The sequence below is a fragment of the Bartonella sp. F02 genome (assembly GCF_026929975.1).
GTDB lineage: Bacteria > Pseudomonadota > Alphaproteobacteria > Rhizobiales > Rhizobiaceae > Bartonella.
This window is the reverse complement of the sequence record NZ_JANHOK010000001.1, coordinates 173,014-230,684: the sequence shown is the minus strand read 5'-3', so window position 1 is coordinate 230,684 and position 57,671 is coordinate 173,014. Positions and strand designations below refer to the sequence as shown.

The 57,671-nt window shown below is 37.0% G+C and carries 45 protein-coding genes, 1 tRNA gene and 1 pseudogene (2 of these 47 only partly in view); 20 read left to right on the top strand and 27 right to left on the bottom strand.

Going from position 1 to position 57,671, the window contains the following annotated elements:
• A protein-coding gene (gene acnA / locus NPY00_RS00950) for an aconitate hydratase AcnA (protein ID WP_269020158.1) crosses the window boundary here: on the bottom strand, positions 1-213 show its 5' portion. The gene continues 2,475 nt to the left of window position 1, outside the view; the window shows 213 of its 2,688 coding nt (coding positions 1-213); its start codon is at positions 211-213; its stop codon lies beyond the left edge, outside the window.
• 294 nt (positions 214-507) lie between these two features.
• On the opposite strand from acnA, the gene ccmA reads away from it, so the two are divergent.
• From ccmA to NPY00_RS00925, 4 genes are all read left to right on the top strand, one after another.
• Positions 508-1,134 (top strand): heme ABC exporter ATP-binding protein CcmA, encoded by a 627-nt coding sequence (gene ccmA, locus NPY00_RS00945; RefSeq protein ID WP_269020157.1) that lies wholly within the window; start codon positions 508-510, stop codon positions 1,132-1,134.
• Positions 1,131-1,796: a heme exporter protein CcmB gene (gene ccmB, locus NPY00_RS00940; protein ID WP_269020156.1), complete on the top strand. Its 666-nt coding sequence runs from the start codon at positions 1,131-1,133 to the stop codon at positions 1,794-1,796. Before ccmA ends, ccmB begins: the two co-directional genes overlap by 4 nt.
• A gap of 45 nt (positions 1,797-1,841) precedes the next feature.
• Positions 1,842-2,612, top strand: coding sequence for a heme ABC transporter permease (locus NPY00_RS00935; RefSeq protein ID WP_269020155.1), 771 nt, complete (start codon positions 1,842-1,844; stop codon positions 2,610-2,612).
• 222 nt (positions 2,613-2,834) lie between these two features.
• Positions 2,835-3,413: a DsbE family thiol:disulfide interchange protein gene (locus NPY00_RS00925; protein WP_269020153.1), complete on the top strand. Its 579-nt coding sequence runs from the start codon at positions 2,835-2,837 to the stop codon at positions 3,411-3,413.
• 111 nt (positions 3,414-3,524) lie between these two features.
• Here the strand turns inward: NPY00_RS00925 and NPY00_RS00920 are convergent, their stop codons facing one another.
• A complete protein-coding gene (locus tag NPY00_RS00920; protein ID WP_269020152.1) occupies positions 3,525-4,061 on the bottom strand; it encodes a GcrA family cell cycle regulator in 537 nt (178 codons plus the stop codon).
• A gap of 426 nt (positions 4,062-4,487) precedes the next feature.
• Here NPY00_RS00920 and NPY00_RS00915 point away from each other — a divergent pair, with 426 nt between their 5' ends.
• Positions 4,488-5,693 (top strand): aspartate aminotransferase family protein, encoded by a 1,206-nt coding sequence (locus tag NPY00_RS00915; protein WP_269020151.1) that lies wholly within the window; start codon positions 4,488-4,490, stop codon positions 5,691-5,693.
• 297 nt (positions 5,694-5,990) lie between these two features.
• Positions 5,991-7,001 (top strand): Hsp33 family molecular chaperone, encoded by a 1,011-nt coding sequence (locus tag NPY00_RS00910; protein WP_269020150.1) that lies wholly within the window; start codon positions 5,991-5,993, stop codon positions 6,999-7,001.
• Positions 7,002-7,262: 261 nt separating this feature from the next.
• On the opposite strand, the gene NPY00_RS00905 is transcribed toward NPY00_RS00910, so the two are convergent.
• Positions 7,263-7,805 (bottom strand): Smr/MutS family protein, encoded by a 543-nt coding sequence (locus NPY00_RS00905; protein ID WP_269020149.1) that lies wholly within the window; start codon positions 7,803-7,805, stop codon positions 7,263-7,265.
• A gap of 57 nt (positions 7,806-7,862) precedes the next feature.
• Positions 7,863-8,549: a Tim44/TimA family putative adaptor protein gene (locus NPY00_RS00900; RefSeq protein ID WP_269020148.1), complete on the bottom strand. Its 687-nt coding sequence runs from the start codon at positions 8,547-8,549 to the stop codon at positions 7,863-7,865.
• Positions 8,550-8,727: 178 nt separating this feature from the next.
• Here NPY00_RS00900 and NPY00_RS00895 point away from each other — a divergent pair, with 178 nt between their 5' ends.
• Positions 8,728-9,231, top strand: a complete 504-nt coding sequence (locus tag NPY00_RS00895; RefSeq protein ID WP_269020147.1) for an FxsA family protein — start codon at positions 8,728-8,730, stop codon at positions 9,229-9,231.
• Between the two features lie 103 nt (positions 9,232-9,334).
• A complete protein-coding gene (gene secB, locus NPY00_RS00890; RefSeq protein WP_269020146.1) occupies positions 9,335-9,811 on the top strand; it encodes a protein-export chaperone SecB in 477 nt (158 codons plus the stop codon).
• A 438-nt stretch (positions 9,812-10,249) separates the two neighbouring features.
• On the opposite strand, the pseudogene NPY00_RS00885 reads toward secB, so the two are convergent.
• Positions 10,250-11,569, bottom strand: a pseudogene (locus tag NPY00_RS00885) (malic enzyme-like NAD(P)-binding protein); the annotation flags it as partial.
• Positions 11,570-11,796: 227 nt separating this feature from the next.
• On the opposite strand from NPY00_RS00885, the gene mutS reads away from it, so the two are divergent.
• Entirely contained in the window at positions 11,797-14,529 is a 2,733-nt protein-coding gene (gene mutS, locus NPY00_RS00880) for a DNA mismatch repair protein MutS (protein ID WP_269020144.1), read from the top strand.
• 103 nt (positions 14,530-14,632) lie between these two features.
• Here the strand turns inward: mutS and ilvD are convergent, their stop codons facing one another.
• From ilvD to NPY00_RS00865, 3 genes are all read right to left on the bottom strand, one after another.
• On the bottom strand, positions 14,633-16,471 hold the full coding sequence (gene ilvD / locus NPY00_RS00875) for a dihydroxy-acid dehydratase (protein ID WP_269020143.1): 1,839 nt from the start codon (positions 16,469-16,471) through the stop codon (positions 14,633-14,635).
• A gap of 133 nt (positions 16,472-16,604) precedes the next feature.
• A tRNA-Ala gene (locus tag NPY00_RS00870) sits at positions 16,605-16,680 on the bottom strand.
• A 125-nt stretch (positions 16,681-16,805) separates the two neighbouring features.
• Positions 16,806-17,189 (bottom strand): TIGR02300 family protein, encoded by a 384-nt coding sequence (locus tag NPY00_RS00865; RefSeq protein ID WP_269020142.1) that lies wholly within the window; start codon positions 17,187-17,189, stop codon positions 16,806-16,808.
• 183 nt (positions 17,190-17,372) lie between these two features.
• Here NPY00_RS00865 and aroA point away from each other — a divergent pair, with 183 nt between their 5' ends.
• The 5 genes from aroA to pncB all read left to right on the top strand — a co-directional run bounded on the left by aroA (position 17,373) and on the right by pncB (position 31,435).
• Positions 17,373-18,692, top strand: coding sequence for a 3-phosphoshikimate 1-carboxyvinyltransferase (gene aroA, locus NPY00_RS00860; protein ID WP_269020141.1), 1,320 nt, complete (start codon positions 17,373-17,375; stop codon positions 18,690-18,692).
• The gene (gene cmk, locus NPY00_RS00855; protein ID WP_269020140.1) at positions 18,689-19,336 is read left to right on the top strand and encodes a (d)CMP kinase; all 648 of its coding nucleotides are present in this window, start codon (positions 18,689-18,691) and stop codon (positions 19,334-19,336) included. The genes aroA and cmk overlap by 4 nt, the downstream gene beginning before the upstream one ends.
• Positions 19,337-19,484: 148 nt before the next feature.
• Complete coding sequence (rpsA, locus tag NPY00_RS00850; protein WP_269020139.1) at positions 19,485-21,185, top strand: 30S ribosomal protein S1; 1,701 nt, start codon at positions 19,485-19,487, stop codon at positions 21,183-21,185.
• Positions 21,186-21,410: 225 nt separating this feature from the next.
• Positions 21,411-30,011, top strand: a complete 8,601-nt coding sequence (locus NPY00_RS00845; protein ID WP_269020138.1) for a GH36-type glycosyl hydrolase domain-containing protein — start codon at positions 21,411-21,413, stop codon at positions 30,009-30,011.
• Between the two features lie 113 nt (positions 30,012-30,124).
• On the top strand, positions 30,125-31,435 hold the full coding sequence (gene pncB, locus NPY00_RS00840; protein ID WP_269020137.1) for a nicotinate phosphoribosyltransferase: 1,311 nt from the start codon (positions 30,125-30,127) through the stop codon (positions 31,433-31,435).
• Positions 31,436-31,661: 226 nt separating this feature from the next.
• Here pncB and NPY00_RS00835 read toward each other — a convergent pair whose 3' ends face one another.
• The 10 genes from NPY00_RS00835 to nth all read right to left on the bottom strand — a co-directional run bounded on the left by NPY00_RS00835 (position 31,662) and on the right by nth (position 41,386).
• Complete coding sequence (locus tag NPY00_RS00835) at positions 31,662-32,102, bottom strand: YbaN family protein (RefSeq protein WP_269020136.1); 441 nt, start codon at positions 32,100-32,102, stop codon at positions 31,662-31,664.
• Positions 32,103-32,483: 381 nt separating this feature from the next.
• Positions 32,484-33,389 (bottom strand): metal ABC transporter permease, encoded by a 906-nt coding sequence (locus NPY00_RS00830; protein WP_269020135.1) that lies wholly within the window; start codon positions 33,387-33,389, stop codon positions 32,484-32,486.
• A gap of 3 nt (positions 33,390-33,392) precedes the next feature.
• Positions 33,393-34,250 (bottom strand): metal ABC transporter permease, encoded by an 858-nt coding sequence (locus NPY00_RS00825; RefSeq protein WP_269020134.1) that lies wholly within the window; start codon positions 34,248-34,250, stop codon positions 33,393-33,395.
• Complete coding sequence (locus NPY00_RS00820) at positions 34,247-35,077, bottom strand: manganese/iron ABC transporter ATP-binding protein (protein ID WP_269020133.1); 831 nt, start codon at positions 35,075-35,077, stop codon at positions 34,247-34,249. The genes NPY00_RS00825 and NPY00_RS00820 overlap by 4 nt, the downstream gene beginning before the upstream one ends.
• On the bottom strand, positions 35,074-35,982 hold the full coding sequence (locus NPY00_RS00815) for a metal ABC transporter substrate-binding protein (protein ID WP_269020132.1): 909 nt from the start codon (positions 35,980-35,982) through the stop codon (positions 35,074-35,076). The genes NPY00_RS00820 and NPY00_RS00815 overlap by 4 nt, the downstream gene beginning before the upstream one ends.
• 265 nt (positions 35,983-36,247) lie before the next feature.
• Positions 36,248-38,662 carry a phenylalanine--tRNA ligase subunit beta gene (gene pheT / locus NPY00_RS00810; protein WP_269020131.1) on the bottom strand — a complete coding sequence of 805 codons (2,415 nt, stop codon included), beginning with the start codon at positions 38,660-38,662 and terminating at the stop codon, positions 36,248-36,250.
• A 31-nt stretch (positions 38,663-38,693) separates the two neighbouring features.
• Positions 38,694-39,779: a phenylalanine--tRNA ligase subunit alpha gene (gene pheS, locus NPY00_RS00805; RefSeq protein ID WP_269020130.1), complete on the bottom strand. Its 1,086-nt coding sequence runs from the start codon at positions 39,777-39,779 to the stop codon at positions 38,694-38,696.
• Positions 39,780-39,866: 87 nt separating this feature from the next.
• Positions 39,867-40,268 (bottom strand): 50S ribosomal protein L20, encoded by a 402-nt coding sequence (rplT, locus tag NPY00_RS00800; protein WP_269020129.1) that lies wholly within the window; start codon positions 40,266-40,268, stop codon positions 39,867-39,869.
• A 34-nt stretch (positions 40,269-40,302) separates the two neighbouring features.
• Entirely contained in the window at positions 40,303-40,506 is a 204-nt protein-coding gene (gene rpmI / locus NPY00_RS00795; protein WP_269020128.1) for a 50S ribosomal protein L35, read from the bottom strand.
• A 139-nt stretch (positions 40,507-40,645) separates the two neighbouring features.
• A complete protein-coding gene (nth, locus tag NPY00_RS00790; protein WP_269020127.1) occupies positions 40,646-41,386 on the bottom strand; it encodes an endonuclease III in 741 nt (246 codons plus the stop codon).
• Positions 41,387-41,798: 412 nt separating this feature from the next.
• Here nth and NPY00_RS00785 point away from each other — a divergent pair, with 412 nt between their 5' ends.
• A complete protein-coding gene (locus tag NPY00_RS00785) occupies positions 41,799-42,026 on the top strand; it encodes a DUF1150 domain-containing protein (RefSeq protein WP_269020126.1) in 228 nt (75 codons plus the stop codon).
• A 179-nt stretch (positions 42,027-42,205) separates the two neighbouring features.
• On the opposite strand, the gene NPY00_RS00780 is transcribed toward NPY00_RS00785, so the two are convergent.
• Positions 42,206-42,793, bottom strand: a complete 588-nt coding sequence (locus NPY00_RS00780) for a transglycosylase SLT domain-containing protein (RefSeq protein ID WP_269020247.1) — start codon at positions 42,791-42,793, stop codon at positions 42,206-42,208.
• A gap of 98 nt (positions 42,794-42,891) precedes the next feature.
• Complete coding sequence (locus NPY00_RS00775; RefSeq protein ID WP_269020125.1) at positions 42,892-44,070, bottom strand: DNA recombination protein RmuC; 1,179 nt, start codon at positions 44,068-44,070, stop codon at positions 42,892-42,894.
• A gap of 95 nt (positions 44,071-44,165) precedes the next feature.
• Between NPY00_RS00775 and def the strand changes: the two genes are divergently transcribed.
• Genes def through truA form a run of 3 tightly spaced genes read left to right on the top strand, consistent with a single transcriptional unit; the run spans position 44,166 to position 46,385 of the window.
• Positions 44,166-44,711 carry a peptide deformylase gene (gene def, locus NPY00_RS00770; protein WP_269020124.1) on the top strand — a complete coding sequence of 182 codons (546 nt, stop codon included), beginning with the start codon at positions 44,166-44,168 and terminating at the stop codon, positions 44,709-44,711.
• A complete protein-coding gene (gene fmt, locus NPY00_RS00765) occupies positions 44,711-45,640 on the top strand; it encodes a methionyl-tRNA formyltransferase (protein WP_269020123.1) in 930 nt (309 codons plus the stop codon). The genes def and fmt overlap by 1 nt, the downstream gene beginning before the upstream one ends.
• A gap of 1 nt (position 45,641) precedes the next feature.
• Positions 45,642-46,385: a tRNA pseudouridine(38-40) synthase TruA gene (truA, locus tag NPY00_RS00760; protein WP_269020122.1), complete on the top strand. Its 744-nt coding sequence runs from the start codon at positions 45,642-45,644 to the stop codon at positions 46,383-46,385.
• Between the two features lie 39 nt (positions 46,386-46,424).
• Here truA and NPY00_RS00755 read toward each other — a convergent pair whose 3' ends face one another.
• The gene (locus tag NPY00_RS00755) at positions 46,425-47,264 is read right to left on the bottom strand and encodes a TIGR00730 family Rossman fold protein (protein WP_269020246.1); all 840 of its coding nucleotides are present in this window, start codon (positions 47,262-47,264) and stop codon (positions 46,425-46,427) included.
• A 129-nt stretch (positions 47,265-47,393) separates the two neighbouring features.
• Here NPY00_RS00755 and dapD point away from each other — a divergent pair, with 129 nt between their 5' ends.
• A complete protein-coding gene (gene dapD / locus NPY00_RS00750; protein ID WP_269020121.1) occupies positions 47,394-48,242 on the top strand; it encodes a 2,3,4,5-tetrahydropyridine-2,6-dicarboxylate N-succinyltransferase in 849 nt (282 codons plus the stop codon).
• Between the two features lie 62 nt (positions 48,243-48,304).
• Here dapD and lepA read toward each other — a convergent pair whose 3' ends face one another.
• The 5 genes from lepA to dnaK all read right to left on the bottom strand — a co-directional run bounded on the left by lepA (position 48,305) and on the right by dnaK (position 56,040).
• Positions 48,305-50,110 (bottom strand): translation elongation factor 4, encoded by a 1,806-nt coding sequence (lepA, locus tag NPY00_RS00745; RefSeq protein WP_269020120.1) that lies wholly within the window; start codon positions 50,108-50,110, stop codon positions 48,305-48,307.
• A 128-nt stretch (positions 50,111-50,238) separates the two neighbouring features.
• Positions 50,239-51,138, bottom strand: a complete 900-nt coding sequence (locus NPY00_RS00740; protein WP_269020119.1) for a DMT family transporter — start codon at positions 51,136-51,138, stop codon at positions 50,239-50,241.
• Between the two features lie 35 nt (positions 51,139-51,173).
• Positions 51,174-52,079 carry an acetylglutamate kinase gene (gene argB / locus NPY00_RS00735; protein WP_269020118.1) on the bottom strand — a complete coding sequence of 302 codons (906 nt, stop codon included), beginning with the start codon at positions 52,077-52,079 and terminating at the stop codon, positions 51,174-51,176.
• Positions 52,080-52,838: 759 nt separating this feature from the next.
• Positions 52,839-53,981, bottom strand: coding sequence for a molecular chaperone DnaJ (gene dnaJ, locus NPY00_RS00730; RefSeq protein WP_269020117.1), 1,143 nt, complete (start codon positions 53,979-53,981; stop codon positions 52,839-52,841).
• A gap of 163 nt (positions 53,982-54,144) precedes the next feature.
• Positions 54,145-56,040, bottom strand: a complete 1,896-nt coding sequence (gene dnaK / locus NPY00_RS00725; protein ID WP_269020116.1) for a molecular chaperone DnaK — start codon at positions 56,038-56,040, stop codon at positions 54,145-54,147.
• 846 nt (positions 56,041-56,886) lie between these two features.
• On the opposite strand from dnaK, the gene NPY00_RS00720 reads away from it, so the two are divergent.
• Complete coding sequence (locus tag NPY00_RS00720) at positions 56,887-57,426, top strand: copper chaperone PCu(A)C (protein WP_269020245.1); 540 nt, start codon at positions 56,887-56,889, stop codon at positions 57,424-57,426.
• 140 nt (positions 57,427-57,566) lie between these two features.
• Here the strand turns inward: NPY00_RS00720 and lysM are convergent, their stop codons facing one another.
• Positions 57,567-57,671 carry the end of a peptidoglycan-binding protein LysM gene (gene lysM / locus NPY00_RS00715; RefSeq protein ID WP_269020115.1) on the bottom strand. It continues 351 nt past the right edge of the window, so the window shows 105 of its 456 coding nt (coding positions 352-456); the start codon falls outside the window, past its right edge — the gene reads right to left on this strand; the stop codon is at positions 57,567-57,569.

Sequence of the window (57,671 nt, the reverse complement as noted above, 5' to 3'; positions counted from 1 at the left end):
AAGCCACTTAACAATATTTAAAATGTCTTCTTTCTTAACTGAGCGACCATCTTCAAACCGTAATAAATTTTCAAGAAGAACTTTCATTGAAAATGGTAAGCGAGAAACACCTTCAAGCCCATTCTGTTCTGCTGCAATTAAACTATAATAAACATACTCTCTGCCACCGACATTTAAAGTTTTGCGACACTTAAAACTATCAATTCGAGACATAACTGTGTCCACCCTCATACTACAAACCACTCAGTTCTCAGAACGAATAACAAAAATGTGCATCAAAATCACAGTTTAAACACGAATACAATCACTCTTGCTATTCATTTCCTACTTTATTTTATAGGCAAATTCGGTGATTAGCCTTAAGATTCATTCCACACCAGTGATTGGCGTTGTGTGCCTTATAGAACTATTCCTAGAACTATTCTAGGTACAATTACATAAAAATTAACGTGTTTTTTATTTTAAAATACAATAAATCTATAAAAATAACAGAAAACAGATCATTCCATGAGACTATCCGGCGAAAATTTAACGGCATTCAGAAACAAAAAAATTCTCTTTCAGAATTTATCTTTTTGTTTATTCACGCAACAACTCATGACAGTTATAGGTTCTAATGGTATCGGAAAATCGACATTATTACGAATCATTGTTGGTCTTTTTGATGCTACTGAAGGTCATATAACATTTAAAGATCACGAACAAACATATCCGGTAGCCACTGTATGCCATTATCTCAGTGTGCAAAATGCCATGAAACCTTCTTTTTCAGTTATTGACAACTTACAATTCTGGGCAAAATTTTACGGACAGCCTCTTCGCACTCCCCACGAAGCACTTTCAGACATTGGTCTTTCGGATCTTGAACACTTACCTTTTAATATTTTATCAAATGGACAAAAAAGACGTGTAGCCATTGCTCGCCTTTTACTTTCTTATCGACCTGTGTGGGTTTTAGATGAACCGACAGCTGAGCTTGACAGTTATGCTCAAACTATTTGCGCTAATCTTTTTCAACATCATCTCAACCAAGGCGGAATGATTATCACCGCAACGCATACACCTCTCGGTCTTCCAGAACATCATATGATTGATTTAGAACATTTTCTACCTGAGCAGAACAAATTAAAATGAAAGCATTATTTTTACGCGATGTAAAATTAATTTTAGCGTCACAACATTCTTTTTTAATAGGAATTTTGTTTTTTTTCGCCGTTATTATTGTAAGCTCGTTTGCCATCGGATCAGATCCAAAGATTCTTGCGCAAATAGGTCCAGGAATATTATGGCTTGGAGCCCTACTCGCTAGTCTTCTCAATCTTAGTAAACTCTTTCAAACTGATCATGAGGATGGAAATTTAGATCAATTTATTCTCTCCAGCCAAAGACAAAGCTTAACACTTCTTGTTTTTATAAAATGCCTTGCTCATTGGGCTGGAACTATGCTTCCTATTATCTTCGCCACTCCTATCTTCTCCTTTATGCTCCATTTAGATACAATAACGACTTATGCGACAATGCTCACTCTTTTATGTGGAACACCTGCCATCATTTTTATTGGTGCAATTGGTGCAGCATTAGCAACATCATTGTTGCACAATACTCTTCTTGTGTTCATTATTATCTTACCATGGACTATTCCGATGATGATTTTCGGCGTTGCAGCCGCTACAGCTCCAACAACACCAAATGTTTCTTTTCTAACCGCCTTAGCTTTTCTTATTGCTTTTTCACTCTTTTGGAGTGTTTTCAGCCCTTTTGTTACAGCGATAATTCTTAAATATTTATCAGAATAATAAAAGGTAATTGCCCCACAACTAAAGTCTACTTATTATAAATTTATGAAAAAAATCTCACAAACAAAAACAACAAAGCTTTCTCTTACATATCCAACCCGTTTCATGGCAATAAGTAATGTCGCTTTGCCTTGGTTAATCTCTACAACATTATTTTTTCTAATCTTAGGAATGATTTTAGTTATACGTTCACCCGATGACTATCAACAAGGAATGACTGTAAAAATCATGTATATCCATGTACCATTTGCGTGGTTATCTACATTCTGCTACATTATGATGAGCGCTGCAGCATTAGGAAATCTGATTTGGAGTCATTATCTCACTGACATAGCATTAAAGTGTAGTGCACCTATAGGAGCAATCTTTACAGCTTTAGCTCTCATGACAGGAGCGCTCTGGGGACGTCCCACATGGGGAACATGGTGGGTCTGGGATGCAAGACTAACATCTGTTTTGATTTTATTTTTCATTTATCTTGCGATTATTGCACTCTCTCATGCTTTTGATAACCCAATAAAAGCTGCACGTGCTACAGCAATTGTAACATTAGTTGGACTCATCAATATTCCTATCATAAAATTTTCTGTCAATTGGTGGAATACGCTTCACCAGCAATCATCACTTTTACGCTCAGGCGGCATTGCTATCGACCGTATCATGCTGTGGCCACTTATTATAATGGCTCTTTGTTTTCTTTTTATGTTTATTGTATTGCATTTAATGGCTATGCAAAATGAAATCATTTTTCGTCAGATTCAATCACTTCAAATCAAAGCGACTCATCATACTAAAAATCAGGATTCTTCAGCATGAGCAATCTAAATAATATGCAGAGTGAATTTTTAGGAAATTTTTCCCAGTATATTGATTTTCTTCTTGGGCATCTTTCTCATGAATACACTGTTGTTTTAAGCTACACACTTTCTGCAATTATTTTACTTTGTCTTTTCGGATATATTATCTACAAAGGAATATATCAGAAAAAAATTCTACAACAATTGCAAGAAAAAGAGCTGATTTGGAAAAATAAATATAATGAAAATCACTCTACTAAAATCTAAAAAAAATATATCATTTTCTATTCTTCTAAAGCTTGCGGGATTATTGTTTCTTCTTGTCTTTTCAATCACAGTATTTCTCAACTCTATAAATAAGCACTCTCTCTATAACACTGCGCTTATTCCCAATGTCTTAGAAGGAACACAGGCTCCTAAAACTTATCTTCCTTTATTAAATAATGAAGGTTATTTAAATTCAGAATACCTTAAAGGACGTGTGACATTGATTAACTTTTGGGGATCGTGGTGTCCTCCCTGTCGTGCAGAACACCCTATTCTAATGAATATTGCAAAAGATCAGCGTTTTGATCTTATTGGAATTAATTATAAAGATAATAAAGATCACGCTCAACGCTTTTTAGTCAATTTCGGCAATCCTTTTAAATTTGTTGGTTTTGATATATCAGGTCATACTGCTATTTACTGGGGAGTATATGCTTTACCTGAGACATTCCTTTTGAATAAAGAAGGCATTATTATTGCCAAATATACCGGCCCTTTAACATGGTCAACTTACCAAAACGAACTTTTACCAAAAATTGAGAAACTTATATAAATACTTATATAAATATAAGAATTTATCGAATATTGTGATTAAAAGAAAAAATTCCACATTTTAAAAAATTGATTTATGAAATACACACTCTTTAAAAGACAGCTTTATATATTACACCCTTATCCGCCGTCTTTCTGAAATCGGCTGAAATGCTATTTTAGCATGAAAAGAACAATACGGACTACCCTCACCAGAATCAGCACCGCAAAAGTAAAAATCTGACAACAAAGGGTCTCCAACAGGCCATCTACATGTATTTTCACTCAGTTGTAAAAGATTAAGATTCCGCGACATAGGAACAACGACGTCTGACTTTTCAGACATGTCAACTCCCGATATATTTTCAGCAGGAGAAGCAACCTTTAAAGCAGTTTCCTCAACCCGACGAGAAACAGGAGCATTTTCTGGCAACACAGATGACGCAGATCGGCGTATACGTGACATCGATGGGTTCACCCCAGCTAACGTTTTTTGTGTACGTGATACCACTTGTGCTGTTTTCCCACGGCCTGGTAACTTTAATCGGTGCACTTTACCAATAACAGCATTTCTACTAATCCCACCTAATTGAGCTGCGATCTGACTTGCACTTAAACCCTCACTCCAAAACTTCTTAAGAAGTTCAACACGCTCACATGTCCAACTCATACCAAAACTCCATTTTGATCACTGCATTGAGATGCGCTCAATATAAATGCTCCAACTCTTCGTTTAAATAATTTAACGAAAAATCTTTGCGCTTTAAAAGAAGGCACTATTTAGAGACTAAACTTAACTCGCAGAATTTGTAAACAAAAATACAATTATAAACTACAATATGAACTCACTCTATGACAAGAGACTTTAACTCTTGAAATGTACGTTTAGAATGTTTTCCCCAACTTGAAAATAAACCATAAGAAAAATTTTATCTTTTGTTTTTAATGCAACTATCTATTCTCCGAACCTTCATTTGACTTTTTACTCATTAACACGGTAGTTTACCGCAATAAAACAATTTAACTATCTTATATGAATAAATACAATATTATTTTTCATAATAACTGTAAGATTGAAAATAAAAGGGAAATAATAATGAGCATTACTTCTACAAAGTCACTTTATAATGTCTTTTCTCGGCGCGATTTGCGTTTTGAACAAGGCAGCGGTGTGTGGCTTATTTCTGATAAAAAAGAGCGTTACCTTGACTTCACTTCTGGTGTTGCTGTTAATGCTTTAGGATATGCTCATCCCAAATTGGTTGATACGATTAAACAACAAGCTGAAAAACTTTGGCATGTTTCCAATGTTTTTCAATCTCCTGAGCAAGAAGCTCTTGCAACACGTCTTTGCGAAAATAGCTTTGCCGATAAAGTTTTTTTCTGCACTTCTGGTGCTGAAGCATTGGAATGTGCAATAAAAACGGCTCGCCGTTATCATTATACATCGGGTCACCCAGAACGTGTTGAAATTATTACCTTCGAAGGTGCATTTCATGGCCGTACACTTGCAACTCTAGCCGCGACAGGAAGAAAACAATATCTCGAAGGTTTTGACCCTAAAGCAAGTGGTTTTGTTCAAGTTCCATTTGACGATGAAAACGCTTTACGTAATGCAATAACCCAAAATACTGCAGCAATCCTCATTGAACCTATTCAAGGGGAAGGAGGAGTACGAACAGTCTCTCACGAAACATTAAGTCTTTTGCGCAAATTATGTGATGAAAATGACCTATTGTTGATTTTAGATGAAGTTCAGACTGGTATTGGCCGAACAGGAAAACTTTTCGCTTATGAATGGAGTAATATTACACCTGATATTCTCACTCTTGCAAAAGGATTGGGTGGAGGGTTTCCACTAGGTGCTTGCCTTGCAACAGAGAAAGCCGCAAAAAGTATGACACCAGGAACTCATGGTTCAACTTTCGGAGGGAATCTTCTTGGCATGGCTGTCAGTAACAGTGTTCTTGATGCTATTTTAGAACCAGGCTTTCTTGATCATGTCCAGCATGTATCTCATATACTCAAACAAGAGATTGCAACGATCATTGAGACTTATCCTGATATTATTTGTGCCGTTCAAGGTATGGGACTTATGATAGGTATTCAATGTGTCATTCCTCACAGTGATGTTATCAACGCTCTAGACAAAGAGCATATTCTTAGCATTAGTTCTGGCAATAATATCGTCCGCCTACTCCCTCCTCTTATTATAACTGAAGATGAGGCTCGTGAAGGTTTAAATCGCATTGAAAAAGCGATTGCTTATCTTTCGCAGACCAAGAAAGAGCAGTCAGCATAACGCCATAACAAAACTCTTTGAAACTTCATCAACTTATTACTTGAACCCCACCAATAGGGCATACTATTATTGATAATGTGAAAATAGACAAAATAATTTTTCAAGCAATAAAAGATTAAAATCTTTTATTTGCAAAAATGAGTAGTGATATTTTAAAAACTGTCTATACAAAACCATATTTCATTTTATGTAGATACGCATCAACTTGGTGGGGATATAATAATGTTAGCTGATCCCAAAATACAATTTTGGTCACAGTAATATCACTGTTTATATCCATTGCAAAAAGGCAACAACATGAATGAAGAACGTGACCACACGAAAGATCAAACCTCTTCAAAAAATATCTATATTGCTAAAGAAGATACAGTTATTCCTTTTCAAGTCGAAGAACTGGATACGCGTGGACGTGCTGTCCAACTTGGAGAAAGTTTAAATTCTATTCTCACAAAACATCAATACCCCGAACCCGTTTCTTGTCTTCTTGCAGAAGCCTTAACTTTAACTGTTTTACTTGGAACCTCACTCAAATTTGAAGGTAAATTTATTTTACAGACTCATTCTGATGGTCCAGTTAATATGTTGGTATGTGATTTTTCCACTCCTTCCAATCTACGCGGTTACGCCCGTTTTAATGAAGAAAAAATTCAACAAGCAATAGCCAATAACCAAACATCATCAGAGATGCTTCTTGGTAAAGGAACTTTAGCTTTTACCATCGATCAAGGAAGTTATACACAACGTTATCAAGGAATCGTTGCACTAGATGGATCAAGTCTACAGGAAGCTGCTCATTCTTATTTCAAACAGTCAGAACAAATTCCTACCGCAATTCGTTTAGCTGTTGGCACATTAATTTACCGTGATCAACAAGGAAAACAAAAAAAAAGCTGGAGAGCAGGAGGAATTTTAACTCAATTTTTACCCCAAGCTTCACCACATCGAAAAACATTCTCGACCAATCAACAATCCGAAGATTTCAAAACACGTGCTCAACTTGAAGATCAATGGAGAGAGGTCGAAGCATTCATCGCTACCATTGACAATACAGAACTCACTGATCCTCAAGTCAGCACTGAAAAATTACTCTTCCGACTTTTTCATGAAAGAGGTGTTAAAGTTTTTAAAGAATTTCCTATCATAGATCAGTGTTCCTGCTCTCGAGAAAAAACTAAAGAAATATTAAATAAATTTTCTCCAAACGAACGAACTCAAATGATTGAAAATCAACAAATTTCTGTTACATGCGAATTTTGTTCAACAAGCTACCACTTCCAACCACAAGAATTAGCCGACGCAAAAGGATAAACATCTCCTTTTATATCATGAGATAGATTTTTTTCTTTTTTAATCAGATACAGAAGTACAAGATAAAAAGCTTTTAAGTTAGATCATAAAGATCACAGAATATTATATTCAATATATTTAGTAATATTTTTAGATATTAAATTTGCAAAATAACAGAATATTTTTCTTTAAAAGTATTTTTATCGCTTATTTTTAATAAACATCATGTCAGCGAATACTCTATACAATTAATACAAAAAACATGGTCATTGTTTTATTTCATCAGTGGCGTAACTTAACATAAAGCGCTCCCTTACCACCGTGTTTATGAGATGCTATTTCAAATGCATGAATATAATTTCGAAAAATCGGCGTTGAGAACCAATAAGGAACAAGACGACACAAGATACCATCGCTCCCATACGATTGTCCTTTTCCTGTAATAACCAAAACATAGTGCAATCTACACTGTTGCGACAACTGTAGAAACTGTTTTAGAGCAGAATAAGCTTCTTTTTGCACAAAACCATGAAGATCAATACGCGCCTCGATAGGGTAATGGCCTTTTGTAATTTTGCGATGTATTGTACGATCAAAAGAACGAATTTTGTCCGTTTGTTGAAGCATTTTTTTTTGTTTTTGGATCGTTTTTAATCTCTGTTGTTCTTCCTGCAGAAAAGAAAAATTTTTTATTACACGCGATTTCTTATAGATAATATCTTTTTGGATATGAACGCGAGAATTATCATGAAGCGGAATTACGGTTTGACAAACCTTATCCCACAAAACGTGATCCTGTGGAAGTGGGTGACGATCTCTTTGCACTCTCTCACTCTTAACTACTGGATTTCTATTGCAAATACTGAATGAATAAAAGTTACTTTAACTCTCATTCTCTGTTGCAAAAAGCTTCCAATTCGGATCTTGTGATACACTGTTGCGCACAAAAGTCCAAACATCTTTAATTTCTACAATAGCTTCAGGATCACCATCTATGCGTTCTTCTTTTTCATTATATGTCGCGGAAATAATTTCACTGACAATACGTACGGTTATAAACTCTTCTCTGTCTTGCACTTCTGCTGCAACAAACTCAACCTTATTAATCCCAACAAAAATGAATTGAACTCTTTCGTTATTTTTTTCTCGTTGCTCGATAGCAGCGCAAAAACTCTTAAAAACATCTTGAGAAAGCAATTTTTTGAGTTGATCACGATTACCTTGTGCAAAAGCTGTTACGATCATTTCATAAGCAATTTGAGCACCATTAACAAAGAATTGAGGAGAAAAATGAGGATCAACCTGACGAATAGCCCGCAAACCATTATTTAATTGACTTCCTTCTGGTGAAATTTCATCAATGTCCTTAAAATCATTCTTTTGTGAATAATTCTGATTAGGAAATGAAATAACATCATCCGTCGTTTCTGTTGTTTTTTTAGAATGATTCGAATAAGGATCAAAAGGAGGCTTTTCGAAACCAATCCGTTTTCCTAATACATTCCTTAGTTGCACAAAAACAACAACCATAATAACAAGAGCGATCACAAGTACAATGTCAAATCCCATGGGGGCTGTTAATCTCCAAACATAAAGCCTTTGTAAAATATATAATTACTATCATATATTAATAAAACATGTAAAATCGGTAAACCTACCATTCAAATAGTATTTATAACCTTTCAGTTTAAGTGAAAAGAAGAATAATTATATATTCTACAAAAAATACTAAAAAGGGAATTTTCGTGTGACACAGTTTTATCATATAAAACCTTACTTATTTACAGTGGTTGTTCTTAGCGCTCTTTTGATTGAAATTGCTGGTTTTATCATTGTTGGAAAAGAAATTGGAGTTTTAGCAACTCTGAGCTTGATCCTGTTAACAATGATAATTGGAACCTGTGTATTACGCATTCAAGGCGTTAATCTTTTTAAAAATATCCAACGCGAACTTATCCAAGGACAAACACAAAAATATTATATCACTGAGAATGTTTTCATTATTATTGGTGCTATTTTACTTATTATTCCAGGCTTTGTGAGCGATATTTTAGGAATATCACTTCTTATAAAACCAATACGAACTCTTATTTTATCTCTTTTTTCATCTTTAAAATACAAAACCAACACTCACGCTCATAATGAATCTGAGAAAATCATTGAACTCAATGCAGAAGATTATCAAAAATATGACCCTAAAGAATCTCCTTGGCACCAAAATGATGATAACACTTCAGACATAAAAAAGTAGAAAAGCCTAAAAGCGCATTTCTTGCAACATTCTGCAGGACATGATAACCAATTTATTTGAGCCCTAAAATAGAAATATATATATGATAATGAAAGGTTTTAATATGACTGAAAGTGAAATGAGTCATAAGGGCGGAGAGCCTACGTTTGCTGTATTATCTCAGTACTTAAAAGATTTTTCCTTTGAGAATCCTCATGCTCCTCACTCATTACGTCAACGAGAAACGGCTCCTAAAATTGACATTAATATTGATGTTAACGCAGATCCTATTGGTGATAATAATTATGATGTCACATTATCTCTTTCGGTTAAAGCCAATGATAATACCGAAACACTGTTTCATGTAGAACTTGTTTATGGTGGTGTTTTTCATATCAATAACATTCCACAAGAACATATTATGCCGCTGGTTTTTATTGAATGCCCCCGTCTTTTATTTCCTTTTGCTCGACAAATTATATCTGATGCTACTCAAAGTGGTGGTTTTCCACCTTTGTGGATTAATCCAATTGATTTTACAGCTTTGTTCCAAAAGCGCGTTGCCGAAAAGCAACAAGATGCCCAAACGCCATCATCATAAAGTCCTTTAACACCCGTTTTTTTATCTCTTTTTATTGCAAAAAAAGTTAAAATTTTAAATGTCTTATATTTTCTTTTAAACAACTATTCTGAGCAATAGAATAAAATGTAATAAATATTGATATACAGATGGGTGTTTTTAAATATGATAGTGAGAATGCATCTGTATTTAGAACATAAACAATACCATAAATGTACGTAATAGCTTTGTTTTCAGATAAGAAAAAATGTAAAATACTCTGCAAAAGTTACATATCAGTCCGCACAAGAATAAAGAATATTTTTTATTTATTTTTGCGGATCAATCAAAGTCTTTTACTTCACAAATATGAGTGAATGAGAAAATCACTTCCTTTCTCCTCCCAGCTATCTTTGTCTAAGCTAAAAATAATCTTTATCCTAAACAAACCGCACATAATTACAAAAAAATCCATTATAAATTTAATGAAGACTGTCGATCCTTTAACTCACGTTCATATGCTGCTAAATCATCAATATGCTTTCTAGCAACACCGCTTTCCATTGCTGCTTTTGCAACTGCCATTGAAACAACTGTCAGTAACCGCGGATCGAAAGGAGCAGGAATAATATAATCTGAACCAAACTTTAACTGCTTTCCCCCATAAGCTTGCACAACGCTATCAGGGACTTCTTCACGCGCTAATTGAGCAAGAGCATTTGCTGCCGCAATTTTCATGTCTTTATTAATAACTCTTGCGCGCACATCAAGTGCACCGCGAAATATGTAAGGAAAACAAAGAACATTATTAATCTGATTAGGATAATCTGATCGACCGGTTGCCATAATGACATCATCACGTATTTTTAGTACTTCTTCTGGTGTAATTTCTGGATCGGGATTAGCCATAGCAAAAATAATAGGCTTAGGAGCCATTGATTTGACCATTTCTGAAGTTAACGCATCTTTGACAGAAACTCCAAAAAACATATCAGCATCTTCCACTGCCTCAGCAAGAGTGCGTTTATCTGTCTTAATGGCGTGGGCTGCCTTCCACGGATTCATTCCTTTTTCACGACCTTCATAAACAACACCATTCGTATCACATAAAATAATATTTTCAGGATTAAATCCCATAGCTTTTATCAGTTCAATACAAGCAATTCCTGCAGAACCAGCACCATTACACACCAATCGTGTATTCTTCATATCACGTCCAGTCAAATGTAAAGCATTAATCATGCCAGCCGCTACAATAATTGCTGTTCCATGCTGATCATCATGAAAAACAGGAATATTCATTATCTCGCGTAAACGACTCTCAATAATAAAACACTCAGGTGCTTTAATATCTTCAAGATTAATACCACCAAAAGATGGCTCTAAATTGCGAACTAAACTTATGAAACTCTCTGTATCATCCGTATCAACTTCCAGATCAATGGAATCAATATTGGCAAAACGCTTAAAGAGCACAGCTTTTCCTTCCATCACTGGCTTAGATGCCAACGCTCCTAAATTCCCTAACCCCAAAATAGCTGTTCCATTTGAAATCACAGCAACAAGATTACCTTTCGCTGTATATTCATAAGCCAATGATGGGTTTTGAGCTATAGCTTGAACCGGAATGGCAACCCCCGGTGAATAAGCAAGTGCTAAATCATGCTGAGTTTTCATAGGCTTTGTTGCAACAATTTCAAGCTTTCCAGGTTGACCATGACTATGAAAATCAAGAGCTTCTTGTTCACTTGTACTGTAATTTTTTTTATACAATTTCTGTTTTTCTTCATTCGTTGTCATGTCACTTACTTTCCCAAAAATGGTATAAAATCTACTTGATAACTAGATACAATTTTAGTTTTAAAATTTGATTCATATCCCTAAAATCGCTATGCTGGTCTTGAAAAGACAACTTACCAGAAGATAACTTACCATGCGTTTGAGTTCAGAGATAATAAAGATATAGATGGTGAAGTAAATAAAAAAAGCGAAATAGCTTACATTGAGGAAAATAGGCGCATAAAAAAATGGAAAAAAATGAACATACAAATAGCGTAACTCTTCAACCTCAATCCTCATACAACACCCATCAAGGACGCCCTACACCTATGATGGAACAATATATAGAAATTAAAGCGCTCAATAATGATTCTCTCCTTTTTTATCGTATGGGCGATTTCTATGAATTATTTTTTAATGATGCCATTGAAGCCGCTCGCGCTTTAGGAATTACACTCACAACACGAGGAAAGCATCTAGGAGAAAACATCCCCATGTGTGGCGTCCCTGTCCACGCTGCTGATGATTATTTACAAAAACTTATAGCCTGTGGTTACCGTGTTGCCGTATGCGAACAAATAGAAGATCCTGCAGAAGCAAAAAAGCGTGGCTCGAAATCAGTTGTTAAACGTGACGTTGTTCGTCTTGTTACACCAGGAACCATCACTGAAGAAAAACTCCTTGATCCAACACGTGCAAACTATTTAATGACACTTTCTCGCATAAAAACAAGTGATGAAGAAGAATTTGCTCTTTCTTGGATTGATATTTCAACAGGGATCTTTCGTGTTACAGAAAGTCATGGAGAAAAACTTTTAACAGACATTATGCGTGTGGATCCGCAAGAAGTGATTGTCCCTGACACACTTTTTCATGATAAATCTCAGAAATCACTTTTTAATGCTCTTGGTCGTCTTGTCTCACCACAACCTGCTAGTCTTTTTGATACGATCACTGCTGAACGCGATATTTGCGATTACTTTAAATTATCAACTCTTGAAGGTATTGCCGATTATTCACGTCCTGAGCTTTCTGCAATTGCTGCTGCTATTCGCTATATTGAAAAAACGCAAATTACTCATCGCCCTCCTCTTATGCGACCTGAGCGCCAAAATGAAAATTCAACTCTTTTCATTGATGCTGCGACAAGATTTAGCCTTGAACTGACTCGAACTACATCAGGTCAACGTGATGGAAGCTTGCTAAAAGCCATTGATCGTACTGTAACAGGAGGTGGTTCACGTCTTCTCGTTGATCGTCTTATGACTCCTTTAACGACTCCTTCAGCCATTGATAAACGTCTTGATTCAGTTGATTTTTTTCTGCGCAATACATCTCTTGCAGAAGCTATTAGACTCATTTTAAAGGGGGGGCCAGATATGCCACGCGCAGTTTCGCGTTTAGCGCTTGGCCGAGGAGGACCACGGGATATCGGAACAATCCAACGTGGATTTGAAATAATCAGTGAACTGAACCAACTTTTAAATAATGAATTACTTCCTCAAGAAATCAATGATGTACGAGAAGTATTTTCACACTTGCCAACAGCCTTACATTTTCGTCTGGAACAAGCATTGATTGATGATCTGCCACTTCTCAAACGTGATGGTGGTTTTATCCGTACCAATTACCACCCAGAACTCGATGAAATGCGGAGTTTACGCGATGAATCACGAAACGTCATTGCCAAACTCCAAGCGCAATATGCTCAAGAAACAGACATTAAAACACTCAAAATTAAGCATAACAACATTCTGGGTTATTTTATTGAAGTCACAAACTTACAAGCGAGCGCGCTCACACATAGTCCACAAGCAAAAGCACGCTTTATTCATAGACAAACAATGGCAAATGCTATGCGCTTTACGACAACAGAACTTGCCGAACTTGAAAGCCGTATTGCTCATGCTGCAGGCCATGCCATAACGCTTGAGCTAGAAATTTTTGACACACTTGTTAATGAAATTACTACGCAGATTGATTTTATTCGAAAAGCGGCCGAAGCACTGGCTATTTTAGATGTCTCTGTTGCTTTAGCTCAGTTAGCCGAAGAACAAGAATATTGTCGCCCTAAAATTGATCATTCACTCACTTTTAATATCACTGCAGGACGCCATCCTGTTGTCGAACAAGCCTTACGTAAACAGGCAATCAAACCATTTGTTGCCAATGACTGCGATTTATCTGCACAAAAAAATCATGAATATGCAGCAATATGGTTGCTAACAGGCCCTAATATGGGGGGAAAATCAACTTTTTTACGGCAAAATGCTCTCATTACTATTATGGCGCAAATGGGTTCTTTTGTTCCAGCAACTTCAGCGCATATTGGTGTTGTTGATCGTTTATTTAGCCGTGTTGGTGCATCTGATGATCTTGCACGAGGACGCTCAACCTTTATGATGGAAATGGTAGAAACAGCAACTATTCTCAATCATGCAAGTAGCCGTTCTCTTGTTATTCTTGATGAAATTGGACGAGGAACATCAACTTTTGATGGCCTTTCAATTGCTTGGGCGGCAGTTGAATACCTTCACGAAGTTAACCACTGTCGCGGAATCCTTGCTACGCATTTTCATGAAATGACCGCACTCACTGAAAAACTCGACCGCTTACATAATGTAACAATGAAAGTAAAAAATTGGGATGGCGATGTTATTTTTCTTCATGAAGTTGCAAAAGGAGCTGCCGATCAATCCTATGGTGTACAAGTTGCAAAACTTGCTGGTCTTCCAACAGAAGTTATCACACGTGCCACAGATGTTTTGCATCAATTAGAACAAAGCGAAATGACTGGAAAAGGACATAAATTAATTGATGACTTACCTCTCTTTTCCCTTAAAGATCTTTCTGCAACAAATCAAAAAGCAAATGAATGTTGTGTTGTTAAAGAAGCTCTCAAAAATATCCATCCCGATGAACTATCACCAAAAGAAGCTTTAGAAGAACTTTACCGCCTCAAACAACTTGATACAAAATAAATTCATCCTCAAAAATATAAATTTACAACACTTATATGCGTCCTGCTTAAAAGTAATTTTATTTATCCGTAAAGCTTTTTTTCAATACGAAACCTGCTCTCAATCAAATATTACGAACTGCTCCTTTAGCTGCAGAAGTTGTCATCGCGGCATAAGCTTTCAAAGCCTTCGAAATTTTACGTTTACGTTCTTCTATTGGTTTCCAAGCAGCTTGTTCCTTTTTTTCCATCTGAATACGACGATGCATAATCTCAACGTCATCGAGAACAACCTGAATTTTACGATGGGGAATATCAATTTCTATAATATCCCCTTCTTCCACCAAAGCAATAACGCCTTCTTCAGCAGCTTCTGGAGAAATGTGACCAATCGATAAACCTGAAGTTCCTCCAGAAAAACGACCATCAGTCACAAGAGCACAAACCTCGCCTAATCCTTTAGATTTCAGATAACTTGTTGGATAGAGCATTTCTTGCATTCCTGGTCCTCCTCGCGGACCTTCATAACGGATTAAGACAACATCACCTGGCTTAATTTTATCCGTTAAAATTGCTGAAACGGCTGAATCTTGACTTTCAAAAACTCTTGCAGGGCCTCTAAAAGTTAAAATTGATGAATCAACACCTGCTGTTTTTACAATACAACCCTCTTGTGCCAAATTCCCATAAAGAACTGCCAATCCTCCATCTTGAGAATAGGCGTGTTGAACATCACGAATAACACCTTTTTCACGATCGAGATCAAGACTATCATAACGACGGAGCTGACTAAATGCTTCCTGCGTTGATATCCCGCCTGGTGCAGCACGATAAAATTCATGAACAGTTGTTTCATTCGACTGTTTTATACTCCATTGACAAAGAGCTTCTTTCATTGTTTTTGCATGAACCGTATAAGTGGATGTATCAATGAGACCTGCTTCATCCAATTCACCTAACAATCCCATCACACCACCGGCACGGTGAACATCTTCCATATGGATATGAGCCACTGCAGGCGCAACCTTACACAAAACAGGAACATTCCGTGAAAGCCTATCAATATCAGCCATGGTAAAATCTACTTCACCTTCCTGTGCTGCTGCTAAAAGATGCAGCACAGTATTTGTCGATCCACCCATAGAAATATCTAAAGTCATTGCATTTTCAAAAGCTTTACGTGAAGCAATAGAACGTGGCAAAACTGTTTTATCATTTTTTTCGTAATAACGCTTAGCTAATGCAACAATTCGGCGTCCTGCGTCTTCAAAAAGAAGCTTACGATCCGCATGCGTAGCCAACATAGATCCATTTCCAGGAAGAGAAAGGCCTAATGCTTCTGTAAGACAATTCATAGAATTAGCAGTAAACATTCCTGAACAAGAACCACAAGTAGGACAAGCAGCACGCTCCATTTCAAAAACTTCTTCTTCTGAATTTTGATCAGAAGCCGCAGCAATCATTGCATCAACTAAATCAACCGTAATCTCTTGACCTTTCCATTTAATTTTTCCCGCTTCCATCGGGCCACCTGAAACAAAAATAGTTGGAATATTTAACCGTAAGGAAGCCATTAACATGCCGGGGGTAATTTTGTCGCAATTAGAAATACACACAAGAGCATCAGCACAATGAGCATTGACCATATATTCAACAGAATCAGCAATAATCTCCCGTGAAGGCAAAGAATAAAGCATTCCATCGTGACCCATAGCGATTCCATCATCAATAGCAATCGTATTGAATTCTTTTGCAACACCACCAGAAGACTCGATTACGCGTGCAACCAATTGTCCAAGGTCTTTCAAATGGACATGTCCCGGTACAAATTGTGTAAAGGAATTGGCAATTGCAATAATGGGCTTCCCAAAATCAATATCTTTCATGCCAGTTGCACGCCAAAGTCCACGTGCACCTGCCATATTTCGCCCATGCGTCGATGTTCTCGAACGATAAGAAGGCATGACTTCCCTCCCCCCTTCTCTTATTTTTTCCGTTGTCCTGTGATTTAATTTCAAAATAAGAGTTTTAATACCAAAAACAGAAAAAATCATTCTTAATAGATTTTTCGTTTTTCGTGAAAAAATAACCGTTTTTTGGTGGAGCTAAGCGGGATCGAACCGCTGACCTCTTGCATGCCATGCAAGCGCTCTCCCAGCTGAGCTATAGCCCCATAAAGACACCCACCCCCTAGAAAAAAGGAATGAAAAATCCATTAAAAATTTTTAGAACGAGACAAATTCAAGATCAAGGATAATTTATATTGAATAAAAATAATTCCTTCTCTGCTTGTTTTTCTTACGCATCATCCTCGTTAGAAACATTACCACTGCCGAGAATATCACTAACATCGTCATCTTCATCGCTGTCATCGTGAGTTAAAAATGTATCATCATCGTCTCCGAGATCTACATCACTATCTCCCAAATCAGGGATATCTTCATCTTTAGAATCATCAATATCCTCTTCAAGAAGCATGAAATTAGATTTTTCTAATGCTGTGTCCAGTTCCTCAGCATCAACTTCTTCTTCATTGCTCGCTTCAGCAGCCACAACTTCAAAGTAAGAGCGTGGATAAGAAATACCCGTATAAGGTGACACGATAGGATCATTATTCAGATCGTAAAACTTTTTACCCGTTTCTGGGTCAATGCGTTTGGTTCCAAGTTCCTGTTTTGCCATAGATCGTGCCTCTTTAAATTAGACAATTTCATTAAAGACTGATTTTATGGTGCTTAAGCAAAAAAAGATGCATTTGTCAAAGATAAATACATTATTACACGCGTATTTTTCTTATGACGTTTATGAAAGCTTATGATAAAGAGCGCTTCATTCTGTAAAGTAAATAAAGTAAATAAATCTTCTATGCAAAAATCAAGACCTGCAATCGTTCATAAATCCATCAATCTTTCTGGAAAAATTAAAATACCTGCTGATCAGTCCATTGCTCATCAAGCTTTGATACTAGGAGGATTGGCAAATGGCAAAACGTGTATTCGCGGACTTCATGAAAATGAAGATATCTTATATACAGCCACAGCCATGCAGGCTATGGGAGCACATATTCACAAAGAAAAAGATTCCTGGATTATTCACGGAACTGGAAATGGTTGTTTATTGCAAGCACAAGCTCCTTTAAACTTTGGAACAAGTGCACACCTAATTCTCGGAATGGTTGGTTCTTATCATATGAAAACAACTTTTATCGGTGATTCCTTTTCATCAACATACTTGATGAGACAAATTCTTGATCCACTGCGTTTAATGGGCGCTGAAATTGAAACACCACCTAATAATTTTTTACCTTTAACGCTTTATGGCCCTAAAATGGCTAATCCAATCTGCTATCATATGCCAACCGCTTCTGCACACGTTAAATCAGCCATTCTTCTTGCTAGTCTTAATACTGCTGGAACGACAACTGTTATTGAACCAACATTCACCCCAAATCACACAGAAACAATGTTAAAAGCATTTGGAGCTAAACTTGAAGTAGAAACCAATAAAGAAGGCAAACAATTTATTCATTTCAGTGGTCAACCACACCTCACTGGACAAATGATTGATATTCCAGGGAATCTATCTTTCGCATCCTTTCCACTTATTGCAGCTCTTCTTGTAGAAAATTCGGATGTTCTCATTGAAAATGTTCTGATAAATAATACCAGAATAGACTTTATCCAAACGTTATGGGAAATGGGAGCAAACATTGAACTTGTGAATAAACGGAAAACTGTAGGAGGAGATGTTGCTGATCTCCGTGTCAAATCTTCACCGTTAAAAGGCATCACTATCCCAAAAGAGCGTTTTCCATCCATCCTTGATAACTATGATATTTTAGCAGTCGCTGCAGCCTTTGCCGAAGGAAAAACAATCATGTTAGGAACTGACAAATTACATGTTAAAGAATCACATAGGCTCTCTACTGTGATCCAGGGCTTAAAAAACAATCAAGTAAACTGTGAAAAAGGTACAGACTTTCTCATCGTTCATGGACAAAATTCAGCAAAAGGTTTAGATGGTGGACATGTTGTCACACATCTTGATCCTCGAATTGCAATGTGCTTTCTTGTTTTTGGTCTCGTTTCCGAAAAACCTATTACTATAGATACTACAAAAATAATATCTCCTTATTTTACAGAATTTATCCCTTTAATGCAGCAACTCGGAGGTCAAATCCATTGAAACCTTTTGTCATTGCTATTGATGGTCCTGCCGCTTCAGGAAAAGGGACATTAGCACGCAAAATTGCGGCTCATTATCATCTTAATCATTTGGATACCGGTCTTACTTATCGCAATGTTGCTTATACACTTTTACAACATAAATTAGCACTTGATGATGAAGAAAACGCTATTGTATATGCTAAAAAGCTTGATGTTCACACCTTAAACTCATCTCTATTAACTTCTCACGAAATTGGTGAAGCCGCTTCAAAAATAGCTCTTATGCCTTCTGTTCGTGAAATTCTTATTGCAAAACAGCGTGATTTTGCGAAAACTTTACCTGGTAGTGTACTTGACGGACGTGATATTGGTACTGTTGTCTATCCCGAAGCAAATGTGAAGCTTTATGTTTTTGCCAATGCTCAAACTCGTGCACAACGTCGCTATCAAGAAATATTAAACCAAGGGCAACCAGCAAATTATAATGAAATTTTCGCTACTCTTGAACAACGCGATATCCGCGATATGACACGTAAACACAGTCCTCTTGTCCCAGCAAAAAACGCCCTCTTGCTTGATACATCAGAATTGAGTATAGAAGCGACATTAAAAACTGCATGTGCTTTTATTGATCCCATCATAAAAGCTTATGGTTTTGAATAAAATCACCTTGGTGATTTCAAGCCAAGCGCTAAGTTTTCTTGTTTATGAAAGAAAAAGGCATGAAATCACTGCGTATCAACACTAACCCAGCGCTTATACCTTTTGCAATATTTTGCAATATGATATAAGGTATGTATTAGGAGTTCTTATGTCACAGTACAACCCCACAACAGCGGATTTTGAAACACTTTTAATGGAATCCTTTCAAACGAATGATCTTAATGAAGGATCCGTTGTTAAAGGCCGTGTCATTGCCATTGAAAAAGATATGGCTATCATCGATGCAGGTCTTAAAGTAGAAGGACGCATCCCACTTAAAGAATTTGGAGCAAAAGGAAAAGATGGTTCTTTACAAGTTGGTGATGAAGTTGAAGTTTACATTGAACGCATTGAAAATGCGTTGGGTGAAGCTGTATTGTCGCGTGAAAAAGCACGTCGTGAAGAAAGCTGGATTCGTCTTGAAGAGAAATTCAATGCCGGTGCACGTGTAGACGGAGTTATTTTTAGCCAAGTTAAAGGTGGTTTTACTGTTGATCTTGATGGTGCTATTGCCTTCCTTCCTCGCAGTCAAGTGGATATTCGTCCCATTCGCGATGTTGCTCCTTTAATGAATAACCCTCAACCTTTTGAAATTCTAAAAATGGATCGTCGTCGAGGCAATATCGTTGTTTCACGTCGAACTGTTTTAGAAGAAAGTCGAGCTGAGCAACGTTCAGAAATTGTTCAAAATCTTGAAGAAACTCAAATCGTTGAAGGTGTTGTTAAAAATATTACAGATTACGGTGCTTTCGTTGATCTGGGAGGGATTGATGGTCTCTTGCATGTAACAGATATGGCTTGGCGGCGCGTTAATCATCCATCTGAGATCCTTACAATCGGTCAAACAATTAAAGTTCAGATTATTCGTATTAATCAAGATACACACCGTATTTCTCTCGGTATGAAACAGCTTGAAAGTGATCCTTGGGATAGTATCAGTGCAAAATATCCCGTTGGTAAAAAAATTACTGGTGCGGTCACCAACATCACTGATTATGGTGGTTTTGTTGAAATCGAACCGGGTATTGAAGGACTCATCCACGTTTCTGAAATGAGTTGGACAAAGAAAAATATCCACCCTGGAAAGTTATTATCCACATCACAAGAAGTAGAAGTCGTTATTCTTGAAATTGATCCGTCTAAACGACGTATTTCTCTCGGTCTAAAACAAACATTTGAAAACCCATGGGTCGCTTTTGCAAACAAATTCCCTGTAAATTCACAAATTGAAGGTGAAGTTAAAAACAAAACAGAATTTGGTCTCTTCATCGGTCTTGAAGGTGATGTTGACGGTATGGTTCATCTTTCTGATCTTGATTGGAATCGTCCCGGTGAACAAGTTATTGATACCTATAACAAAGGTGATATCGTTAAAGCCGTTGTTCTTGATGTTGATATTGAAAAAGAACGAATTTCACTTGGAATCAAACAACTTTCCGGTGATAAAGTTGGAGAAGCTGCAGCTTCTGGTGAATTACGTAAAGGTGCTATTGTTACCTGTGAAGTCACTGAAATCAACGATAATGGCGTTGATGTAAGACTCATTGACCATGATCTGGAAACAACCATTCGTCGTGCTGATTTAGCACGTGATCGCGATGAGCAACGCCCTGAACGTTTTTCTATTGGGCAAAGAATTGATGCTCGCATTACTACATTTGATAAAAAAACACGTAAGCTTTCAGTTTCTATAAAAGCTTTAGAAATTGCAGAAGAAAAAGAAGCTGTTGCTCAATATGGTTCAGCGGATTCAGGAGCTTCTCTTGGAGATATTCTGGGCGCAGCATTAAAAAAACAAGAACAGGAGTAATTATTGGTCATTTAACCTTAATTAATCATTTGAATGAAGGTCGTTAGTTTTTCTAGCGACCTTTTTATTTTGAAATAAAACTATAATCTTGATATTTCAGTCATTCAGCAAAAATAATCACATTTTTCCAATAGAAAGAAAAAATTATTGTTTTTTCTTGGCATCACCCATTATTGAAATAAAATACCTCCATTTATTGCATCAATGAAGAGATTGCATCATTTAATGAAAAAAAAATATTACAGCACCATAATATCTTCTCTAAAGCGTTTTTTTTCTCCGAAAACCTATTATTCTGTTGAAACCGATTTCCCCATCCGTTCAACAAAAAAATCGCAAGAGGAACTCCACAAACTAGGTTATGATATAGCGAATGGTAAAGAAATTGTACTTCCTAAATATATGGGAACAAACAATCTCCATAAACGATTGACAGAAAACGCTAAACTTATTCTCTGTTCTTTTCATACGAGCGACGCTGATGCGCGTAAAAATGAAACAATTACTCCAACTGCTCAATGGCTCATCGATAATTATTATATCATTGATAAAACAATACAACAATTACACTACGACTTTCCCAAATCTTGCATCAAACAGCTTCCCTCATGGAAAAACAAAACAGAAATTCCACGAATTTTTGCTTTAGCCTGGCTTTATATTGCCCATACAGATAGCAAATTTTCAGAAGAAACTCTCATCGCTATCATCAATGGTTTTCAAAAAGTTGATGCATTCACAATTAGAGAATTATGGATATTACCTTCCATTATTCGTATGATCTTAATTGAAAATATTCGACGTCTGTCGCTACATATTGAACATACAAAATATATGCATCATCTTGCTGATCAAGTAGTTAATAAAATAGCGCTTGCAGAAAATGAAACACAATTACACAAGATCTGGCTTCCTTATGAAGGGTTAATCTCTAATACAATTTTTTCGTCTCATTTATTTTATCGTCTACAAGAAACATCTGTTTATTCAGAACAAACATTATCTTGGTTTGAAAAGAAATTGCATCATCACGGGACAAACTCAAAAACCGTCACTCTCAATGAACATACACATCAGACAACAAACAACATAACTATGGGTCATATCATTTGTTCTCTGAAAGCCATTGACGATATCGATTGGACAACATGGTTTGAAACGGTTAGTCATGTGGATCTTCTTCTGAATCAAAACAGTGATTTTTCTGAAATTGATCCTCACTCACGCAATATCTATAGACAAGTAATCGAAAAAATTGCGCATCACTCTTCTCTGAGTGAACTAGACGTTACACGCAAAGCTATAGAAATAGCAAAACACTTTTCTAAAGACTGCTCTCAAAAAAACACTTCTACTATTGGGTGGTATCTTGTTGATGATGGGCGTTATATTTTTGAAAAAGCCTGTGGATATAATCCCTCTCTTTTTGTCAAATGGGGACGCGCTTATCGTCGCTTAAAAATTGGAACAATTGCAATTCCTGTTTCTCTTTTAACTGTCTCTCTTTTGTACGCAATCTATATTTTTTTACAAATATCAGGCCTAACACAAGCGCTTGCTTTTATTTTTACCATATTAGCATTATTTCCCGCTATGGATGTGAGTTTTTCTTTCTTTCATACTGTCATCTCATGGCTCGTTTCACCAAAACACCTTATTGGTTATGACTATAAAGAGGGTATTCCTAAACATGCACGTACAATTGTTGTTGTACCCACTTTAATGACATCACGCGATTATATAGATGAACAAATACGCAATCTTGAAGTTCATTATCTTTCTAATCCACAAGGTGCTATTCATTTTGCACTTATCACAGACTGGGTAGATGCTCTTGTAGAAGAAACACAAGATGATCTTGATCTTCTCCATCATGCACAAGCAGGTATTGCTAAACTTAATCGCCGCTATCATAAAGATGATATTCCTTTATTTTTTCTTTTACATCGTCGTCGTCTTTATAACACAAAAGAAAAATGCTGGATGGGGTGGGAGCGCAAACGCGGCAAACTTCATGAGCTCAATCTCTTATTACGAGGACATCAAAATACAAGTTTCTATCCTCCAGACCCACGTCTTCCTATGGACTTCCGTTTTGTCATGACACTTGATTCAGACACCCGTCTTACTCATGAAAGTGTTACAAAACTCGTTGGCAAACTGAATTATCCTCTTAACCATCCTATTTTTCATCCCCAAAATGGAATGATTGTAAAAGGCTATAGCGTTTTACAACCTCGTATCACACCCTCTCTCTCAATTGGCGAAAATACTTCTCTTTTGCAGCAGATTTTTTCTTCTGATCGCGGCATTGATCCTTATGTTTTTGCTGTCTCAGATACCTATCAAGATCTTTTAGGAGAAGGAACGTTTACGGGTAAAGGTCTTTATAATATTGATGCATTTGAACGCGCACTTAAAGGAAAAATTAGAGAAAACACGGTTCTTAGTCATGATCTTTTAGAAGGTGGCTACGCACGTACAGCTCTCATCAGTAACGCAGAAATAATTGAAGATTATCCAACAGCCTATAATGTTGATGTTGCTCGCCATCACCGTTGGGTTCGTGGTGATTGGCAGTTATTACCTTACCTTTTTAATCATCAAAAAATCAGCCTTATTACACGCTGGAAAATACAAGATAATTTACGTCGTTCTCTTTCTCCACTTATGTGGTTGATTGCAGCAATCATGGGATGGTCTCTTTTGCCCTTTAAAACAGCGCTTATCTGGCAAATATTTTTATTTTTCAGTCCGTTCATCTCCCAAATTCTTTGTTTATTTCAGAGACTCATTCCTTTTAGAACTCGTTACTCTTTTCTCAGTCAATTTCAATTAATTATAGAAAATTTTATATCTACAATCAGTAGCATACTCCTTAAAATAACATTTATCGCTCATTCATCTTATTTCATGACAGATGCGATCATACGTACGCTCTATCGTCTATTGATTTCGAAACAACATCTTCTTGAATGGAAAACCTCAGCTGCAACACAATCAATGCCCAATAGCTTGCACTTTTATATTCTAACAATGTGGCCAGCATCATTGATTGGAATGATCGCTGTGGGGCTTCCTGTATTCTGGCATAGTTCAACAAGTTTTATTGCTTTACCTTTTGGGTTAGCATGGTTTTTCTCACCCCTCATTGCATGGTTTGTCAGTCAACAAAAAACATCTCAAAATACCCTTCATATTTCCTCAGAAGATAAAAAAATACTCCGACATATTGCACGACGGACATGGTGTTATTATGCAACCTTTGTGAATGAACAAAACAATCATTTACCTCCTGATAATTTCCAAGAAGATCCTAAACCTCTTGTTGCTCAACGCACATCACCAACCAATATTGGCGTTTATCTCCTCTCTGTTATTGCTGCACGTGATTTTGGTTGGATTAGTTCTGAAGATACTCTTAAACGCATTGCAAACACATTAAGTACTCTTGAGAAAATGGAAAAATTCCGTGGACATCTCTATAACTGGTATGAAACAGATACACTTAGACCTTTATTGCCAATCTATGTTTCAACTGTCGATTCAGGGAATCTCGCCGGTCACTTAATAACACTCTCTTCTGCTTTAAATGAATGGGCTGAAACTCCTCATATTTTTTTACACAGCAATTTAATAGGCTTACTAGATGTTCATGATATTCTTGAAGAAACTTTAAAAGAAATTTCAGATAATCAGGGTGTTTTACGTTCCTTACATCAACAAATTAAAGAACATCTTACTCATTTTCATTGTATTATCAGTCCTCTCATAAAACAAGAAAAGATTGAAACTTCCCATATCCTTCAGCTTTCAACGATTGCCCATAACATTGAGCATTTAACAACAACACTCAATGAAAAAATTCAAACAGAAGCATCTGCATGTGCACAATCTTGGGCGCAATATCTTGTTGAAACCTGCAAAGCTCATAACCAAGATATTAACCGTGATTACGATCCTGAACAATTGCATAAAACATTAAATGGCTTAGCTGAACGAGCGCGGCAAATAGCTTTTGATATGAAATTTGACTTTTTGGAACAGCCTAAAAGACATTTATTATCCATCGGTTATCGTGTTCAAGAAAATAAACTCGATGAAAGTTGTTATGATCTTCTTGCATCGGAAGCACGTCTTTCTAGTCTTTTTGCCATTGCTAAAGGCGATATAAAATACAAACATTGGTTTCATCTTGGTCGATTACTCACCCCAATTGGTTGTAAAGGTGCTCTTTTGTCGTGGTCAGGATCCATGTTTGAATATCTCATGCCTTCTTTGATTATGCATGAACCTGTAGGCTCCATACTCAACCAAACAAATCACTTAATTATTCGTCATCAAATAGAATATGCTCACAAACGAAATTTACCCTGGGGTATTTCAGAAGCTGCATTTAACATCCGCGATCACTTAATGAATTACCAGTATTCGAACTTTGGTGTTCCAAGTCTTGGGCTTCAACGCGATTTAGAACGCAATATTGTTATCGCTCCTTATGCAAGTCTTTTAGCAGCACAATATAAACCAACTCAAGCTGTAAGCAATCTAAAATATCTGCGCGATCTTGGAGCTTTAGGAACATATGGTTATTATGACTCTCTTGATTTTACACCATCACGAATACAAAATGGAAAAAAATACGCTATTGTGCGGAACTATTATGCACACCATCATGGTATGTCCATTCTTGCCGTCAACAATGTTATCTTTGAAGGGCGAATGCGCCATCGCTTTCATCGCGATCCCGTCATTAAAACTGTAGAATTATTATTACAAGAAAGAGCTCCGCGCCAAATTCCCATTATTCATACCCACTTTGCTCATTCGACAAGCAACCATTTTGAAGATCTTGATAATACTCCTGTCCAAATTATAAAGAATCCACTTTTAAAAGCTCGTGAAACTTTACTCTTATCGAACGGCTGTTATTCCGTCATGCTCACCGCAAATGGTTCTGGTTATAGCCGCTGGCATAATTATGCCATCACACGCTTTATTCCTGATCCTACAGAAGATCAACAAGGTACTTTATTTTTTCTACGTGATCTACAAAATGGACATTGGTGGTCTCTCACCGGCGAACCAACACGGATTATCGAAGAAGAATCCATCTGCATTTTTACAAACGAAAAGGCCAAATATACAAAGATCATCGATGGCATACAATCAACACTCGAATGTCTTGTAACACCTGAAAGTGATGGCGAAGGCCGACGGATTCAACTTACCAATACAACCAATAAAGAGCGCACAATTGAAATAACCTCTTATGCAGAACTTGCACTCGCAACAACAGAAACTGATTGGGCTCATCCTGCCTTTTCACGGCTCTTTATAGAAACAGAAATTGTTGATTCAGGAAAAACAATTTTTGCCAAAAGACGCAAACGCGCTCCCAACGATCCTGATATCCATATTGCTCATTTTGTTACGGATACATCTGGTGTCATTCACAAAACAGAAGCAGAAACTAACCGTTATTTTTTTATGGGCCGCGGTCAATCTCTTCATCATCCAGCTGCATTTGATAGCAACGCTTATTTCAGTAATAGTCAAGGTTGTGTTTTAGATCCGATCATATCAATTCGCTGCCACATTAAAATTCCAGCACATAAAAAAATAGAGCTTGTTTATTGGACTTTTGCTGCTCATTCAAAAGAAGCATTACAAAGTCATATTGAGCATTATCAGCAATCCAATAGATTCCAACAGGAACTTTCTAAGGCATGGACACATTCGCAGATTGCATTATATCAAAATGACATCCACCCTAAAGACGCAATCATTTATCAAAAATATGCAACACCCCTAATTTATCCAGATCATAAATGGCGTCTCTTTCCTGAAATGTTAGCAAAAACTCTTGGAAAACAATCTGATCTTTGGCCGTTATCAATTTCAGGAGACTACCCTATTTTTCTCTTGAGAATAAATAATGAAGCCAACATAGCTGTTCTTCATGAATTGCTTAAAGCCTATCAATATTGGTGCGTACGAGGACTCATCATTGATCTCGTTATTTTAAATGAACGATCTTTTTCATATATACAAGATATGCAACATACGATCGAATGGATCTGCGAGTCTTATGGTCTCAATATCAATACAACACATAAAAATCAGCATATTTTTGCTCTTCGACGTGATCAGATCAATGAACAAAGCTTTAAGACGCTTCTTGCTTCAGCCCGTATTATTCTTCATGCTCACAATGGATCTTTATCTCAGCAACTCAAATGGATAGAGAATATTGATTCAGATCTAAATACGAACAAAAATAATAAAAAATCTCATTATTACACAAATAACAACAAGCCTCGCATAAGAAAGCCATTCATCACACTCACAAAACAAAACCATTCTTCTACCATTGATCATAACGAACATCAAAAACCATCAAATTCTTCCATCAATGGTGAGGATTTACGGTATTGGAATGGTTATGGTGGATTTAATCGTCATAACCATTATGTTGTCCGTCTTAACGGAAATACAACCACCCCACACCCATGGATCAATGTGATTTCCAATCACCATTTTGGCTTTCATGTATCAGCTGAAGGAGCAATCTTCACTTGGGCAAAAAATAGTCGAGATTATCAATTAACACCTTGGACGAATGACTCTGTTTCTAACCGACCAGGAGAAGCGCTTTATCTTGTTGATCGTTTTTCGTTAAAATGTTTCTCTCCAGTTTCTGCCGTTGAATGCAATAAAAATGTTCTCTACGAAATATGTCACGGTTTTGGATTTTCAACCTTCAAATCTGTACATTCAGATATTGCATTAGAACTTACGCATACACTCGATCAAAAAAGACCCGTTCGCCTTTCTCGCCTTATTATAACCAACAAAGGAAAAAAATCACGCAGTCTACGCCTTTACAATTATGTTGAATGGGTTCTAGGAAGCCTTCGTACAAAATATGCACCCTTTATTATCCCTTCTTACGATCCTAAACGTGGTGCACATTTTATCCAAAATCCCTATCACATTGAAAAATCTCAACAAGTTACTTTTTTATCGGCATCCGAAATGCCAACAAGCTTTACAACCAATCGTACTGAATTTATAGGCTCAATAGGAACTGTTCAACATCCATACGCTATCCAGAAAGCGGAAGCACTGTCAAATACAGCTGAAGCCGGTCACGATCCTTGCTCAGCTTTAGCTTATGATATTGATTTACTCCCAGGACAAACAAAAGAAATTATTTTTTATCTTGGCAGCGCTGAAAACAAACAAGAAGCTACAAAAATACTCGATCAAATACGAATGGATGATTTTAATGTTGTTCTCAAACAACAAAAACACCAATGGGATAATTTTGTTTCGACACTACAAGTCAAAACGCCTGACCCTTCTTTTGATATTATGGTCAATCATTGGCTCCCTTATCAAATCTATGCATGCCGCATGATGGCACGCGCTGCTTTCTATCAAGCAAGTGGTGCATTTGGTTTTCGTGATCAGCTGCAAGATAGTTTATCTCTGCTTTTACTGGAACCAAAACTCGCACGTGAGCAATTGCTCAATGCGGCAGCCCACCAATTTTTAGAAGGTGATGTACAGCATTGGTGGCTGCCTCATACAAACACCGGTGTTCGTACACTTATTTCTGATGACATTGTATGGCTTGCTTATGGAACAGCTCTTTATGTCAGTGCAACGGGGGATTATGAATTTCTTAATACTCTAGTTCCTTTTATTGAAGGATCTTCTTTAACAAAAGAACAACATGATGCTTATTTTCAAGCTACACAGTCATCAAAAACAGCAACGCTTTATGAGCATTGTGCGTTAGCCTTAGATCTTGCCATAAAACGCTGCGGTCAACATGGACTTCCGCTCATTTTAGGTGGCGATTGGAATGATGGTATGAACTTAGTAGGAATTAAAGGAAAAGGTGAAAGTACTTGGCTCGGATGGTTTCTTGGTACAACCTTACAACTCTTCATTCCTCTTGCCGAAAATCGTAATGATCATAACCGTGTTACAGCATGGCGTTCGTATCTTAAGCATTTAACTAAAACTCTAGAAGAAAATGGTTGGGATGGTGCTTGGTATCGCCGTGGTTATTTTGATGATGAAACACCCCTAGGTTCTCAAACAAATGTTGAATGCCAAATTGATACAATCGCTCAATCATGGTCTGTGATTTCAAAAATGGCATCTCCCATGCGCCAAAAGCAAGCCATGACATCCATGCTGGATCAGCTATATGATGAAGAAGCTGGTATTCTGCGGCTTTTCTGGCCTCCTTTCAACAAAAGTGCTCTCGAACCGGGATATATCAAAGGTTATCCTCCGGGTATTCGAGAAAATGGTGGGCAATATACTCACGGCGCAATTTGGAGTATTTTAGCTCTTGCTGAAATAGGTGAAATAGATAAAGCATATGCCCTGTTTTCCACGATAAATCCAATCAATCATGGTAAAAACCCTGAAATTTATCGTGTTGAACCTTATGTTATGGCTGCAGATATCTATTCTACTGAACCACACAAAGGACAAGGAGGTTGGACATGGTACACAGGTGCAGCAGGCTGGTTTTATCGTGCAGCAACACAAACTATTCTTGGAATTCATCGCCAAGGGAATCAATTATTTTTACGCCCACATTTGCCTTCATCTTGGCCTGAATATGAAGCAAAAATGAAATTTTATGATGCTGTCTATACTATTAAAGTCAAACAGGATCTCCAAAATACACTTAGTATTAACGGGAAAACATGCCATAAAATTGATACAGGAATAGAATTACAAAAAACAGGACACCATGAAATCATACGAACTCTAAAACCTTCACATTATAAAAAATAAAAGATGTTTTTATATTGCCCAAAATTACAGAATTGCTATAGTTTTTATACTCTTTATAAGAGTGCATTCATATGTAAACAATTTTAGAGTTCATTCAGAAAAGAAAAAGGGTTATGAAGCATACAGATATTGCTAAGAGAGTTTATAACCATTCGTGGAAACTTGATCCTATTATTCGTTCGCTCCTCGATACAGACTTTTATAAACTGCTTATGGTGCAAATGATTTGGGGACTTTATCCAAATGTTAATGTTACCTTCTCACTCATTAACCGTTCTCCCAAAATTCATTTGGCTGACGACATTGATGAAAGTGAACTTCGTGCTCAACTTGATCACGCTCTTAGTTTACGTTTTACTAAAAAAGAAATGATTTGGCTTGCTGGAAATACATTTTATGGCAGCAAACAGATTTTTGAACCTAATTTTCTACACTGGCTTGAAAAATTTCAACTTCCTGAATATGAACTAACTCGTAAAAATGGACAATATATTCTTCGTTTCGATGGTCCATGGGCATATAGTTCTATGTGGGAGATTCCTGCTCTTTCTATTATCAGTGAACTCCGTTCACGGGCAGCTTTAAAAAATCTTGGCCGCTTTACACTTGATGTCCTTTATGCGCGTGCTAAAGCAAAAATGTGGAGTAAAATCGAACGTCTTAAAAAACTTCCTAATATTAAAATATCCGATTTTGGTACAAGACGTCGCCATTCTTTTTTATGGCAACGCTGGTGTGTTGAAGCGCTAAAAGAAGGTATTGGTGATTCTTTTATAGGAACTTCTAACGTTCTTCTCGCTATGGATACAGATTTAGAGGCTCTCGGCACAAATGCCCATGAACTCCCTATGGTTCTAGCTGCTCTTGCTAATAATGACGATGAATTATCCAAAGCACCTTATCAAGTTTTGCAAGATTGGAATCAATATTATGGTGGAAACCTTTTAATTGTTTTACCTGACGCTTTTGGAACAGAAGCATTTTTATGCAATGCTCCTAACTGGGTTGCAGATTGGACAGGTTTTAGACCAGACAGCGCTCCACCTATCGAAGGAGGAGAACGTATTATTCAATGGTGGAAAGAAAAAGGGAAAGATCCTCACGAAAAATTATTGATTTTTTCAGATGCATTAGATGTTGATATGATTGAAAAAACCTATCACCATTTTTACGGTAGAGTGCGCATGAGCTTTGGGTGGGGAACAAATCTTACAAATGATTTTGAAGGTTGCGCACCAAAAGAAATCGCAAATCTTGATGCTCTTTCTCTTGTTTGTAAAGCTACTTACGTAAATGGTCGTCCAGCTGTAAAACTTTCTGATAATCCTGAAAAAGCAATTGGTGATCCAAAAGAAATACAACGCTATATAAATTTTTTTAAAAGTAAAGAATGCAATTCTAAGTCTTTTAAAGGATCATCATGAACAAAATTCTACAAATCAAAGCAAACCTTATAGAAAAGGTATCAATCTTATTAAGTAATATTTAACGAGCAACAATAGAATTCTATCTCATGAATATATGTTTGTGATCTTCTGAGCAACTTATAGATCTGCCTATCAACAATTCATATAAATAAAAATATAACTCGCAATATTTTTAATCAAAAAACCTTTTTTTGTATTTCCTAGTGCAATGAGAAAGTGTATTTTATTCCGATAATGACAAGGATGACGACTTCGGCGAAGAAGGACGTGTCATAATGTAAATAGCAACGGCAAACAAAACAATTGCAACCAATACGCAAAGCCACAAGGCAGGATGCGCAAAAACCACAAATAATAAAAAACCACTAGCCATGCTAACAACAGTTAAAATTTTAACAAAAAGCGGAATGACTCTATTTTCTTCCCATCGTTTAAGGGGTGGACCGAAAATACGATGATTGTGCAACCAATGATGAAAACGCGGTGATGAACGTGCAAAACACCACGAAGCAATCAGCAAAAAAGGCACTGTCGGCATAACAGGTAAAGCTACCCCAATTATACCCAATACAATCATTATCCAACCTAAGATAGAATAAAAAATACGCAAAGGACGAAATGTTTTAATATTTTTCTCATCATCAGGTGTTGTTTTTTTTCTCACTTCAAACACCATTCTATAAGGCCTTATGTTTTATTATAATTTTAATACATTTGAACATAAAATTATCGCTTCATTTCGTCTTACAAATAAACATATTTTTAGCAACGATTTTTTTATAACATAAAGCAATTTACGCAATATGAGCACCATTACATAATTTTCAAGTCATAAGAATGAATTTTAAGAAAACAAAATAAAAAGGCTGCAGAATAAATCAATGCAGCCTTTCAATTATGAATGCAGTGTTGGGAGGAGGAAATACTGCATTCATCTCGCTAAGCATTAGGAGGAAAATAACCTAGCGCCTTGGTGTCTAATAAAAAAAAACATGAGAAACAACCAACAAAAATGCATGGCTGCTATGCACAAAATTTACCATTTTCAATTTTTTTGAATCTTCATCTGATGAGAAAACATTGATACAAAAATAACGATAAAAATGAGTGTTAAAATCAATACAATTGTAGATGCAGAGTCAGAACCAATAAATAAGCTTAAATAAATCCCCAAAAAACTAGAAAAAGCTGCAACAAGAACAGCAACGAGCAACATAGAAGAAAATCGCTTTGTAACAAGATAAGCAATCGCCCCTGGTGTAATTAACAAAGAAATTACCAAAATAATCCCCACAGCTTTTAGGGCTGCAACAATAATAAGAGAAATCATTGTTAAAAGAACATAATGGAGCACAGATACATGTAACCCTATTGCTCGTCCTTGTATTGAGTCAAAAATATACAACATAAAATCACGCCATTTTGCAGCCAAAATGAGAGTGATCATTCCAGAAATTATCGCTGTTTGCGTAATATCGAGCCAATTAACGCCTAAAAGATTACCAAAAAGAATATGATTCAAATCTAAACTACTATAAATTGTTGTCGCCAAAACAAGACCCAAGCCAAACATTGATGAAAAAACAACGCCCATGGCAGTATCCTGTTTGATCCGGCTATTGTTTCCTAAAAAACCCGTTACGACCGCACAAACCATGCCCATAACAAAAGCGCCACAAGCAATCAAAGTCATCGTTATATTTTCTTCACGCACATACTGAAACCAAGAAAATGGCAAAGCAACCAATAATGCTGCAACCCATGGTGTTATCATATAGCCAATAACAACACCCGGAAAAACTGCATGAGAAATCGCGTCTCCTAAAAGCGCCCACCCTTTCAAAATAAGAAAACACGAAAGCATCGCCATTGGAATCGAAAGAATAATGGTAATAATCATACCGTTAGTCATAAAAGCAAACTGAAAAGGAAGTAATAATTGATCAATCATAAATCAGAGCACCCTTTTTGCCGCTCTTACGCGCAAGCGCGCAGCAATAAAACCGTGTTTAGGAGCAAAAATAAAAGCTACAAGAAACAAAAGCCCTTGGAAAAGCACAACCATACCACCCGTTTGCGCATTCAAAAAATAACTCACATAAACACCCAATACACTTGTAAATGTCCCAATAAACACTGCAATCACTAAAAGATTTGCAAAACGATCACTTAAAAGATAAGCTGTTGCTCCCGGTGTCACAACAAGACAAATAACCAAAAAAGCACCCACTGTCTGCATTGCAGCAACTGTGCAAGCAGCAAGCAACGCAAAAAAGAGAATTTTTAATAATCTCACATTCAATCCAACAGCACGCGCATGATTTTCATCAAACAGAGCAACCAATAAATCTTTCCATTTTAAAAGCAATATAAAGAGAGATACAAAGCCAATAAAAGCCAACTGCATAATATCAACTGAACTGACGGCCAAAACATTCCCCAAAACAATTGTGTCAATATTAACAGCCATTGGTTTTAATGACTTTAAAAATAGGCCAAAAGCAAAAAAAGAAGAAAAAATTAAACCAATAATCGTATCCTCTTTAAGCTTTGTCCGGTTATTAAAAAATAACATTGCAGCTGCGGCTAAACCACCAGAAAAAAAAGCTCCCAACGAAAACGGTAATCCTAAAAGATAAGCTCCAGCAACCCCAGGAACAATCGAATGAGAAAGTGCATCACCGATCAATGACCATCCTTTCAACATTAAAAAAGCCGAAAGAAACGCACAAACACATCCGACTAATCCTGAAACCCACATTGCATTAACCATATATTGATAGGTAAATGGCTCAAGCAACCAAGAAGTCATAAAACATGCTCCCGCGTTTGATCATGATTAGGACATACAGTCTTTTCCCCATTTGAAAAAGCATCTTTTTCTTTTGCGTGTTGAAAATCAAAAATATGATGATGCAAAACACCATCAAAAGTTTTTTCAAGATTTTCCTTTGTAAAGACAATTTCTGTCAACCCAGAAGCTAAAACCGTTCCTTTGATTAAAACCGTTCGATCACAAAAATCAGGAATAGAGCTCAAATTGTGGGTAGAAACTAAAATTACAGCACCTTCTTCACGCAAATCTTTCAACAAAGAAATAATTTTATCTTCTGTTTTAACATCAACCCCTGTAAACGGCTCATCAAGCAAAATAACCTTTGCTTTTTGTGCCAAAGCACGAGCTAAAAAAACACGCTTCTTCTGCCCTCCAGAAAGCTCTCCAATTTGACGCTTAGCAAACTCCAACATATCAACACGCTTTAATGCAACGCGAACGGCTTCATAATCCTCTGCTCGCGCATAGCGAAAAAAATTCATATGGCCATATCGACCCATCAAAACGACATCTTCAACAAGAACAGGAAAATCCCAATCAACATCTTCGCTTTGAGGAACATAAGCAACAAGATTCTGCTTTAAAGCCTTTTCAACAGGCAAACCAAAAATACGAATTTCTCCTTTTGATGGCCGCACAAACCCCATAATAGCCTTAAATAATGTTGATTTTCCTGATCCATTAACCCCAACCAATGCTGTAATAGACCCCACGGGGCTTTGGAAATTCACTTCCCGCAATGCTGTATGTCCATTGCGGTAAGTTACTGTTGTTTCCTGAACAAATATTCCAGAATTAGTCATTGGCTTTGCGCCTCACCTGCTAAAGCATTTGCAATACGCGTACTCGTCACACGGAGCAAATCAATATAAGTAGGCACTTCACCATTTTCATCACTCAATGAATCAACATAAAGAACACCACCATATTTAGCGCCCGTTTCTCTCGCAACTTGCTTAGCGGGAGCAGGAGAAACCGTACTTTCAGAAAAAACAACATGAATATTATATTTTTTCACCATATCAACGACATGCTTAACCTGATGAGGTGTTCCCTGCTGATCAGCATTGATTGGCCATAAATAAAGCTCTTTCAAACCAAAATCACGAGCCAAATAGCTAAAAGCACCCTCACTCGTCACAAGCCAACGTTTCTCTTCTGGTAATGCTTCCAGTATGGCTCTAATTGGGTCAATGTTTGAACGAATTTTCTGTTTGTATATTTCAGCATTTTTTTTATAAATAGCCGCATTTTTAGGATCATACTTTACAAAAGCATCGCGAATATTATCCACGTAAAGCAACGCTGAGGTTGGTGACATCCAGACATGTGGATTTGGTTTCCCGCTAAAAGGTCCTTCACCAATCGCAATTGGAACAACCCCTTCTGAAACGACAACACTCGGAACATTCTTGATCCCTTGAAAAAACTTTTCAAACCAAATCTCTAAATCCAACCCATTCCAAAAGATAAGATCAGCTCCTTGAGCACGCATAAGATCACGTGGTGTAGGTTGATATTCATGAATTTCAGCGCCTGGTTTGGTAATCGACTCAACATCAGCTGCATCACCTGCTACATTACGTGCCATATCCGCAATGATTGTAAAAGTTGTCACCGCTTTAAATTTATCAGCACTCAAAGCTGAGATTGGTACTAAAAAAATTACCCCCAAAAAAACTGTGGTAAAAAAAGTCTTAAATTTCATTCATTTTCTTTCTATTGCCAATGATTTGCATTATCATTTATAAATAACAGCTAATTTAAGCCTTTGCAATAAAAGATTATTTTTCAATATGAACTTTTTAATCGTTTAAAACCGTTTTAATATTTATAATTTTGAGACCTGATCTTTCTCATAAAAACCAATAAAGAAACAATCTCATCACTTACGTTGATTGCGTAAACGCTACACAAATGCATCTTATAATAATTCCAGCAAAGAAACTCTTCACTTGACAAGACAACCATAATCAACGACGCAAATAGGCTCCCGTAGCTTTAGTAACATTTTCTATTACCTTCGAAGCCAGGTTTTCAAGATCTTCATCTGTTAAGGTTCGTTCAATAGGCTGAATAGAAACCTCAATTGCTACCGATTTTTTATCTTCACCAAGAATTGGATCCTCAAAAAGATCAAAAACTTTCACCGAATGAATAAATTGTTTATCTGCTCCCAGTGCAGCACGAACAACCTGAGAAGATTCAACTGTTTTATCAACAACAAACGCAAAATCACGTCGGACTATTTGGAAAGGTGACAGCTTTAAAGGAGGACGAGCCTTTGTTGTTTTTTTCTTCGGCACCGGAATTCGATCGAGAAAAATCTCAAAACCACACAAAGAACCACTCACATCTAATTCTTCCAATGTAGTAGGATGGAAAACACCAAAAAAACCAAGAATAATCTTCGGCCCAAGCTTTATAACACCTGAACGACCAGGGTGATACCACTCAGGTGCTCCAGTTTCAATTTGCACTTTACTGATATCCATACCACACGCTTCCAAAACAGCGAGTGCATCTGCTTTTGCAGCAAAAATATCAACCACTTTTGCATTGCCGTCCCAAAAGCGTCCCGTTCCTTCAAATCTTTCTGTGCCCCGACGAATACCAGCAGCAACACACTGCTGTTGGTCAGGAGCATCACCTTCATAAATATTTGAAACTTCAAACAAAGCAAGATCCAAGAAACCACGATCCGCATTTCTCTGTGCGGCTACAAGTAAACCAGGTAAAAGAGAGGGACGCATAACCGACATATCAATAGCTATAGGATTAACCAATTTAAGCTGAGCTTGGCCTCCTCCAAATGCTTGTGCCTGTTTTTCAGAAATAAATGACCACGTTACGGCCTCCATCATACCTCGACAAGCTAAAACCTGACGAGCAGAACGTGAACAAATTTGCGAAAATGTTAAAATATTTTCATTAACTTCTGTTATTTTGTTCAGAGGCATAGGTTCAATCTTATCCAACCCATAAATCCGCATCACTTCTTCTACCAAATCCGCCTTACCTTCAATATCATGACGCCACGTTGGCACTGTCACCGTCACAACATCTCCTGTTCCTTCAACGTGCAATCCAAGTCGTGTTAAAATTGCGATAGCTTCTTTACGTTCAATCTCTAAACTGGTTAAGCGTTTTATTTCAGAAAATGGAAAAGAAATCTGTTTTCTTTTAGGTTGCTGATAACCAATAACTTGCACTTTCGATGCTTCACCCCCACACAGGTCGAAAACCAGTTCTGTTGCAATCTCAAGTCCTGCTTCCATAAAAGATGGATCAACACCGCGTTCAAATCGATAACGCGCATCGCTTACAAGTCCTAATACACGACCCATTCGTGCAATGCTTAATGGATCCCAAAGTGCCGATTCAATAATAACGCGACGCGTCGTTTCATCACAGCCCGTTCTTTCACCACCCATGATCCCTGCAATGGCAACAACCCCTTCTTCATCTGCAATGACACAATCTTGAACTCCCAAGTTATAGATTTTACCATTTAGCGCTTGAAGCTGTTCTCCCTCATGTGCGTGACGTATTGTTAAATGTCCTTTAATCTTATCGGCATCAAAAACATGAAGTGGGCGGCCAAGATCAAAGCACATATAGTTGGTCATATCAACCAATGCATTTATCGGTCTTAATCCAATTGCTATTAAACGCTTTTGCATCCATTGCGGTGACGCACCGTTGTGCACATTGCGAACCTCACGCCAAGAAAAACCTGAACAGAATGATGTGTTTTGTGAATCACCTAATGAAAATTGTATCGCTGTCTCAAAAGAAGAAACACTGTGTGGTATCGATAATTCTTTTAAACGACCAATACCAGACGCAGCTAAATCACGAGCAATCCCGCGAACACCTGTGCAATCAGAACGATTTGGTGTTAAACCAACATCAATAATCGGATCATCTAAACCCACATAAGACGCAAATGACACTCCGACAGGTGCATCTTCTGGAAGCTCAATAATTCCATCATGTTCATCCAACAGCCCAAGCTCAGATTGTGAACACATCATACCAAAACTCTCAACACCTCGGATTTTACCCACAAGTAATGTCACATCAAGCCCAGGCACATAAGTTCCAGGCAATGCAAGAACACCAACCAAACCAGCGCGTGCATTTGGTGCTCCACAAACAACTTGTACAGGCGCATCAGATCCATTATCAACGGACAAAATCTGTAATTTATCCGCATCAGGATGTTTAATAGCCGTTAAAACTTTTGCAATCACAAAACCTGTTAAAGAAGAACGATCGTCAACATGTTCAACCTCAAGACCAATCGCTGTTAATTTATCACAAATTTCATCCAAAGATGCATCTGTCTCTAAGTGATCTTTCAACCAAGACAATGTAAATTTCATTTTAAAACCTCACACGCAAACTGTTTTAAGATCACAATTTTTTAAAACCAGAAAAAAGACTATGTATGTCAAAACAACGAAAACCATAATGACCCAACCATCGCAAATCTGCATCAAAAAAAGCGCGCAAATCAGACATGCCATATTTTAACATCGCAATACGATCCAGACCCATCCCCCAGGCAAATCCTTGATATTCATCCGGATCAAAACCAACATTCTTCAACACATGAGGATGCACCATGCCGCATCCTAAAATTTCTAACCAATCAGAACCCTCTCCAAACTTTACTTCTGAACCGGAGCGATCACATTGAATATCCACCTCCATAGACGGTTCAGTAAAAGGAAAAAAAGAAGGACGAAAACGCATCTTCACCGTCGACACTTCAAAAAATCTTTTACAAAAGGTTTCATGAAGCCACATCATGTGTGCAATAGTGGAAGCTTTATCAATCACCAATCCCTCCACTTGATGAAACATCGGTGAGTGCGTTGCATCAGAATCCATGCGATAAGTTTTTCCAGGAATAATAATGCGTATTGGTGGTTGTTGCTTTTCCATCGTACGAATTTGAACTGGAGATGTATGCGTCCGCAATAATTTTCGATTTCCTGTTTCATCTTCCTCAAAAAAGAAAGTATCGTGCATTGCACGTGCCGGATGACCTTCAGGAAAATTCAATGCCGTAAAATTATAATAATCTGTTTCAATATCAGGTCCTTCTGCGATAGCAAAACCCATATCAGCATAAATCGCTATGATCTCATCAATCACTTGAGAGATCGGGTGAATACGACCCCTCTCTATAGGAGAAGAACGAACAGGTAAAGTCACATCAACTGTTTCGCTCGCAAGCCGTAAGGTCATTGCTTGACGTTTTAAAGCTTCACACTTTTGTTCCCATAATTCTAGAATACGATTTTTTAATCCATTAAGCGCTGGCCCCATTTTGCGACGCTCGTCAGCACTCATCTTACCCAACATTTTTAATTTTTCAGAAACACTGCCTTTTTTTCCTAATGCTGCCACACGCACTCTTTCAAGTTCATGTTCATCATTTGCTGTTTCTATCGCTAAACCAATTTCCTGCTCTAAACGCTCAATATCATTCATATTTCTGCCTATTTTTTTAATAAAAAACCGCGCCAGCAATAACCAGCGCGGGATTCCGAATAAGAATGCTTGAAGAAAACGCGATGGCTATTTGGCAGCGTCTTTAAAAGCATTTGGCGTTGTATTGTTCAAATATTCTAAAGCTTTTTTTGCAGAAGCAACCAAAGCAGAAAATGCCTTGGGTTCATAAATAGCGATATCAGAAAGAACCTTACGATCAATCTCAATCCCTGCCTTGGATAAACCGTCAATAAAACGTCCGTAAGTCAAACCTTCCATACGAACAGCTGCATTGATTCGCTGAATCCACAAAGCGCGGAAAGTCCGTTTGCGATTTTTGCGATCACGGTAAGCATATTGCTTCGAACGATCAACCGCTGCTTTCGCTGCACGAATAGTATTTTTACGCCGACCGTAAAAACCCTCCGCTTGTTTAAGAACTTTTTTGTGCTTAGCATGGGCTGTAACACCCCTTTTTACACGTGCCATCTTGACAATCTCCTAAAAACCAAAAACGCGTAACTTAAAGACCATTCGGCAAATAACACTGAATGACTTTTTTAGCATCTGATTCAGACAGAACCATCGTCCCACGTGCATCACGAATGAATTTATTAGAACGTTTAATCATGCCGTGACGTTTTCCTGCAGCTGCTGCTTTAACTTTGCCTGTTGCAGTAACTTTAAACCGCTTTTTCGCGGATGACTTGGTCTTCATTTTGGGCATTTTGCTACTCCATCTTTAAAAAATCCAATCAAACTGACCAAAGCTTGATTTAGCACCTCAAACAGCCACGGCATGCCCTGCCGGGCGGCTTACTGACTCTTTTTCAATAAGCCAGGATGCATAAAATAGCAAGAGCATATCAAAAAAAAAGCGGTGCTCCATTTCCTTTAACTTCAACAAGAGGAGCAGGGATTGCATTTGTTTTTACAGCAGCCTTGCAAAGATCTGCAATAATGCATTGCATACATAGCACGTTACGCGCCTTGCAAATATAACGGCCATGCAAAATAAGCCAGTGATGTGCATGATGCAGATAACGAGGTGGAATAATTTTTACCAACTTTTTTTCAACCGCTTCTGGTGTTTTTCCTGGTGCTAAACCAAGACGATTGCCAAGACGAAAAATGTGCGTATCCACTGCCATAGTGGGCTTACCAAAAGCAACATTTAAAACAACATTAGCCGTTTTACGCCCAACACCAGGCAATGTCATAAGTGCTTCACGATTATCAGGAACTTTTCCATCATATTTATCGATTAAAAGACAGCAAAGCGCATAAACATTTCGTGCTTTAGCTCGCCAAAGACCAATTTTACGGATATGCTGAGCAATCCCTTCTTCTCCTAACGCAACCATTGTTTCTGGTCGATCGGCAAGACGAAATAATTCTCGTGTCACTTTGTTAACACCTACATCTGTTGCTTGCGCCGAAAGAACAACCGCAATTAAAAGCGTAAACGCATTCGTGTACATAAGATCACTTTCAGGAGAAGGACGTTGAATAGAAAAACGATGAAATATCTCTATAATTTCATCTTCTGTATACAATGTTCCACGTACTTTTCTTGCTGTCCGTAATGTTTTTGTTCTTTCCGTCATGACACTTTACTATTTTTTTCTAAAATTATTATTTAAGCCCGAACAAATACTCTCAATGCTTTTTAGCGCTTTGTCACAGAATTTTTTCACAAGAAAGTACCCCAATAATCACAGTATAATATTGTTTTAACATCTTAATGTAATCAATTTAGTAAAATCTATCGCATTCGCAGTGCAGCATTAAATACTCTTCCAAGAATAATCACAAATATTGCACACACATCATCATAATATTTTGTTTGGTCAATTTCCAAATCAATAATCTCAATATTCTTCCTGTTCTGATCTATTTTCATGCAGAAATTTAAACATATCACAAATACTCAATTGCAAAATAATCCTTTATCCGTTACTCTTCACAAATGAAAATTAAAAACATATATAAATGAGAGAACCGTAAACAAACCTTATCATGGTTAAAAATATGACCTCTCCTGATACAGAACAAATTGCTTATCTTAAAAAAGTATGTACGGATGATCTGGCTAAAAATTTTCCAGATTTACCTCCTATGCCCCCAGGTATTACACTATGGGCTCTCTTTGGCGAAACAGGTCATCCAATCATTTTATCTGATGAGCGTTCTATTGCTCTTGCGGGTGCCAATGAACGTGAATTGCAGCTTGTAACACTCCATTAAAGTTTTTCGAATTATTGAAACGGAGATCTATGGTTGAGCCCAATATTGATGACGCACGCAATAAATCGTTCTTATAAGAATCCTAATTTTAATTCAGTTGTTAAAACGTAAAACTTTTTTCTTTGCAAATTGCCAAAAAAATCTCATTTCTGTTACGTCTTTACTTTCTTTATTAAAAATTAACGCATTCCACATGCTCTCAATTGCTGATCATACCGTATAGACATATTTTTCATACGCTGTGCTTTCGCTGCAAGCGCTGCAGTTGGGCGCCCTCCACTACGTGCATAAGCACCATGTCCCATATGATAATTTAAATAAAGATTATATGCATCACTGGGATGCACGTTATTGCGCAAGACACTTTGACGATGATACCAAGCAACGAAATCTGCTGAATCTGAAAAATTAGTCCGTCGTGCAGAAAATTTTCCTGTAGAGTGTAAATATGCTTTCCATGAACCATCAATCGCTTGAGAATAACCATAAGCCGTTGAAAGACGCTTCCATGGAATAAAGCCAAGAAGCTTTGTACGTGGAGGACGCGCATTATGACGAAAACTTGATTCCATATTAATCGTCGCAAGAATGATAGGCATAGGAATTCCATAACGCTTTTCTGCACGTTTAGAAGCTTTCCTCCAATTATTAAAAAAACTATTTTTCTGAGCAAAAACAGCACAAGCATTATTCGTATATTTGGGAGGTTTTGTTGCACATCCTCCTAATAAAAACACAAATAATCCTAAAAACAAAAAATACCGCATCATTCCTATTCTCCTTTTTCAAAGGATAAACAAGATCATCAATACTAAGAAGTTCTTACCAATTCATAAAAGATACAATTGTAAAATTAGGAACTGCTTTATTCTTCATTTCTCAAATGCAGTGTTTGCGGCTGAATAGAAGTCATCTTTGATGTTGATAGAGGATCATGCTCTTTCAATTCAACAGCCTCAATACGATGAGCTCGCTTCATAATTTTAGAAGATGATATTAAAATTGCTTCAATATCCTCACCCATTTTATAAAAATGCTTTTGCAAAGCACGGACACGTGTATCCATACGACCCAAATCTTCTAAAAGTTTTGCTACTTCCAATTGAATTAAATGTGTTTGCTCACGCATCTTTGCATCTTTCATAATATTTTGAACAACTTGAACAGATAACATTAACAAAGATGGTGATACGATAATCACATGCGCTCGATTAGCTTTTTGCACCAATGGTTCAAAATCTTCATAGATTGTTGAAAAAATTGATTCTGACGGCACAAAGAGAAAGGCTGTATCATGAGTCTCTCCAGGAATTAGATATTTTTGAGCAATATCGCGAATATGAACTTCCATATCGGTGCGAAATTGGCGCTCTGCTTCTTGGCGATCTTGAGATGATGATGCTTTACGAATTGCATTCCATGCTTCCAAAGGAAATTTAGCATCAACAACAAGAGAAGGTGCTTTATTAGGCATATGAATAAGACAATCTGGACGCTTTCCATTGGAAAGAACTGCTTGAAAAACATATGCATTAGCAGGTAAAGCATCCGCAATAATGGCTTCCATTCGTCCTTGACCAAAAATCCCACGTGTTTGCTTATTGTTTAAAACAGCTTGTAATTGAACAACCTGTCCTGTAAGAGACTGAATATTACTTTGCGCTGCATCAATCACCGCTAAACGCTCTTGCAAACGTGTTAAATTTTCATAAGTTGACTTTGCTTGTGCTTGAAGATTTTGGCCTAAGTTTATTGACATTCCACTCAAGCGTTCAGAAATAGACTGATTTAATTCAGCTTGCCTTTGACCAAAAACTTCTATCATTGTCTGCATACGACCTTGCATTTCATTTTGCGTTTTTAATAATGTAGCTATTTGTATCTGCGTTTCACGAGCACGTTCAGCAACTTCATGCTCCCAAAGATCCTTTTTCCGATTGCCCCGCATAATCATAAAAAAAAGCGTACCAACTAGCAAAAGCAGAATAATTAAAAACCAAAGATATGTACCAAAAGGTGTCAAAGAAAAAAATAAATCAAACATAAAAAAACAATAGTAATTTTATTGCAACCAAGCAAACGAATCGCTTATTTAACTATTAATAGTCATAATAGTAAATTATTAGCTCGCGTGTTTATATGTCAATACAACCTTTAGTGACTTTACCTGACCCGATTTTACGTGAAATTTCAAAGCCGATTGAAGATGTTAATACATCCATCCAAAAATTGGCTGATGACATGATAGAAACGATGCGCAGTTCATTTGGTGTTGGTCTTGCAGCTATCCAAATTGGTGTTCCATTACGTATGCTAGTGATCGATATACGTATGTTAGTTGCAGACCTCTCTGATAAAGAAACACTTCAAGATTCTCTTGTTGTTATTAACCCAGAGGTTCTCTGGATTTCCGATGAACGGAGTGTTTGCCAAGAGGGATGCCTTTCTATTCCTGGTTATTTTGCAGAAGTTGAACGCCCTAAAAGCCTGCGTATTCGCTATAGAGATATTTGTGGACAACAAGTAGAAATTGATGCAGATCAATTTTTTGCGACTTGCCTACAGCATGAGATTGACCACTTAGATGGTCGCCTTTTCATAGATCATATTTCAAAAACTAAGCGTGACATGGTGATCCGGAAGTTTAAAAAACGAAATAAAATTTCAAAGGATGCAACTTTGTAATGGCATTAAGATTAAGTTTTATGGGAACGCCTGACTTTTCTGTTCCCATTTTACATGCTTTATTGGATGCAGGTCATGATATTGTAGCGGTTTATAGCCAACCTCCTCGTCCATCAGGGCGCCGTGGTCTTAAGTTAATTCCTTCTCCCGTTCAAAGTGCAGCAGAAGCAAAGTCTATTCCTGTTTTCACACCTAAAAGTCTTAAAACTACTGAAGTACAATCTCAATTCTCTGCTTTTTCTGTTGATGTTGCGGTTGTTGTCGCTTATGGGTTGCTTATTCCAAAAGCCATTCTCGACATACCACGTTTTGGTTGTTTTAATGCTCATGCTTCATTATTACCACGTTGGCGCGGTGCTGCACCTATTCAACGCGCAATCATGGCTGGTGATAAAGAAACAGGTATGATGATTATGAAAATGGACGAAGGACTTGATACAGGTCCTATCGCTTTATCTCGTTCAATTGCCATAACAGAAAATACCACAACCCATGAACTTTCAAAAAAACTGTCACATATAGGAGCAGAACTCATCGTAGAAGCTTTATCTGCCCTTGAACAAGGACATCTTAAACTTACTCCACAATCACAAGAGGGAGTAACATATGCTCAGAAAATAAAAAAAGAAGAAACCAGAATTGATTGGACAAAACCTGCAGAATTAATTCATAAACAGATTTGTGCCCTTTCTCCTTTTCCTGGTAGCTGGTGTGAAATGAATATTAGTGGAAAACAAGAACGTGTAAAAATTCTTGGAAGTCGTTTAATTACTGAGCCTTCTCTTGAGATTGGTCGACTGGAACCAGATGATTTGGTTATCCATTGTGGACAAGAACGGATCAAAATAACATCGCTTCAAAGATCTGGTGGTAAAGTTCTTGATAGCTCAACATTTTTGCGTGGAGCTAAAATTTCGGCAATTTTTTAACATGCCACGTTTTAAACTCACTCTCGAATATGATGGTTCAAATTATGCTGGATGGCAACGTCAAGCACAACTTCGCACTATACAAGGTGCTATTGAGCAAGCAATTTTTCATTTTAGTGGTCAACAATTAACCATCACGACAGCCGGTAGAACTGATGCAGGTGTCCATGCAACAGGACAAGTTGCTCATATTGATTTCTCAAAAAATTGGCCTTCTAATACTGTACGTGATGCACTTAATGCTCACTTGCGGCAACAAAATGAAGATATTTCAATTCTCAATGTACAAAACGTTCCTGAAAGCTTTGATGCACGATTTTCTGCCACTAAACGCTATTATCTTTTTAAAATTCTTAACCGTCGCTCTCCACCAGCTCTAAATGCCAAACGCGTATGGTGGGTGCCAAAACCTCTCAATGCTGAAGCAATGCATGAAGCTGCCCAAAAACTTGTAGGACGACATGACTTTACAACTTTTAGATCAGCACACTGTCAAGCCAAAAGTCCTATTCGTACTCTTGAATGCTTAGATGTACAAAGAGAAGGAGAGGAAATTCTCCTTTACGCACGTGCTCGTTCTTTTTTGCATCATCAAATCCGTTCATTTGCCGGAAGCCTCATGGAAGTTGGCATCGGACGCTGGACAATTCAAGATCTTGAAAATGCTCTCCATGCTAAAGATCGCGCACGTTGTGGAATGGTTGCTCCTCCTTCAGGTCTTTATTTAACGAAAGTTGATTATTAACTCTCCTTAAAATATTTTTTCTCTCACTTTCAAAAAAGATTATGCAAGTTTATAAAAAGCACAAATTTCTTCAAAAGCTTCTTTTGCTGTATTAACAAATGTCATTAAATTAATATCAGAAGGAGAAATTGTACCTTGCTCAGACAAATAATTAAAATTAATCAAATTGTCCCAAAATTCCCTGCCAAACATTAAAATTGGAACGCGTTCCATACGTCTTGTCTGTATTAAAGTGAGTGTTTCAAATAATTCATCCAAAGTCCCAAATCCACCAGGAAAAATAACTACTGCTTTTGCTCGCCTTAAAAAATGCATTTTGCGCATCCCTAAATAATGAAAATTAAAACACAAATGAGGCGTCACATAAGCATTAGGGACTTGCTCATGCGGTAAAATAACATTCAAACCAATCGTTGGAGCACCAACATCAGCAGCACCACGATTTCCAGCCTCCATGACACCTGGCCCTCCTCCTGTAACAATCACAAATTCACGATACTGTGTCGTAGCAGCATAACGCGAACACAAACGTGCAAACTCTCTTGCTTCATCATAATAATGCGACATTGCTCGCAAATTTTTTTCTTGTATTTCGTTTTTTGCAGCCCCTGCATCTCGCCCAGGTGCAGGAATACGTGCTCCACCAAACAATACAACGGTTGATTGAATACCGTATTCCTCAAGAGTCATTTCTGGTTTCAAAAATTCAAGACTAATCCGTTGTGAACGCAATTCAGGACGCATCATAAATTCTTGGTCTACATAAGCTAAACGATAAGTCGGCGAACGCATTTGAGGGGTATTAGATATTTTATTTTCCTGTTGTGGCACTTCTTGAGAATAAGAGAGCTCGATCGATTTTTTTTCTTTTTTTATCATTCTATTATATTTTTTCACTACACAATACTCCTACATTTTCCTCTATTCAGTTTATTGACTGTATTCTTTTCTTCGCGTAGGTCATAAATAATAAATCTTGACACCTTTAATTTTAACGGAATCTGAGCAATGCATAATCTCATACAACTTGAAACGATCATTGAAAAAGCATTCAATAATCGTGATACTGTCAATACTGCTACAAAAGGTGAAATACGTGATAGCGTTGAATATGTATTAAATCTTCTCGATAAAGGTGAAATTCGCGTAGCAGAACGACAACAGAATGGTCAATGGCATGTTCATCAATGGTTAAAAAAAGCGATTCTTCTTTCCTTTCGCCTCAACTCTACACGTATCATTACTGGTGGAGCAAGTGAATCATTTTGGTGGGATAAGGTTCCTTCAAAATTTTCTGGGTGGCAAGAAGCTGATTTTAAGCAAGCTGATTTTCGCTCAGTTCCAGGAGCCATCGTACGTCACTCTGCTTATATTGCATCCAATGTTGTCTTGATGCCATCTTTTGTTAATCTTGGCGCTTATGTAGGTGAAGGAACAATGGTTGATACATGGGCTACGGTTGGTTCTTGTGCACAAATCGGAAAACATGTTCACCTTTCTGGTGGTGTCGGCATTGGAGGAGTTTTGGAACCACTCCAAGCAAACCCAACGATCATTGAAGATCATTGTTTTATCGGTGCACGTTCCGAAGTTGTAGAAGGTTGCATTATTCGTGAAGGTGCTGTTTTAGGCATGGGTGTTTTTATTGGAAAATCAACCAAAATTATCGATCGTACAACAGGTGAAATTTTTATAGGTGAAGTTCCCGCTTATTCTGTTGTTGTCTCAGGTTCAATCCCTGGAAAACCACTTCCAAATGGTGAAGCCGGTCCTCACCTTTATTGCGCTGTTATTGTTAAACGTGTTGACCAAAAAACGAGAGAAAAGACATCTATTAATGATCTTTTGCGTGATTAAAAGAAATTTTTAAAAATCCGCAGTCTGTTCAATATCAAAACAAAAACACTTTTATTTTGACATTACTTACTCATTTTAAGCGCTTCGATAAAAGCTGACTGCGGAATTTCTACCTTTCCGAATTGCCGCATTCGTTTTTTACCTTCTTTTTGCTTTTCCAACAATTTGCGTTTACGCGTAACATCACCACCGTAACATTTAGCCGTCACATCTTTACGTAAAGCACGCACAGTTTCGCGAGCAATAATTTTACCACCAATTGCTGCTTGAATCGGAATCTGAAACATATGTTGAGGAATAAGATCTTTTAGTTTTTCGCACAATGCTCGTCCACGCTTTTCTGCTATACTACGATGCACAAGCATCGACAATGCATCAACAGACTCACCATTGACTAAAATCGACATTTTAACCAAATCACCTTCAGAATAATCAGTCATTTGATAATCGAAAGAAGCATACCCCTTTGAGATTGATTTTAAACGGTCGTAAAAATCAAAAACAACTTCATTTAAAGGCAAATCATATGTCACCATTGCACGTGCCCCAACATAGGACAAATTAACTTGCAATCCACGTCGTTCTTGGCAAAGCTCTAAAACTGCTCCAAGATAATCACTCGGTGTCATAATTGTTGCGCGAATCCATGGCTCTTCAATAGAAGAAATTTTAACAATATCCGGCATATCCGTTGGGTTATGTAATTCCTTAACAGAGCCATCATTCATATTCATACGATAAACAACAGAAGGTGCTGTCGCAATTAAATCCAAATTAAATTCACGCTCTAGTCGCTCTTGAATAATTTCAAGATGAAGAAGCCCTAAAAAGCCACAACGAAAACCAAAACCTAAAGCAGCTGATGTTTCCATTTCAAAAGAAAAACTAGCATCATTTAAACGCAATTTCCCCATAGCAGCGCGTAAATCATCAAAGTCAGCTGCATCAACTGGAAAAAGACCGCAAAAGACAACAGGCTGAGCCGGTTTAAAACCAGGTAATGCTTCTTCACAAAGACGACGTTCTTCAGTAATAGTGTCTCCAACACGTGTATCCGCGACCTCTTTAATAGAAGCTGTTATAAAACCAATCTCTCCTGGCCCTAATTCATCAACCTGAACCATTTTTGGAGTAAACACACCAACACGTTCAACCGGATATTTTGCCCCTGTACCCATCATGCGAATAGTTTGGCCTTTTTTCAACACACCATCAACGACTCGAACCAAAACAATAACGCCGAGATAAGCATCGTACCAACTATCAACCAACATCGCTTTCAAAGGTTTTTCAGCATCACCTACACGTGGAGATGGCAATTGTGTAACAATTGCTTCCAAAACATCAATAATCCCTAAACCTGTTTTTGCTGATATTTCTAATGCTTCAGACGCATCGATCCCAACCACATCTTCAATTTGTTCCTTCACACGCTCCGGTTCTGCAGCGGGAAGATCTACCTTATTGAGAACAACAACCAATTCATGAGAATTATCAATAGCCTGATAAACATTCGCCAATGTTTGTGCCTCTACCCCTTGACTTGCATCAACCACTAACAACGATCCCTCACAAGCGGCCAAAGAACGTGACACTTCATAAGCAAAATCAACGTGACCAGGTGTATCAATAAGATTGAGAATATAAATTTCACCATTTTTAGCTTTATAATGTAAACGAACAGTTTGAGCTTTAATGGTAATCCCACGTTCACGTTCAATGTCCATAGAATCAAGAACCTGATCCTTCATCTCCCGTGTATCAAGACCACCCGTCATTTGTATCAAACGATCAGCCAAGGTTGACTTCCCGTGATCAATGTGAGCCACAATGGAAAAATTACGAATGTGATTGCGATCTACTGTCATATAATGCGCTTTAGCAAAGAATAACACAAAACGCAAAGGTCAATTACATATCTCTATAAACCGTAAAAAAGTTAATGAAAAATCACCCTGATCAGAAAACTCTCTTCTCAACAATATAATCAATATTTTCAATTGTTTTCTTCGTCACTCTGTGGTGAAAATTTCAGTTGAGCAACAACAATCCCAATAAAAATAAGAAGACCTCCAAATAAAGCAGAAGAGGATAAACGCTCACCAGCCAAACGTCCAACAATCCCAGCCCAAACAGGTTCCCCTGCATAAATAAGTGTTGCACGAGTGGGTGAAATAGATTTTTGTGCCCAATTCATAGTCAATTGAATGACCGCACTCATCAATGCCAACGTTATCCCCACATTAAACCATACCCATGAAAAATCAGGAATCTTTTCACCTATCAGAGGCATAGAAAGAAATGAAAAAAGACCACAAAAAAACAACTGTATAATTGTTACACGCCGACTATCAACCTTTCTTGCAAAAAGTCCAATCAAAATGACCTCTCCAGCAATCGCTAAAGCACCTAATAAAGTGAAAATTTCACCTTTTGAAAAATTAATACCGTCCAAACCTTGTCCCGAAACGAATACAAGTCCTATAAACGAAAAAGTAATACCAATCCAACTTAACAAATGAGGTAATTTTTTTAAAAAAATCCATTGTAAAATTGGCACTATTGGCACATAAAGCGCTGTAATCAAGGCAGATTGACTACTGATAATTGTCTGAAGCCCTGCTGCCTGTAACGCATATCCAAAAAACATTCCTAAACCAATGCACAGTCCAGCAAAAACCTCATAAAGAGTTAAATTTTTCATAGAGCGACCAAAAATCATCCCCGATATGAATGCTGCAACCATAAAACGAAAACCAACAAAAAAAAGAGGACCACTATAACGTACCGCAATATGAATAATTAAAAACGTAATACCCCAAAGTATTGTTGCTGCAAATAATGCTAATTCTTGCTTACTAAATAAAGGACGTTTCACCTGTTCTATTTCAGTCATGAAAAGCTCCATTCTTAAATTCATTTCACATTATTTTACGAAACAATAAGTGTTCCTGCTCCATGTTCCGTAAAAAGTTCAAGTAAAACAGAATGAGGAGCCTTGCCATTCAGGATAACAACACCTTCTACGCCAGTTTGAATTGCTTCAATACACGTTTCTACTTTTGGAATCATTCCTCCGGTAATTGTTCCATTTTTGATAAGATTTTTAGCTTCAGTAATTGTTAATTCCTTTAAAATCCTACCTTCTTGATCCAATACACCAGGAACATCCGTCAAAAACAAAAGACGTTTAGCTTCTACTGCACCAGCAATAGCTCCAGCAAAAACATCAGCATTAATATTATAGGTTTGACCATCACGTCCGGGCGCAACAGGAGCAATAACAGGGATCATTTCAGAACACGCTAACAGATCCAATAATGTTCGATCAATTTCAACAGGCTCACCAACAAAACCCAAATCTAGCACACGTTCAATATTTGAATCAGGATCTATCGTTGTTTTATAGGCTTTTTCGGCAAAAACCATATTGCCATCCTTGCCACAAAGTCCTATTGCCCACTCACCTTCAGCATTAATGAGAGCAACAATTTCTTTATTAATGGAACCTGCCAAAACCATCTCAACTACTTCAACGATTTTTTCATCCGTCACACGTAAACCATTTTCAAATCGCGATTCAATTCCCATTTTCATTAAAATCTCAGCAATTTGAGGCCCCCCACCATGCACAACAATAGGATTAATCCCTGATTGTTTTAGCAAAGCAATATCTCGCGCAAACGCCTTCCCTAAAGCAGGATCACCCATAGCATGCCCGCCATATTTTACAACAACGGTTTCATTTTCATATTTTTGCATATAAGGTAAAGCAGACGACAGAAACTCCGCTTGTTGTTCAAAAGCATCTACAGCAACGTTTTCAACATTATCCATCAAAAGAATCTCCTCATCATTTTTACCTTCTCTTAATGGAAGTGAGAAAAAGCGCACGTAAATTTTAAATCAATTTTTCGATTATTTACTTTATTGAAAAGTATCACGAGATTCATTAAGAGCAACCTCCCCAACAACACTTAACACAAAAAAGTTCACCGAAATAGATGTGCAAAATGCTATTATCTTATAATTTTATGTCTAAAAATGAACAGAATAATCCAAAAAACTTTTCAGAAAACCATTATAATAACGAATGAATCTCAATCTCTCTATTAACTGTGACATACTCCATAATAAAACTCTTCACAACAATACAGTTATATATGACCCGTTATTTTGTGAAATAAATTATAAAAAAATACAATATTTAGATAAGAAGATAATCATTGCACAAAGAAACATAATAGTTCAATTGTGCACAATGGCTATATTTTTATAGACAAAAAAACTACTTCACAAAACTCATAGCTCTGAAAATTTCTATAAAAGTGATTTTTTTTATTTTTCAACTCAATGATAACTGATGACTCTTTCTTCAGAAAAGCGCATCAGAAAATATACATCTTATATCTTTTTCTTAACAAGACTTCTCACACACCGCAACCTCCTTCAAAAAAAGTATTATTTTTTGAAGTAACAGCTGCTAAATATTCAACAGAACAAGAATATGATAAACGTATTTTATTGATCATTTTTTATTTTTATAAAAAAATTCACAATATTCATCTTTTAAACACGTATTTCTGAGTTTGTTTTTTAATTTTGACCAGCAATATTTTCAAAAAACTCTTTCATACGCGCAAAAAACCCATGTGACTGTGGAGAATTTTCATGGTTTGAAAGTTTATCAAACTTTTGCAATAGTTCACGCTGCTCTTGCGTCAAATTCTGTGGTGTTTCAATCGTAATATGAATATAAAGATCACCTCTTGCTTGTTGACGCAATATAGTCATCCCTCTACCCTTCAAACGAAACTGATGCCCATTTTGAGTTCCTTCTGGTACTTTAACACGAACCTTAACACCCTCAAGATCAGAAACTTCAAATTCACCTCCTAAAGCAGCCGTAATCATCGAAATAGGAACACGACAATGAAGATCTGCACCATCTCGCTGAAAAAACTCATGCGGCTTAATAGAAAGGAAAATATAAAGATCTCCAGAAGGCCCTCCACGAATACCTGCATCGCCTTCACCAGAAAGACGAATACGTGTACCATCTTCAATCCCTGCTGGAATACTCACTCGTAGAGAACGACTTTCTTCAACTCGTCCTTTACCGTGACATTTCAGACACGGATCTGTAATCATTTCTCCTCGCCCGTGACACCTCGAACATGTTCTTTCAATAGAAAAAAAACCTTGAGCCGTACGAACACGTCCAGATCCGTGACACGTACCACATGTTTGTGGTTTTGATCCTTTTTTCGCACCCGATCCTTCACATCCATCACACATAATAGAACTCGGAATATTAATTTGCGCGGATTTTCCTGCAAAAGCCTCTTCCAAAGTTACTTCCATGTTATAGCTTAAATCTGTTCCACGTTCACGACCATCACTGCGCTTTCTATGTCCACCTCCCATAATGTCGCCAAAAAAATCTTCAAAAATATCAGCAAATCCACCGCTTGCAGCAAATCCATTAAATGGATTTGCCCCTTCGCGACCACCATTCTCAAATGCCGCATGACCAAATCGATCGTAAGCAGCACGCTTTTGAGGATCTTTAAGAACCTCATAAGCCTCGCCAATTTCTTTAAATTTTCGTTCTGCTTCTTTATCACCCGCATTACGATCAGGGTGATATTGCATCGCCAACTTACGAAATGCAGACTTTAGCGTCTTATCATTACAATCACGGGTTACGCCAAGAATTTCATAATAATCAATCTTCATCATGTATTCCTGATAATTTTTTTGTTATCTTTTTCATATTTCAAGATAACACTTGTTTTCAAGTTTATGCTTTTTAGTTGAGAGAGACAATGTCTTTCAAACAATAAAGCCCAGCCTTATTTTCAAAGGCCGGGTTTATATTGAGTCAACACATATTTTTCAACTATTTATTTTTATCATTAACTTCTTCAAAATCAGCATCAACAACATCATCATTTTTTGTATCTGCTTCAGGATTTTCCTTTGCTGCAGCTTCAGAAGCTTCATACATCGCTTGCCCAAGCTTCATACTAACTTCTGCTAATTTCTGCATTTTTGTTTTGATTTCTTCGACATCACCACTTTCAAGCGACGCTTTCAAATCAGCTACAGCCGATTCAATCTGAGATTTTTCATCAGCAGATACTTTATCACCGTAATCAGTCAAAGACTTTTCAGTTGAATGGATAAGAGATTCTGCTTGATTTTTAATTTCAACACTTTCACGACGCTTTTTGTCTTCAGCAGCGTGTGTCTCAGCATCTTTAACCATCTGTTCAATATCAGCATCACTCAAACCACCTGATGCTTGAATACGAATCTGATGTTCTTTACCCGTTCCTTTATCTTTGGCAGAAACATTCACAATACCGTTTGCATCAATATCAAAGGTAACTTCAATCTGAGGAACACCACGTGGCGCTGGTGGAATACCAACAAGATCAAATTGCGCTAATAATTTATTATCATTAGCCATTTCACGTTCACCCTGAAAAACGCGAATTGTCACTGCATTTTGATTATCGTCAGCTGTTGAAAAAGTTTGTGATTTTTTGGTTGGAATAGTCGTATTGCGTTCAATTAAACGTGTAAACACTCCTCCTAATGTTTCAATACCTAAAGACAAAGGCGTTACATCCAAGAGCAACACATCTTTCACATCGCCTTGTAATACACCTCCTTGAATAGCTGCTCCCATAGCAACAACTTCATCCGGATTAACACCTTTGTGAGGATCTTTTCCAAAGAAGCTTTGTACCACTTCTTGAATTTTAGGCATACGGGTCATACCCCCTACCAAAACAACCTCATCAATTTCACCAGCATTCAACCCTGCATCTTTTAATGCAGCCTTGCAAGGCTCGATCGTGCGCCGAACCAAATCATCAACTAAAGATTCAAACTTTGCCCGAGTTAACTTCATTGCTAAGTGCTTAGGACCTGACTGATCAGCAGTAATAAATGGCAAATTAATTTCTGTTTGCTGTGAAGAAGAAAGCTCAATTTTGGCTTTTTCAGCAGCTTCTTTTAAGCGCTGCAATGCCAATTTATCATTTTTCAGATCAATTCCTTGTTCTTTCTTGAATTCATCCGCAAAATAGCTCACTAACCGCATATCAAAGTCTTCTCCACCTAGGAAAGTATCTCCATTGGTTGATTTAACTTCAAAAACACCATCTCCAATTTCAAGAACAGAAATATCAAATGTACCACCACCAAGATCGTAAACAGCGATGGTTTTTCCATCTTTTTTATCCAAACCATACGCCAAGGCAGCAGCCGTAGGCTCATTAATGATCCGTAAAACTTCAAGCCCAGCAATTTTACCAGCATCTTTTGTCGCTTGACGTTGAGCATCATTGAAATAAGCAGGAACAGTAATAACTGCTTGTTCAACTTTTTCACCAAGATAAGATTCTGCAGTTTCTTTCATTTTTTGTAAAGTCATTGCAGAAATTTGTGATGGAGAATATTTTTTACCGCCTTCTTCAATCCATGCATCGCCATTGTCACCTTTCACAATTTTATAAGGAACAAGAGCTTTATCTTTTTCAACCATAGGATCATCAAAGCGGCGTCCAATAAGACGTTTAACCGCAAAAATTGTTCCTTCAGGATTTGTCACAGCTTGCCGTTTAGCAGGTTGTCCAACAAGACGTTCACCACTATCGGTAAAGGCAACAACAGAAGGCGTTGTTCGAGCCCCTTCTGAATTTTCAATGACCTTCGCTTGTTTACCATCCATCACAGAAACACAAGAGTTGGTCGTCCCCAAATCAATACCAATTACTTTTGCCATATCTTAAATCTCCATTCAGCAAGCTATCTCAACCTTTATCAAGCATTTTCTCAAGACAGCTCCTATCACATTCAAAGCTAACTTCATTCAAAATTTATTATACAAACAATAAATCAACAGCCATAACAGACCTACTGTTTGGTATATAAGAACAGCTTTTTATCCCTACAAGAGAACAATGAAAGAAACATTTTTAAAAAAATTCTTTAAAAAATAGCACTGTTACTCTTCACAATCCTGCAAAGCATTTCTTCTACAGCAAGTACAGGCATAATAGCAAATTATTTCTTCAGTTTTCATCAAAATTTCAATGCGCTACGTAGTTTAAAGAAATAAAAATATCTACTTTTTTAGCTTTCGATATTTATCTGTTACAATAATACAAAATATCTCGTTAAAAATTCTTCTAAAAATTTTTATTAGGTTATTTCCCAAAAATATTACACCGTATCACACTTTAAGCAGCAAATATTTTTCTTATCAGCGATTAATATAACTTCTATATTCACCACTTATACCACTCAATTAAGATTTTCGAAATTTTAAGAGGATAGTATCGAAAAATCTACTTCAACGAGTTAAAAACTCACTGTTATCTTTTATAAAAGATACTTTGGACACAACTGCTCAATTATTCATACTAATATACATCTCTGTTTTGAAATATATAAATAAATGATTTTGTTCTATAGTCTTATTTAGTCACTCTACCGTAAAAATACTGCATCCGCACAATCTTTTTATTTTATATCTGAATCAATATAATTTAGAAATATCTTCTTTTATTTTAAGAAAAATTTCTGCTAAAAATAAAAGAATATGAACTTAATGAATAAGGATACATCAATTATGACCTTCATTGCCAAAAGAACAAAAAAAATTATGTTCACCTATATTGCCTATGCGCAATATTTACTTAAAACAATTATCACAGGCATCTTATGTACTCTTATTTTCACTTTTACAGCGTTACCTGCAATTGCCCATCAATATCAACTTGGTAATCTAGAAATTATTCATCCTTGGACGCGTGAAACACCTAAAGGCGCAAAAGTTGGAAGTGGTTATCTTTATATCATTAACCATGGAAATACCCCTGACCGATTGATTGCTGTTTCAGTAGAAGGAGTACAAGAAACAGAAATTCATTCTATGGCTGTTGTGAATGATATTATGAAAATGGAAAAAATGTCTAATGGCATCGAAATTCCAGGAAATGGTGAAATCACCCTAAAACCCGGTGGAAATCATATTATGTTTATGGGACTTTCAAAACCTCTCCAACAAGGTGATAAACTCACTGCAAAATTAATATTCGAAAAAGCAGGTACAATTGAAGTTGATTTTTGCGTAGATGCTATAATAGGAGCACACTCTCATAAATAAATTTATGACTTTGTTACATTCAATCAATTTTTTTAAAAATAAGAAGCACAATAAAGACTTATACTGCTTCTTATTTTCTAGAGAAAAGAAAAATTCTCCAATACACATCTTCCTTAACACAAAAATATGTATTAATTTAATCACGCTTCACTAATTTCAGGAATACGCAAAACCTGTCCAGGATAAATCTTATCAGGCGACTTTAACATCGGTTTATTCGCTTCAAAAATAATATTATTTTTATC

Coding starts and splice junctions, on each gene's coding strand:
- dnaK (WP_269020116.1), bottom strand. CDS start 56,040: ATGGCAAAAGTAATTGGTATTGATTTGGGGACGACCAACTCTTGTGTT.
- fmt (WP_269020123.1), top strand. CDS start 44,711: ATGGCATTAAGATTAAGTTTTATGGGAACGCCTGACTTTTCTGTTCCC.
- NPY00_RS00755 (WP_269020246.1), bottom strand. CDS start 47,264: ATGATAAAAAAAGAAAAAAAATCGATCGAGCTCTCTTATTCTCAAGAA.
- NPY00_RS00825 (WP_269020134.1), bottom strand. CDS start 34,250: ATGACTTCTTGGTTGCTTGAGCCATTTACCTATCAATATATGGTTAAT.
- NPY00_RS00775 (WP_269020125.1), bottom strand. CDS start 44,070: ATGTTTGATTTATTTTTTTCTTTGACACCTTTTGGTACATATCTTTGG.
- NPY00_RS00785 (WP_269020126.1), top strand. CDS start 41,799: ATGGTTAAAAATATGACCTCTCCTGATACAGAACAAATTGCTTATCTT.
- ilvD (WP_269020143.1), bottom strand. CDS start 16,471: ATGCCTTCTTATCGTTCGAGAACATCGACGCATGGGCGAAATATGGCA.
- NPY00_RS00740 (WP_269020119.1), bottom strand. CDS start 51,138: ATGACTGAAATAGAACAGGTGAAACGTCCTTTATTTAGTAAGCAAGAA.
- argB (WP_269020118.1), bottom strand. CDS start 52,079: ATGGATAATGTTGAAAACGTTGCTGTAGATGCTTTTGAACAACAAGCG.
- lepA (WP_269020120.1), bottom strand. CDS start 50,110: ATGACAGTAGATCGCAATCACATTCGTAATTTTTCCATTGTGGCTCAC.
- pncB (WP_269020137.1), top strand. CDS start 30,125: ATGAAGCATACAGATATTGCTAAGAGAGTTTATAACCATTCGTGGAAA.
- NPY00_RS00915 (WP_269020151.1), top strand. CDS start 4,488: ATGAGCATTACTTCTACAAAGTCACTTTATAATGTCTTTTCTCGGCGC.
- NPY00_RS00920 (WP_269020152.1), bottom strand. CDS start 4,061: ATGAGTTGGACATGTGAGCGTGTTGAACTTCTTAAGAAGTTTTGGAGT.
- secB (WP_269020146.1), top strand. CDS start 9,335: ATGACTGAAAGTGAAATGAGTCATAAGGGCGGAGAGCCTACGTTTGCT.
- dapD (WP_269020121.1), top strand. CDS start 47,394: ATGCATAATCTCATACAACTTGAAACGATCATTGAAAAAGCATTCAAT.
- pheS (WP_269020130.1), bottom strand. CDS start 39,779: ATGAATGATATTGAGCGTTTAGAGCAGGAAATTGGTTTAGCGATAGAA.
- aroA (WP_269020141.1), top strand. CDS start 17,373: ATGCAAAAATCAAGACCTGCAATCGTTCATAAATCCATCAATCTTTCT.
- NPY00_RS00815 (WP_269020132.1), bottom strand. CDS start 35,982: ATGAAATTTAAGACTTTTTTTACCACAGTTTTTTTGGGGGTAATTTTT.
- NPY00_RS00820 (WP_269020133.1), bottom strand. CDS start 35,077: ATGACTAATTCTGGAATATTTGTTCAGGAAACAACAGTAACTTACCGC.
- NPY00_RS00845 (WP_269020138.1), top strand. CDS start 21,411: ATGAAAAAAAAATATTACAGCACCATAATATCTTCTCTAAAGCGTTTT.
- NPY00_RS00910 (WP_269020150.1), top strand. CDS start 5,991: ATGAATGAAGAACGTGACCACACGAAAGATCAAACCTCTTCAAAAAAT.
- pheT (WP_269020131.1), bottom strand. CDS start 38,662: ATGAAATTTACATTGTCTTGGTTGAAAGATCACTTAGAGACAGATGCA.
- rpmI (WP_269020128.1), bottom strand. CDS start 40,506: ATGCCCAAAATGAAGACCAAGTCATCCGCGAAAAAGCGGTTTAAAGTT.
- rpsA (WP_269020139.1), top strand. CDS start 19,485: ATGTCACAGTACAACCCCACAACAGCGGATTTTGAAACACTTTTAATG.
- dnaJ (WP_269020117.1), bottom strand. CDS start 53,981: ATGAAGATTGATTATTATGAAATTCTTGGCGTAACCCGTGATTGTAAT.
- ccmB (WP_269020156.1), top strand. CDS start 1,131: ATGAAAGCATTATTTTTACGCGATGTAAAATTAATTTTAGCGTCACAA.
- NPY00_RS00935 (WP_269020155.1), top strand. CDS start 1,842: ATGAAAAAAATCTCACAAACAAAAACAACAAAGCTTTCTCTTACATAT.
- NPY00_RS00925 (WP_269020153.1), top strand. CDS start 2,835: ATGAAAATCACTCTACTAAAATCTAAAAAAAATATATCATTTTCTATT.
- NPY00_RS00900 (WP_269020148.1), bottom strand. CDS start 8,549: ATGGGATTTGACATTGTACTTGTGATCGCTCTTGTTATTATGGTTGTT.
- truA (WP_269020122.1), top strand. CDS start 45,642: ATGCCACGTTTTAAACTCACTCTCGAATATGATGGTTCAAATTATGCT.
- NPY00_RS00780 (WP_269020247.1), bottom strand. CDS start 42,793: ATGCGGTATTTTTTGTTTTTAGGATTATTTGTGTTTTTATTAGGAGGA.
- ccmA (WP_269020157.1), top strand. CDS start 508: ATGAGACTATCCGGCGAAAATTTAACGGCATTCAGAAACAAAAAAATT.
- nth (WP_269020127.1), bottom strand. CDS start 41,386: ATGACGGAAAGAACAAAAACATTACGGACAGCAAGAAAAGTACGTGGA.
- NPY00_RS00865 (WP_269020142.1), bottom strand. CDS start 17,189: ATGGCAAAACAGGAACTTGGAACCAAACGCATTGACCCAGAAACGGGT.
- rplT (WP_269020129.1), bottom strand. CDS start 40,268: ATGGCACGTGTAAAAAGGGGTGTTACAGCCCATGCTAAGCACAAAAAA.
- def (WP_269020124.1), top strand. CDS start 44,166: ATGTCAATACAACCTTTAGTGACTTTACCTGACCCGATTTTACGTGAA.
- mutS (WP_269020144.1), top strand. CDS start 11,797: ATGGAAAAAAATGAACATACAAATAGCGTAACTCTTCAACCTCAATCC.
- NPY00_RS00830 (WP_269020135.1), bottom strand. CDS start 33,389: ATGATTGATCAATTATTACTTCCTTTTCAGTTTGCTTTTATGACTAAC.